At 72.3% G+C, this 56896-nt stretch carries 45 protein-coding genes (2 of these 45 cut by a window edge); 26 read left to right on the top strand and 19 right to left on the bottom strand.

The window, feature by feature from the left end; translation table 11 throughout:
- Nucleotides 1-950: the 5' portion of a nucleotide sugar dehydrogenase gene (locus tag ACK1X7_RS22610; protein ID WP_216347819.1), read on the bottom strand. Its footprint begins 325 nt before the window's first position; only the first 950 of its 1275 coding nucleotides appear in the window; it begins with the start codon at nt 948-950; its stop codon lies beyond the left edge, outside the window.
- 206 nt (nt 951-1156) lie between these two features.
- On the opposite strand from ACK1X7_RS22610, the gene ACK1X7_RS22605 reads away from it, so the two are divergent.
- Complete coding sequence (locus ACK1X7_RS22605) at nt 1157-2863, top strand: glycerol-3-phosphate dehydrogenase/oxidase (protein WP_385139205.1); 1707 nt, start codon at nt 1157-1159, stop codon at nt 2861-2863.
- 106 nt (nt 2864-2969) lie between these two features.
- Here ACK1X7_RS22605 and ACK1X7_RS22600 read toward each other — a convergent pair whose 3' ends face one another.
- Entirely contained in the window at nt 2970-4172 is a 1203-nt protein-coding gene (locus tag ACK1X7_RS22600) for a serine hydrolase domain-containing protein (RefSeq protein WP_413115580.1), read from the bottom strand.
- Between the two features lie 200 nt (nt 4173-4372).
- On the opposite strand from ACK1X7_RS22600, the gene ACK1X7_RS22595 reads away from it, so the two are divergent.
- On the top strand, nt 4373-6388 hold the full coding sequence (locus tag ACK1X7_RS22595) for a serine/threonine-protein kinase (RefSeq protein WP_413115579.1): 2016 nt from the start codon (nt 4373-4375) through the stop codon (nt 6386-6388).
- A 157-nt stretch (nt 6389-6545) separates the two neighbouring features.
- On the top strand, nt 6546-9377 hold the full coding sequence (locus ACK1X7_RS22590) for a protein kinase (protein WP_413115578.1): 2832 nt from the start codon (nt 6546-6548) through the stop codon (nt 9375-9377).
- A gap of 3 nt (nt 9378-9380) precedes the next feature.
- Here the strand turns inward: ACK1X7_RS22590 and ACK1X7_RS22585 are convergent, their stop codons facing one another.
- A complete protein-coding gene (locus tag ACK1X7_RS22585) occupies nt 9381-11012 on the bottom strand; it encodes an AMP-binding protein (protein ID WP_413115577.1) in 1632 nt (543 codons plus the stop codon).
- Between the two features lie 180 nt (nt 11013-11192).
- Between ACK1X7_RS22585 and ACK1X7_RS22580 the strand changes: the two genes are divergently transcribed.
- From ACK1X7_RS22580 to ACK1X7_RS22570, 3 genes are all read left to right on the top strand, one after another.
- Nucleotides 11193-12356, top strand: coding sequence for an acyl-CoA dehydrogenase family protein (locus ACK1X7_RS22580; protein WP_390795515.1), 1164 nt, complete (start codon nt 11193-11195; stop codon nt 12354-12356).
- Nucleotides 12357-12364: 8 nt separating this feature from the next.
- Nucleotides 12365-13420: an acyl-CoA dehydrogenase family protein gene (locus tag ACK1X7_RS22575; RefSeq protein WP_413115576.1), complete on the top strand. Its 1056-nt coding sequence runs from the start codon at nt 12365-12367 to the stop codon at nt 13418-13420.
- Between the two features lie 465 nt (nt 13421-13885).
- The gene (locus ACK1X7_RS22570) at nt 13886-14458 is read left to right on the top strand and encodes an ATP-binding protein (RefSeq protein ID WP_413115575.1); all 573 of its coding nucleotides are present in this window, start codon (nt 13886-13888) and stop codon (nt 14456-14458) included.
- Between the two features lie 251 nt (nt 14459-14709).
- Here ACK1X7_RS22570 and ACK1X7_RS22565 read toward each other — a convergent pair whose 3' ends face one another.
- On the bottom strand, nt 14710-15636 hold the full coding sequence (locus ACK1X7_RS22565; RefSeq protein WP_413115574.1) for a cyclase family protein: 927 nt from the start codon (nt 15634-15636) through the stop codon (nt 14710-14712).
- A gap of 110 nt (nt 15637-15746) precedes the next feature.
- Between ACK1X7_RS22565 and ACK1X7_RS22560 the strand changes: the two genes are divergently transcribed.
- The 7 genes from ACK1X7_RS22560 (at nt 15747) to ACK1X7_RS22530 (ending at nt 22117) form a co-directional block, all read left to right on the top strand.
- Nucleotides 15747-16658, top strand: a complete 912-nt coding sequence (locus ACK1X7_RS22560) for an SDR family oxidoreductase (protein ID WP_385139179.1) — start codon at nt 15747-15749, stop codon at nt 16656-16658.
- Nucleotides 16659-16741: 83 nt separating this feature from the next.
- Nucleotides 16742-17992: an acyl-CoA dehydrogenase family protein gene (locus ACK1X7_RS22555; RefSeq protein WP_385139176.1), complete on the top strand. Its 1251-nt coding sequence runs from the start codon at nt 16742-16744 to the stop codon at nt 17990-17992.
- The gene (locus ACK1X7_RS22550; protein WP_413115573.1) at nt 17989-19455 is read left to right on the top strand and encodes an aldehyde dehydrogenase family protein; all 1467 of its coding nucleotides are present in this window, start codon (nt 17989-17991) and stop codon (nt 19453-19455) included. Before ACK1X7_RS22555 ends, ACK1X7_RS22550 begins: the two co-directional genes overlap by 4 nt.
- A gap of 22 nt (nt 19456-19477) precedes the next feature.
- Nucleotides 19478-20527, top strand: coding sequence for a Zn-dependent alcohol dehydrogenase (locus tag ACK1X7_RS22545; protein ID WP_390795512.1), 1050 nt, complete (start codon nt 19478-19480; stop codon nt 20525-20527).
- 199 nt (nt 20528-20726) lie between these two features.
- Complete coding sequence (locus tag ACK1X7_RS22540) at nt 20727-21323, top strand: HAD family hydrolase (RefSeq protein WP_385139167.1); 597 nt, start codon at nt 20727-20729, stop codon at nt 21321-21323.
- On the top strand, nt 21263-21733 hold the full coding sequence (locus ACK1X7_RS22535) for a substrate-binding domain-containing protein (protein ID WP_385139164.1): 471 nt from the start codon (nt 21263-21265) through the stop codon (nt 21731-21733). Before ACK1X7_RS22540 ends, ACK1X7_RS22535 begins: the two co-directional genes overlap by 61 nt.
- Before the next feature lie 48 nt (nt 21734-21781).
- Nucleotides 21782-22117, top strand: coding sequence for a hypothetical protein (locus ACK1X7_RS22530; protein WP_413115572.1), 336 nt, complete (start codon nt 21782-21784; stop codon nt 22115-22117).
- A gap of 68 nt (nt 22118-22185) precedes the next feature.
- Here the strand turns inward: ACK1X7_RS22530 and ACK1X7_RS22525 are convergent, their stop codons facing one another.
- Complete coding sequence (locus ACK1X7_RS22525; protein WP_390795509.1) at nt 22186-23241, bottom strand: GlxA family transcriptional regulator; 1056 nt, start codon at nt 23239-23241, stop codon at nt 22186-22188.
- Nucleotides 23242-23353: 112 nt separating this feature from the next.
- On the opposite strand from ACK1X7_RS22525, the gene ACK1X7_RS22520 reads away from it, so the two are divergent.
- Nucleotides 23354-24688 (top strand): MFS transporter, encoded by a 1335-nt coding sequence (locus ACK1X7_RS22520; RefSeq protein ID WP_413115571.1) that lies wholly within the window; start codon nt 23354-23356, stop codon nt 24686-24688.
- Nucleotides 24689-24792: 104 nt separating this feature from the next.
- Here the strand turns inward: ACK1X7_RS22520 and ACK1X7_RS22515 are convergent, their stop codons facing one another.
- From ACK1X7_RS22515 to ACK1X7_RS22500, 4 genes are all read right to left on the bottom strand, one after another.
- Entirely contained in the window at nt 24793-25428 is a 636-nt protein-coding gene (locus tag ACK1X7_RS22515) for a flavin reductase family protein (protein ID WP_385139152.1), read from the bottom strand.
- Nucleotides 25429-25519: 91 nt separating this feature from the next.
- The gene (locus tag ACK1X7_RS22510) at nt 25520-26335 is read right to left on the bottom strand and encodes an enoyl-CoA hydratase/isomerase family protein (RefSeq protein WP_385139150.1); all 816 of its coding nucleotides are present in this window, start codon (nt 26333-26335) and stop codon (nt 25520-25522) included.
- A 16-nt stretch (nt 26336-26351) separates the two neighbouring features.
- Nucleotides 26352-28601 carry an acetate--CoA ligase family protein gene (locus ACK1X7_RS22505; protein WP_385139148.1) on the bottom strand — a complete coding sequence of 750 codons (2250 nt, stop codon included), beginning with the start codon at nt 28599-28601 and terminating at the stop codon, nt 26352-26354.
- A 205-nt stretch (nt 28602-28806) separates the two neighbouring features.
- The gene (locus ACK1X7_RS22500; protein WP_385139145.1) at nt 28807-29961 is read right to left on the bottom strand and encodes a flavin-containing monooxygenase; all 1155 of its coding nucleotides are present in this window, start codon (nt 29959-29961) and stop codon (nt 28807-28809) included.
- A gap of 226 nt (nt 29962-30187) precedes the next feature.
- Between ACK1X7_RS22500 and ACK1X7_RS22495 the strand changes: the two genes are divergently transcribed.
- Both ACK1X7_RS22495 and ACK1X7_RS22490 read left to right on the top strand, forming a co-directional pair.
- A complete protein-coding gene (locus tag ACK1X7_RS22495; protein WP_216344586.1) occupies nt 30188-30640 on the top strand; it encodes a DoxX family protein in 453 nt (150 codons plus the stop codon).
- Nucleotides 30622-31080 carry a Zn-ribbon domain-containing OB-fold protein gene (locus tag ACK1X7_RS22490; protein WP_390795507.1) on the top strand — a complete coding sequence of 153 codons (459 nt, stop codon included), beginning with the start codon at nt 30622-30624 and terminating at the stop codon, nt 31078-31080. The genes ACK1X7_RS22495 and ACK1X7_RS22490 overlap by 19 nt, the downstream gene beginning before the upstream one ends.
- 175 nt (nt 31081-31255) lie before the next feature.
- Here ACK1X7_RS22490 and ACK1X7_RS22485 read toward each other — a convergent pair whose 3' ends face one another.
- The gene (locus tag ACK1X7_RS22485) at nt 31256-31948 is read right to left on the bottom strand and encodes a pyridoxine/pyridoxamine 5'-phosphate oxidase (RefSeq protein ID WP_413115570.1); all 693 of its coding nucleotides are present in this window, start codon (nt 31946-31948) and stop codon (nt 31256-31258) included.
- 163 nt (nt 31949-32111) lie between these two features.
- Nucleotides 32112-33290, bottom strand: coding sequence for a thiolase C-terminal domain-containing protein (locus tag ACK1X7_RS22480; protein ID WP_385139136.1), 1179 nt, complete (start codon nt 33288-33290; stop codon nt 32112-32114).
- A gap of 112 nt (nt 33291-33402) precedes the next feature.
- Here ACK1X7_RS22480 and ACK1X7_RS22475 point away from each other — a divergent pair, with 112 nt between their 5' ends.
- Nucleotides 33403-34809 (top strand): acyl-CoA dehydrogenase family protein, encoded by a 1407-nt coding sequence (locus ACK1X7_RS22475; RefSeq protein ID WP_413115569.1) that lies wholly within the window; start codon nt 33403-33405, stop codon nt 34807-34809.
- The gene (locus tag ACK1X7_RS22470; RefSeq protein ID WP_385139130.1) at nt 34809-35291 is read left to right on the top strand and encodes a nitroreductase family deazaflavin-dependent oxidoreductase; all 483 of its coding nucleotides are present in this window, start codon (nt 34809-34811) and stop codon (nt 35289-35291) included. The genes ACK1X7_RS22475 and ACK1X7_RS22470 overlap by 1 nt, the downstream gene beginning before the upstream one ends.
- A gap of 230 nt (nt 35292-35521) precedes the next feature.
- Here ACK1X7_RS22470 and ACK1X7_RS22465 read toward each other — a convergent pair whose 3' ends face one another.
- The gene (locus ACK1X7_RS22465) at nt 35522-36169 is read right to left on the bottom strand and encodes a TetR family transcriptional regulator (protein ID WP_385139127.1); all 648 of its coding nucleotides are present in this window, start codon (nt 36167-36169) and stop codon (nt 35522-35524) included.
- Nucleotides 36170-36595: 426 nt separating this feature from the next.
- On the opposite strand from ACK1X7_RS22465, the gene ACK1X7_RS22460 reads away from it, so the two are divergent.
- The 4 genes from ACK1X7_RS22460 (at nt 36596) to ACK1X7_RS22445 (ending at nt 41654) form a co-directional block, all read left to right on the top strand.
- Nucleotides 36596-37381, top strand: coding sequence for a VOC family protein (locus ACK1X7_RS22460; RefSeq protein ID WP_385139124.1), 786 nt, complete (start codon nt 36596-36598; stop codon nt 37379-37381).
- Nucleotides 37382-37611: 230 nt separating this feature from the next.
- Nucleotides 37612-40233, top strand: a complete 2622-nt coding sequence (locus ACK1X7_RS22455) for a serine/threonine-protein kinase (RefSeq protein ID WP_390795503.1) — start codon at nt 37612-37614, stop codon at nt 40231-40233.
- A 149-nt stretch (nt 40234-40382) separates the two neighbouring features.
- Entirely contained in the window at nt 40383-40958 is a 576-nt protein-coding gene (locus ACK1X7_RS22450) for a hypothetical protein (protein WP_413115568.1), read from the top strand.
- Between the two features lie 135 nt (nt 40959-41093).
- Nucleotides 41094-41654, top strand: coding sequence for a hypothetical protein (locus tag ACK1X7_RS22445; RefSeq protein ID WP_390795501.1), 561 nt, complete (start codon nt 41094-41096; stop codon nt 41652-41654).
- A gap of 32 nt (nt 41655-41686) precedes the next feature.
- Here the strand turns inward: ACK1X7_RS22445 and ACK1X7_RS22440 are convergent, their stop codons facing one another.
- The 3 genes from ACK1X7_RS22440 to ACK1X7_RS22430 all read right to left on the bottom strand — a co-directional run bounded on the left by ACK1X7_RS22440 (nt 41687) and on the right by ACK1X7_RS22430 (nt 44183).
- Nucleotides 41687-42454 (bottom strand): enoyl-CoA hydratase/isomerase family protein, encoded by a 768-nt coding sequence (locus ACK1X7_RS22440; RefSeq protein ID WP_385139112.1) that lies wholly within the window; start codon nt 42452-42454, stop codon nt 41687-41689.
- Complete coding sequence (locus ACK1X7_RS22435; RefSeq protein ID WP_385139237.1) at nt 42451-42867, bottom strand: Zn-ribbon domain-containing OB-fold protein; 417 nt, start codon at nt 42865-42867, stop codon at nt 42451-42453. The genes ACK1X7_RS22440 and ACK1X7_RS22435 overlap by 4 nt, the downstream gene beginning before the upstream one ends.
- Nucleotides 42868-42992: 125 nt before the next feature.
- On the bottom strand, nt 42993-44183 hold the full coding sequence (locus tag ACK1X7_RS22430) for a lipid-transfer protein (protein ID WP_413115567.1): 1191 nt from the start codon (nt 44181-44183) through the stop codon (nt 42993-42995).
- Between the two features lie 116 nt (nt 44184-44299).
- Here ACK1X7_RS22430 and ACK1X7_RS22425 point away from each other — a divergent pair, with 116 nt between their 5' ends.
- Nucleotides 44300-45910: a FadD3 family acyl-CoA ligase gene (locus ACK1X7_RS22425; RefSeq protein WP_413115566.1), complete on the top strand. Its 1611-nt coding sequence runs from the start codon at nt 44300-44302 to the stop codon at nt 45908-45910.
- Nucleotides 45911-46514: 604 nt separating this feature from the next.
- Here ACK1X7_RS22425 and ACK1X7_RS22420 read toward each other — a convergent pair.
- From ACK1X7_RS22420 to ACK1X7_RS22410, 3 genes are all read right to left on the bottom strand, one after another.
- The gene (locus ACK1X7_RS22420; protein WP_413115565.1) at nt 46515-46877 is read right to left on the bottom strand and encodes a hypothetical protein; all 363 of its coding nucleotides are present in this window, start codon (nt 46875-46877) and stop codon (nt 46515-46517) included.
- Between the two features lie 214 nt (nt 46878-47091).
- Nucleotides 47092-50016 (bottom strand): AfsR/SARP family transcriptional regulator, encoded by a 2925-nt coding sequence (locus ACK1X7_RS22415; RefSeq protein ID WP_398159742.1) that lies wholly within the window; start codon nt 50014-50016, stop codon nt 47092-47094.
- Between the two features lie 128 nt (nt 50017-50144).
- Entirely contained in the window at nt 50145-52607 is a 2463-nt protein-coding gene (locus ACK1X7_RS22410) for an ATP-binding protein (protein WP_413115564.1), read from the bottom strand.
- Nucleotides 52608-52764: 157 nt separating this feature from the next.
- Here ACK1X7_RS22410 and ACK1X7_RS22405 point away from each other — a divergent pair, with 157 nt between their 5' ends.
- Complete coding sequence (locus ACK1X7_RS22405; protein ID WP_385139094.1) at nt 52765-53994, top strand: amidohydrolase family protein; 1230 nt, start codon at nt 52765-52767, stop codon at nt 53992-53994.
- 136 nt (nt 53995-54130) lie between these two features.
- Here ACK1X7_RS22405 and ACK1X7_RS22400 read toward each other — a convergent pair whose 3' ends face one another.
- Nucleotides 54131-55177, bottom strand: coding sequence for an AraC family transcriptional regulator (locus ACK1X7_RS22400; protein ID WP_385139091.1), 1047 nt, complete (start codon nt 55175-55177; stop codon nt 54131-54133).
- 211 nt (nt 55178-55388) lie between these two features.
- Between ACK1X7_RS22400 and ACK1X7_RS22395 the strand changes: the two genes are divergently transcribed.
- A complete protein-coding gene (locus ACK1X7_RS22395; protein ID WP_385139088.1) occupies nt 55389-56336 on the top strand; it encodes an LLM class F420-dependent oxidoreductase in 948 nt (315 codons plus the stop codon).
- Nucleotides 56337-56346: 10 nt separating this feature from the next.
- On the top strand, nt 56347-56896 hold the 5' portion of the coding sequence (locus ACK1X7_RS22390) for an SDR family NAD(P)-dependent oxidoreductase (protein ID WP_390795496.1). Its footprint extends 233 nt past the window's final position; the window shows 550 of its 783 coding nt (coding positions 1-550); it begins with the start codon at nt 56347-56349; its stop codon lies beyond the right edge, outside the window.

The raw sequence follows: 56896 nt of genomic DNA, 5'->3' as shown, positions 1-56896 counted from the left end.
GCCGACTTCCCGTACTCATTGAGCAGGGCCGTGCAGCGGCGGGTGACATAGCCCGGCATCCGCCCGTTGACCTGCTGCGCGAGTTCCACCATGCGCAGCGGGAGGCCGAGGCCGCGCTGCTGGTCGGCCATATGGCCGTGGTCGACCGGCACGCCATGGCCGCCGACGCCGGGGCCCGGGCGGAAGGACTGGAAGCCGAACGGCTTGGTCTCGGCGCAGCGGACCACGTCCCACACATCGACGCCGAGGTCATGGCAGTACACCGCCATCTCGTTGACCAGGGCGATGTTGACGTGCCGGTAATTGGTCTCCAGGACCTTGACGGTCTCGGCCTCGCGGGTGCCGCGGGCCCGGACGACCTTCTCGGTGAAGCGGCCGTAGAAGGCGGCGGCCGCCTCGGTGCAGGCGGGGGTGAGGCCGCCGATGACCTTGGGGGTGTTGGCGGGGCCGTGGGCGCGGTTGCCCGGGTCGTGGCGGCAGGGGGAGTAGGCGAGGTGGAAGTCGCGACCGGCCCGCAGCCCGGATCCCTCCTCGAGAAGCGGACGGAGGAATTCCTCGGTGGTGCCGGGGTACACGGTCGATTCCAGCAGAACGGTGGTGTGCGGACGCAGCCGCGCCGCCAGCGTACGGGCCGCCTCGCCGACCGCGGACAGATCCAGTCTGCGGTCGTCCCCGAGCGGGGTCGGTGCGCAGATCACGGCGGTGCGGACGCGGCCGAGCTCGGCGGGGTCGGCGGTGATCCTAAAGCCCTGGGAGGCCATCCGGCGCAGCTCGGCGGCGGACAGCCGGCCCTCGCCGCCCGAGCCGGAGGGCAGCCGTCCGGCCCGGAGGTCGGCGGCGGCGCGCGGATCGGGGTCGTAGCCGACGGTACGGATGCCGGCGGCGGTGGCGGCCTGGGCGAGAGGAATACCGAGATGACCGAGTCCGATGACGGCGAGATCTGCGGGCATGACGTCGTGTCGTCCTTCCCGGGACGATGTCGGATGGCGCAAACCCCCCACAGACAGACTAAGCGGAAATATGACTCGTATTCAGTATTGATGGGAGGTGTTGGCGCGGTGTCGCGGCGCCGGGCGCGGCAGCGGCATGGCACGGACGAGCGAAAGCCAGGAAAATCGGCAGGGCGGCGTGACGTCGATCGCAACGGGAGGCAGCGGTGAAGACACCGGCACTGGGACCGGCCGAGCGCGGCGAGGCGCTGGCCCGGATGGCGGACCGTGAGCTCGATGTGCTGGTCGTGGGCGGCGGAGTGGTCGGCGCGGGCACCGCGCTGGACGCCGCCACGCGCGGCCTGGAGACCGCTCTGGTCGAGTCGCGGGACTGGGCCTGCGGGACCTCCAGCCGGTCCAGCAAGCTGATCCACGGCGGACTGCGCTATCTGGAGATGCTCGACTTCGCACTGGTGCGTGAGGCGCTCAAGGAGCGCGGGCTGCTGCTGGAGCGGATCGCGCCGCACCTGGTCAAACCGGTGCCGTTCCTGTATCCGCTGCAACACCGGGCCTGGGAGCGGCTCTACGCGGGGTCGGGCGTCGCGCTCTACGACGCCATGTCGATCTCCTCCGGGCACGGTCGCGGACTGCCCACCCACCGCCATCTGTCCCGCCGGCGGGCGCTCCAGGTCGCACCCTGCCTCAAGAAGGACGCGCTGGTCGGGGCGCTTCAGTACTACGACGCCCAGATGGACGACGCGCGCTATGTCGCCACGCTCGTGCGCACCGCGGCGAAATACGGCGCGCAGGTGGCCAACCGCGCGCGGGTGGTCGGCTTCCTGCGGGAGGGCGAGCGCGTGGTCGGCGCCCGGGTGCACGACCTGGAGCAGGAGGGTGAGTTCGAGGTCCGCGCCCGGCAGGTGGTCAACGCCACCGGGGTGTGGACGGACGAGACGCAGGCGCTGATCGGGGAGCGCGGCCAGTTCCATGTCCGGGCCTCCAAGGGCATTCACCTCGTCGTCCCCAAGGACCGCATCCACTCCACCACCGGGCTGATCCTGCGCACCGAGAAGAGCGTGCTGTTCGTGATCCCCTGGGGCAGGCACTGGATCGTCGGCACCACGGACACCGACTGGGACCTGGACAAGGCCCATCCGGCCGCCTCCAGCGCCGATATCGACTATCTGCTGGAGCATGTCAACGAGGTCCTGGCGGTGCCGCTGACCCGCGACGACGTGGAGGGCGTCTACGCCGGGCTGCGCCCGCTGCTGGCCGGGGAGTCGGACGCCACCAGCAAGCTCTCGCGCGAGCACACCGTGGCCCATCCGGTGCCGGGCCTGGTGGTGGTCGCGGGCGGCAAATACACCACCTACCGGGTGATGGCCAAGGACGCCGTGGACGAGGCGGTGCACGGCCTCGACCGCCGGGTCGGGCCCTGTGTCACCGAGGAGATCCCGCTGGTCGGCGCGGTCGGCTACCAGGCGCTGTGGAACGCCCGGGAGCGGATCGGCCGGCAGGTCGGGCTGCATGTGGCGCGGATCGAGCATCTGCTCAACCGCTACGGCTCGGCGACGCAGGAGGTGCTGGACCTGATCGCGGCCGACCCGTCGCTGGGCAAGCCGCTGGCCGGGGCGGAGGACTATCTGCGCGCCGAGATCGTCTATGGCGTCTCGCACGAGGGGGCCCGCCATCTGGACGACGTCCTCACCCGCCGCACCCGCATCTCGATCGAGACCTTCGACCGGGGTACGCGCTGCGCCCGGGAGGCGGCCGAGCTGATGGCGCCCGTGCTGGGCTGGGGCGAGGACCAGACCGACCGGGAGGTGCGGCACTACGAGAAGCGGGTGGAGGCCGAGCGCGAGTCCCAGCGGCAGCCGGACGATCTGACGGCGGACGCGGCGAGGCTGGGCGCGCCGGACATCATCCCGCTGTAGCCGGACGTCATCCGGCTGTAGTCGGACATCATCCCGTTGTAGGAGGTGCGTGATTCCGCTCTGCGTGATCCCGCTGTGTGTGATTCCGCTGTGGGAGGCCGGTGTCCTACCGGCGAGGGCAGAACTCGGTCTCGAGGAGAGACGTTTCGGCGGTCAGCCCGGAACCGGCCGTGCTGTTCAGCCGGTAGGCGAGGGTGTGGCGGCCGTCGGGGGTGGCCACGGCCAGTGCGTAGGAGCCGTTGATCTCGCCGTTGTGGCCCCACAGCGTCACCCCGCACGGCAGCCGCACCGGGAACAGCCCCATGCCGTACCGGCCGTCGGAGCCGGCGGTGTTCCGCATCTGCCGCAGCTCGGCCCGGGGCACGACCGTGCCGCGCAGCAGCCCGGAGACGAGCCGGCTCAGATCGTCGAGAGTGGAGACCAGCTCCCCCGCGGCCCCCGCGAAGGAGGGGTTGAGGACGGTGACATCGCGGCGGGCGCCGTCGCCCCGGACCTCGCTGTCCCGGGCCCCGCTGTCCCGGACCTCGCTGTCCCGGGCCCCGCTGTCCCGGGTGTACGCCCGGCCGTGCGGGGCCGGGAGGGCGGTGCGGGTGCCGGGGAAGGAGGTGCCGCGCAGATGCAGGGGGCCGAGCACCTCGCGCCGGGCCTCGGCCGCGTAGGAGCGGCCGGTGACCCGCTGGACGATCATGCCCAGCAGGACGTAGTTGGTGTTGGAATAGCGCCATTCGGCACCGGGCGCGAAGTACGGGCGGTGGGTGAGGGCGGTCCGCACCAGGGCGGCGGGGGCGCGGGTGCGGTCGGCCGCGGCGGAGAGCTGACGCGCCAGTACCGGGTCCTCGGTGTAGTCGAACAGCCCGCTGGTGTGGTTCAGAAGCTGACGAATCGTGATGTTCCGGCCGTCGTTGCCATGGCCGCGCACCAGCCCCGGAAGGTGCTTCTCCACCGGGTCGTCCAGGCCGAGCCGCCCCTGTGCGGCCAGCCGCAGCGTCACCGCCGCGATGACGGTCTTGGTGAGGCTGCCCGCTCGGAAGTGGTCACTCCGGTGGATCCGGCGCCCGGTGCGGACGTCCGCGACCCCCGACGCGATGAACCGAGTGCCCCCGCCCGCCCCGCGGATGAGCACCGCCGCCCCCGGCGCGTCGCCCTGCGCCGCCAAGCGGTGTACGGCGGTGCGCACGGCGCCGCCATGACCACCGCCCGCGCCCGTGGTCGCCCGCGGGCCCGTGTCCCGGCCCGCTTCCGTGGCCCCCGTTCCGCAGCCGGACAGGGCGAGTCCGAGGGCCGCCGTGAGCGCCGCGGCGGTCGGCATACGGCTCCGCCTGTGCCATCGTATGGCGGAGATGGGCATGACACGGACCTCCGTTTCCTGCGTACCTCCAGATGGTCGCAGGTACCGCGGTGGCCGCCACGCCGCGCCCCGGACCCCGGGCGGTTCCGGGTCCGCGGATGAGAGACAATGGACGCTCTCCCAGGGTGGGTTCAGGGTGGGTAGATTCGCAGAGGGGTCGCATGTCGGAGGCTGAGAAGACGCAGGGTTCGACTGGGCGCCTCCTCGCCGGGCGGTACCGGCTCGGAGAGATCCTCGGTCAGGGCGGCATGGGCACGGTCTGGCGGGCGAGTGACCAGACCCTCGGCCGTACGGTCGCGGTCAAGGAGCTGCGCTTCCCGTCCAGTGTGGAGGAGGACGAGAAGAGACGGCTCATCACCCGTACGCTGCGCGAGGCGAAGGCGATCGCCCGGATCCGCAGCAACGGCGCCGTCACCGTGTACGACGTGGTCGACGAGGACGACCGCCCGTGGATCGTCATGGAGCTCATCGAGGGGCGTTCGCTCGCCGATGTCGTCCGCGACGACGGCCCGCTGACCCCGCGGCGCGCCGCCGAGGTCGGGCTCGCCGTCCTCGATGTGCTGCGCGCCGCCCACCAGGCGGGCATCCTGCACCGCGATGTGAAGCCCTCCAACGTGCTGATCTCGGACGACGGCCGGGTCGTCCTCACCGACTTCGGTATCGCCCAGGTCGAGGGCGACCCGTCGGTGACCTCGACCGGCATGCTCGTCGGCGCGCCCTCCTACATCTCCCCGGAGCGGGCCCGCGGCCAGAAGCCGGGCCCGCCGGCCGACCTGTGGTCGCTGGGCGGGCTGCTGTACGCGGCGGTGGAGGGTGTGCCGCCGTACGACAAGAGCACGGCCATAGCGACATTGACCGCCGTGATGACCGAGCCGGTGGAGCCGCCGAAGAACGCGGGCCCGCTGGAGGAGGTCATCTACGGTCTGCTCACCAAGGACCCGGCCCTGCGGCTCGACGACGCCGGGGCGCGGGCGCTGCTGGAACACGCGGTGAGCGCCCCCGAGGAGACCAAGGTCCCCGCCGACGCGACGCGCACGATGAGCCTGCCGCCCGCCCCGACGGCGGAGGACGAGGCCGCCGAGGCCAAGGAGTCGGGCGTCTCGGAGCGCAGGCGCGGTGCGCTGAAGTCCGTGCGCAACGCGGCGGCCGCGGCGGCCACGAAGAAGGCGGACAGCGGGAGCGCGGCGGAGCCGGCGGAGAAGTCCGGCGCGGCTGGGGCTGCCGAGGCCGGTGCCGCGAAGTCCGGTACGGCGAAGTCCGGTGGGGCGAAGTCCGGTGCTTCGGCGAAGGCCGAGCCGGCCGCCGCGACGCCCGCGGGCGCGCCCGCCCCGCGGCCCGCCGCACCGCCGCGCGCCTCGATCACCGATGTGGTCCCCAGGCGCACGCTGATCATCATCGCGGTGGTCGTCGTGCTCGCCATCGTGGGCACCGTGCTCGCCATCGTCCTGAGCGACGGCGGGGACGGCGGCGACAAGGCCAAGGGCGCCTCGGGCGGCGACAAGTCCACCTCGGCCGGGGCGTCGGGCGGCGGTAAGAACGACCAGGGCGCCGACAAGACGGGCCAGTCGGAGGGCGAGTCGCCGAAGGCGGGGGACTCCGGCGGGAAGTCGGGTTCGCAGCCGGGCACGGACGCCTCCGAGGACTCGGACGACAACTCGGGCAAGGGCGGCGGAAGCGGCGACAACAGCGGTAAGGGCAAGGGCGACGGCGGTAAGGGCGGCCTGCCCGACGGCTACCGGACCGTGAAGTCCGGCGACTTCCCGTTCAGCATGGCCATGCCGGAGGGCTGGTCGGTCCACTCCGGGAGCTATTCCGGAAGCCGTAAGTACTACGGCGGGTCCAGCATTCCGCGTATTCAGATCGATTTCACCAACGCGCCGAGGTCGGACGCGGAGGCGGACTGGCGCAAGGGCGAGGACAACGCCCGGCGCACCATGGCCGGCTACAAGGGCCTCGGCATCAAGTCGATCGACTGGCGTGGCTATCCGACCGTCGCGGACTGGGAGTTCGAGCGCGATCAGGACGGCAAGCGGGTCCGGGTGCTCAACCGCGGCTTCAAGGCGGACGGCAGCCATGGCTTCGCCATACTGATCACCTGCGAGGCGAGCAAGTGGAACGACAAGGAGTGCGCCACCCTCCGTCAGACCGCCTTTGACACCTTCAAGATTACGGACTGAACACTCCTGTCGGCGAAGCGTCGTTCGGGCACGTATCGTGAGAGGCCCTAGACTGTGCGCAGCCGCTGGAACCCGCCAAAAACGACCACATTTGACGGTTTCACGCTGCGCTGATCGCTGATGAGGGCGGCGTTGATCGCGCGCTTGGGGAGGCGTCGTGGAGGAATACGCGGGCCGGGTGCTGGCCGACCGCTATCGCCTGCCCCTTCCGCCCGCCGATGAGTACGAACTCATCGAGACCCGCGCCTTCGACACCTACAGCGGACAGGAAGTCCACCTGCGGCAGATACCACTGCCGGAGGTCGTCGACGCCGAAGTCGTCGACGAGGACGCGCGGTGGGGCGGCGGCGGGCCCGCGGGGTGGAACGGCACCTTCGCCGGTGCCGGGCGTACGGCCCGGGGCGGCGGTGATCCGGCCGTCCAGCGCGCCATCGCGGCGGCGACATCCGCCGCGCAGATCCCCGACCATCCACGGCTCGGCCAGGTCTTCCATGTCTTCGCGGAGGCCGGAAGCCTGTGGATCGTCAGCGAACTCGTCTCCGGCCGCCCGCTGGCCGCGCTCCTCGCCGAGGGCACGCTGTCCCCGCACCGCGCCGCCGAGGTCGCCAACGACGTCCTTACGGCGCTGGGCGCCCTGCACGCCCATGGCTGGGTCCACCGCAACATCACCGCCCGTACGGTGCTGTTGTGCGACGACGGCCGGGCGATGCTCATGGGGCTGGCGGCGGGCGCGGCGGAAGAGGCGCTGTGCGGCTACGACCCCGTTCCGGCGCCCGCGTCCTCGCCGTCGGCCGACGGCCCCGCCGTGGACGAACCCGAGCCGGATGAGGCCCCGGCCGCCTTGCCACAGGGCCCGGCGGGCTCCGGCGACCAGCCGGACCGGCCGCAGGGCCGGGCCGGGCGAGATGACGAAGGGCGCGCCGCCATCCCCGGGGCCCGTACGGGAGAGGGCGGTGAGGGGCGGACGCAGGGTGGACCGCGCTACCGCGACCAGGGCGCGGCCGGAGGTTTCCTGCCCCCGGGCGGCCCTTACGGCGGCCATGAACCGGCGGGGGCCGGTTCGCGGCCCGACGCCGAGGGCCGGGAGCACGGCGGCCACGGCACGGAGACGGGCCTGCCCGAGCCACGGACGCCTTACGGCGACCACGGGGCGGCGGAGCCGAGTTCGGGGCCCGGCCTCGGCGGTCCGGTCTACCGGGATCAGGTGACGTTCGGTCCGGGGACCGGCGGGCCCATGGCTCCCTACCGGGACAAGGGAGCCGCCGGCGGACTGCCCGGGCCGCGCCGGGCGGGGCAGCCGGGAAGCAGGGAGGGCGAACCGGGCGGCGCCGGTGCCGGTGCTGGTGCCGACGCGCCGAGCGCGGCCGCCCGGGCCGCGCGGGCCAGCGCCATCGCCGCCTACGCGGCGGGCGCGCGAGCCGCCGCGCGGGCCAATGTCGAGGCGGCCACCCGCTCCCCGCAGGCCCCCGAGCCCGCCCCCGCGGCCACGCCCGAGCCCGAGCCGGAGCCCGGCGGCGCCCGATGGCCCGGTGAGCCGGAGCGCGAGGAGAGCGCCCCGGCCGCCTCCGAGGGCGGCGGCTCCTGGGACACCGGCGGAACCGCCACTGGCGGCCCCGCCACCGCGCTCGCCGCCGAACGGGCCCGCCAGGCCCGAATCGTCGTGGTCGGCGCCGTCACCGAGCGGTGGGCACCCGAGCAGGCCGGACCGGTCCATGAGAACTGGCGGCTGGCGCCCCCCGTCGGCCCCGCCGCCGACCTGTGGGCGCTCGGCGTGCTGCTGTTCCGCGCGGTGCAGGGCCATGCCCCGTACCCGGAGGAGAGCGCCGCCGAGCTGGTGCAGATGGTCTGCGGGGAGGCGCCCGCGTACGCGGAGGAGTGCGGTCCGCTGCGCCCCGTCGTCGAGTCGCTGATGCGCCAGGACCCCACCGAGCGCCCGGACTTCGAGGAGCTGCGCGGCTGGCTGCGGTCCCTGATCCGGTCGGCGCCCGAGCCGGACGTCGGCAGCAGCACGGTCACGGTGCCCTCGCTCGGCGCGGGCGGGGCGTCCGACCCCCGGCGGCTGCCGATCGTCCGCAGGCGGGGCTGGCTGGTGCGCAGGGGCCGGGGCCGCCGCCCGGCCGCGGCGGCCGAGGCGGCGGCCGGGCCCGCCCGGCACCGGCGCGACAAGCGCGAGAAGAGGGAGGCCCGGGAGACTCGGCCGCCCCGGGCCACTCGGGCGCCCCGGGAGAAGACAGAGACCCGGGAGACGGGGGAGACCCGGCAGGCGTCGGCGCCCGCCCAGCGCAAGCCGCGCAGGCTGGGGCGGATGCTGTTGCTGCTGATCTTCCTGGCGCTGGCGGCGGCGGTGGTCTACGCGATGATGTTCATGCCGCGCTCCAAGGACGACGACGGCCAGGGCCGTACGGGTTCGGCCGGTACGCCGAGCGCGGCGCCGCACGACCCCGCGGACGGCGACGAGGGGGAGGCCGGAAAACCGGCCGCCTCCGGCGACCCCGGCGACCAGGAACCGCAGTCCACCGACCCGGCCGGGCTGGCCAAGGGCTTCGCGGTCCGCAAGGACCCCAAGGGCTTCAAGGTCGCCGTCCACGAGGACTGGACCCGCCGGGGCGAGAACGGCCGCGGCCAGATCCGCTACATCGGCGGCGACTTCGAGCTGGTGGTCGTGGCCGGACGGGACAAGATGTCCGAGTTCGGCGGCGACCCGATGGCGTACCAGCAGGACCGCGAGGCCGAACTGTCCGCCTTCCGCGGCTCCTCCTGGGCCTCGTCCTCGGGGCTGCGGCGGATCGACGTCGGCCGGACGGCGATGGCGGAGGGCTCGTTCAGTTGGCGCGACAGCAGCGGGCGGAACGTGTACGCGCGCAATCTCGCGATGCTGATCGACGGCCGCTACCACGTGGTCCTGGTCATCGGCCCGTCCGACGAGCGCAGCGCGGTCAACCGCTACTTCCAGCAGGCCACGGCCACCTACAGCACGACCAACGGCTAGGGCTCAGGCACCGTCCGGGGCCTGGGGTTCTTCGCGTGCCGTCCGGGCGCCGGGCGCCGCGAACCGCTCCCGCAGCCGGTACTTGAGCACCTTGCGGAGCGTCTCATTGCGGGGCAGGGCGTCCACCACTTCGAGCCGCTCCGGCAGCTTGTGCACCGACAGCCCCGCCTCCCGCAGAAACGACACCGCCCGGCCGAGCGTCAGCGCCTCCGCCCCCGCCGGCTGCTCCACGACGGCGCAGACCAGCTCGCCCCGGTCGCGGTCGGGCAGGCCGATCACCGCCACATCACCGACGTCCGGGTGCTGGTACAGCAACTGCTCGATCTCCTTGGCCGAGATGTTCTCGCCCTTACGGATGATGATGTCCTTGGCGCGGCCGGTCAGCATCAGATGGCCGCTCTCCGTGAGATGTCCGAGGTCGCCGGTGAGGAAGAAGCCGTCCGCGTCGAACGCCTTACGGGTCTCATCGTCGTCCAGATATCCGGCGCAGACCGCCTCGCCGCGCAGCCGCACCTGGCCGTCCACCACCCGGATCTCCATCTCCCGGGGCGGCCGGCCCTCGGTGGTGGCGAGGTTCTCGTCCGTGTCGTCCGGCGCGCCCATGGTGATCATGGGGACTTCGGTCATCCCGTAGCCGTGGGTGAGCGCGCAGCCCAGCTCCCGTACGACCTCGTAGTAGAGCTCGGGCGGTTTGGGCGCGCCGCCGCCCGCGAGGAGCCGCAGGGTGGGGATGAGCCTGCGCGAGGGGTCCTTGCGCTGTTCGGCCAGGAACATCGAGTAGAAGGCGGTGCTGCCGCCCGCGACCGTCACCCCGTGCCGCCGGTAGGCGGGCAGCGACTCCGGCAGGGAGAAGTGCTCGAGCAGCACGGCCGGGAAGCCGTACAGCAGCAGCATCACGGTGTAGTCGGGCCCGGCGACATGGGCGTACGGGAAGGCCATGGACCCCACGTCGTCCGGGCCGAGCCGCAGCGCGTGGGCGAGACAGGCACCGGCGGCGATGAGGCTGCGGTCGGTGTGCAGCACGCCCTTGGGGTCGGAGGTGGTGCCCGAGGTCCAGTAGATCCAGCGGATGGCGCGCCCGTCGGTGGGCGGTGGCGGCAGCCGCAGGGCCTTGGGGTCGGCCACCGGCAGGGTGTCGTACGCCTCGAAGACCAGCGGGGGTTCGGGCAGTTCGGCGGCGAGCCGGCGGGCCATCGCGGTGTGGTCGAAGCCGCGCCAGGTGCCGGGCACGGCGAAGAACCGCGCCCCGGACTCGCGGAGCGCGAACCGCACCTCGCGGTCGCGGTAGTAGGGGATCAGCGGGGTCTGCACGGCGCCGAGGCGGGCCAGCGCCATGGTCAGCACGACCGTCTCGATCCGGGTGGGCAGTTGCCAGGCGATCCGGCTGCCGGGGCCTATTCCCATCCGGTACAGCCCGGCGGCGGTCCGCTCGGCGCGGGTGCGCAGGGCGCCGAAGGTCAGCCGCCGGTCATGGCGGGCGGAGGCACCGGCCTGGAGCAGGGCGGGGGCGTCGGGGGTGAGCGCGGCGCGCCGTTCGAGCAGTGCCCACAGCGTCGACGAGCTGCCGAGCTCATGCGCGTCCTGAGCGTCCTGCGCGTCCTGCGCGTCCTGCGCGTCTTGCGCGACGTCGGTCATCCCGGCCTCCCATGGAACTCTTCCGGAACCGTTCGAGGCGATCGCGTGCTCGTTAGCTGACGGACCATCAGATAGTGCTGGAAGCGTAAGGCCGCGCGCCTTGTCGGTCCAGGGGGTGCGGGCTAGCCTGCGGATGCCCGCCCTGTCTGACGGAGCATCAGAAACGGAGGTCGGCCGCTGATGGATCTCGCCTTCACCGAGGACGAGGAGGACTTCCGGCACCGGCTGCGCGCCTGGCTCGCCGACGCTCTGCCCATGCTGCCGGACCGCCCGCATCCCGCCGACTGGCCCGGCCGCCGCGCCTATGACTGCGGCTGGCAGCGCATGCTCCACGACGCGGGCTACGCCGGGCTGCACTGGCCGAAGGACGCGGGCGGCCAGGGCGCGACGCCCACTCAGCATCTGATCTTCCTGGAGGAGACCGAACGGGCCGGTGCGCCCTATGTGGGCGCGGGCTTCGTCGGACTGCTGCACGCGGGCCCCACCATCGCCGCCGAGGGCACCCCGGAGCAGCGGGCCCGCTGGCTGCCGCCGATCCTGCGCGGGGACGAGGTGTGGTGCCAGGGGTTCTCCGAACCGGACGCCGGCTCCGACCTGGCGTCGCTGCGCACCCGGGCGGTACGGGACGGCGATACGTATGTCGTCAGCGGAAGCAAGATCTGGACCTCGCATGCCGAGATCGCCGACTGGTGCGAACTATTGGTGCGTACCGCGCCGGTAAACGCCGACACGCCGAAGCACCGGGGCATCACCTGGCTTGCGATGCCGATGGACGCGCCCGGGGTCACGGTGCGGCCGCTGCGGACCCTCGCCGGGACGGCGGAGTTCGCCGAGATGTTCCTGGACGAGGTGCGGGTGCCGGCCACCCACCGGGTCGGGGAGGAGAACGACGGCTGGCGGGTGACCATGGTGACCCTCTCCTTCGAGCGCGGTACGGCCTTCGTGGGCGAAGTGGTCGCCTGTAGGCGGGTGCTGGAGGCGCTGGCCCGCACGGCGAAGGCCAACGGACGCTGGGACGACACGGTGCTGCGGCGCCGGTTGGGGCGGCTCGCGGCGGAGTGCGCGGCGCTGTGGCGGCTCACCCAGTGGAATGTGAGCGAGGCGCAGCGCACTGGCGGGGTGCCGGGCGTCGGCGGCTCGGTCTTCAAACTGCGCTTCTCGCAGGTGCGGCAGGAACTGTACGAGGCGGCCGCCGAGGTGCTGGGGCCGGACGCGCTGGACGCCGGTCAGGAGTGGGTCGCGGACCGGCTCTCGTCGCTCTCGTACACGATCGCGGCGGGGACCTCGCAGATCCAGCGGAACATCGTGGCCGAGCGGATCCTCGGCCTGCCGAAGGGACGGTGAGCGGGGCCATGGACTTCCAGCTCACGGACGACCAGCGGGCACTGCGGGCGGGCATGCGCGAGCTGCTGGAACGGCGCTTTCCGCGCGCCCGGCTGCGGGCGGTGGTGGACGGGGACGCGGAGCGGGGCGCGGAGTTGGACCGGGCGCTGTGGCGGGAGCTGGGCGCGGCGGGTCTTTTCGCCCTGCGGGTGCCGGAGTCGGCGGGCGGGGTGGGGCTGGGGCTGCCGGAGGCGGTGCTGGCCTTCGAGGAGGCGGGCCGGGCCCTGCTGCCGGGCCCGCTGGTCGCGACGGAACTGGCGGCGGGGCTTTCGGGGGCGTTGGTGGCGGGGGGTGCGGTGCCGGGGTCGCCGGAGGCGGGGCTTTCGGAGTTGGCCGCGGGTGCTGTTCAGGGCGAGACGGTGGTGACGGCGCTGGACGAGGGGGGTGCGCGGGCGCCGGTGGAGCATCTGGCCTGCGCCGACGCGGTGCTGGCGCTGGGGCCGACGGCGGTCGGGCTGATCCCGGCGGCGGAGGTGGCGCGTGCGGCGGAGCCGATACGGTCCGTTGACCCGGCCACCCCGCTGCACCGCACGGCCCCGAACCGAGCCCGGCAGGACCAGGCGGGGCCGAGCCGTTCGGGGATCGCCGCCCGGCTGCGCCGTGAGGCGACGCTGCTGACCGCGGCACAACAGCTCGGCAGCGCCTCCCGAACGGTCGAACTCGCGGTGGACCACGCCAAGCGGCGTACCCAGTTCGGCCGGCCGATCGGCGCCTTCCAGGCCGTACAGCATCTGTGCGCCCAGATGCTGGTACGCGCGGAATCATCCAGAAGTGTGGTGTATGCGGCGGCGGTCACAGAAGACCCGGGTGACATCGCGGCAGCCAAGCTGCTCGCCGATGAGGCCGCTGTCCACAATGCCCGCAATTGTCTACAAGTTCATGGCGGGATGGGCTTCACCTGGGAGGCGGATGTCCATCTGCATCTCAAGCGGGCCTGGGTGCGGGCAGGTCAGTGGCAGTGCGCGGCCGCGGCGGAGGAGGAACTCGCGGCCGGCCTCGTGTCGACCGTTGAAACATGTTTGTAGCCGAGCTCGATGGATACGCCTGAATTGTTGGGATGTCGCATTCTCTGGGGAGATCCCCAGAGCGTCTGAGGTGACCGAGCGTTGATACCAGGTTGTTTCCTAGGCGTGACTCGTCACAGGGGGGAGTCGGGCCCGGGCTCGGGTACTCTCCGTGGGGTGCGAACGCTTATGGGGTGCAAGAAGCCCGGCGTTGCCCATGGGGCGATTCCGGGCATGCCGACGTGCCCCGCTCGTACGGGGTATGCGACGCCTGAGCTTCGGTGTTCGAGTCCTCAGGACGTGTGTCGCACAGTATGCCCCACGCATACTCCTTGGCGCTGGAATATGACCGAAGCGCTTGTTGGGGTGACTGTACGTCAACCATGCTGTCGCGCAAGTCTCCCAGCGCAAACTGGGGGAGCGTCACGGTCCGTGACCTCTTGGAGGTACAAGGCGATGTGTGTGCCGGTTCGGATGGTGTGAGCAGTGCAGGTGCTTCAGGCGCAGATGGAGGTCCGGCCCGATCCGGCGGAGGTGAGCCGTGCCCGTAGGTGGGCCCGTTCGCGGCTCGTCGGATCGGGGATCGGAGCCGACGAGCCGCTCGCTGAGACGTTGATTCTGCTCATTTCCGAACTCGTCACCAACGCCGTGGTGCACACCGGCTGTCCGGCCGTGCTGCGGATGCTCTTCCCCGCCCAGTCGATGGGCGGCGGGGGTGCCGGTGGGAACGGTGGCGGTCTCGGCGGGGGCGGGGCCCCAGGGCCGTTCGGCAGCCGGGGTGCGGGTCTGGGAACGGTCCGGGTCGAGGTCGCCGACGTCAGCGACCGCGCGCCGCGCCAGCGCTGTGCCGATGAGGACGACACTCATGGGCGCGGCCTGGAGCTGGTCGACGGTCTCGCCGACCGATGGGGCTGGCAGCCGGAGGGCTCCGGCAAGCGGATCTGGTGTGAAATCGACCGCGCGAAGGGTGAGGATCTGCTCTCCAAGCGGCGAGCGGCCTCCCATGCGCCGTCACACATGGGACGAACCAGGCAAAGTCCAGACCAGGTGTTGACGTGACGTGTTCGGTTGATCACTCTAGGATCAGCGATTCGTCGCGAGGGGACGCCGAGGGCTGTGGTGTCTCTGTGGGCCCTGTGTTCACAGTGACGTTCCTTGGCGAGTGCGGGTCGCGCCCCCGCCGCTGAACCAGGGCTCAGCGTCGGGAGCCGGGTGGCGGTGCGCGGTGCCGTGCTCGGGGCGCGCATGAGCGCACCGCCGCCCGAGAAGATCGACCCGCCGTCCCCTCCCGAGCGCCAGGGGTCACGACATCAGAGGATCGCCACAGGGGCGACGGGCGCGCCCGTGCCGCCGGCGAACGGCTCGGGCGGGGCCGACAGCAGAAAGGCGTAGCGCCCCTCCTCGGCGCAGGCGTCGGAGAGTTCCTCCAGATTCCAGTTCTGGCCCTGGAGCATGCCCATCTCGACCAGATCGAGGGCGTGGACCGGCATCCAGAGGTCCTCGATCTCCGGGGGGAAGATCTCGAAGGTCAAGGTGTCATTGGCGACCGCCGCCACATCGCGGGCGTGGAACCACTCCGGTGTGCGCAGGGAGAGGCCCGGTGAGGGGTAGGCGTATGCCTCCTTCTCGCCCGCCAGATACCGCTGGATCTGCCCGGTGCGGACGAGGGCGATATCGCCGGGGCGCACCGTCGTCCCGGCCAGTTCCTCGGCGGCGTCGAGGTCTTCGGGGGTGACCGTATGCCCCTCGGGCAGCCGCTCGGCGCCCCGGGCCCGCGCCACATCGAGGAGCACCCCGCGCGAGACAAGGGGTCCCGCCTTCTCGATACCGCTGAAGGCGGCGCGGCCATGGGTGGTGATGGAGTCGGCGGGTCGGCCGTTGTAGATCCTGCCGGAGTGCGAGACATGGGTCAGCCCGTCCCAGTGGGTACCGGCCTGGAGCCCCATCGTCACCGCGTCGTCGCTGGTCGCCACGGTGCCGGGGCCGAACATCTCGAAGTTGACCGCGATCATCGTATGCAGCGGGTTGATCCGTCCGGGGATCATTCCGGTCTGGATGCCGTCCTGCCGCAGCGGCACCGCGAGCGGCACGCGACGGCCGGTCCGTATGGTCGCGGCGGCCTCCCGGGCCACGGCGTCGGTGATCAGGTTGAGCGTGCCGATCTCGTCGGCCGTCCCCCAGCGGCCCCAGTTGTTGACGCGCTTGGCGATCTCGTGGAACTCGGCTGGCAGCGGCATGGCATCTCCTTCGTCGTTCCCGGTCGACGTTTGTGCGCGAGGGCTTGTACTCGGGCCGCGTGTGCTCAAAAATCTAACGGACCGTCAGAAACTCCGGGAGGGGATGCGTCGTGGGCAACTTCTTGGACGGCAAGGTGGTCGCCGTCACCGGGGCCGGACGCGGTATCGGACGAGCGGTGGCGCTGGCCTGCGCGGCCGAAGGCGCACAGGTGGTCGTCAACGACTACGGGGTCTCGATCGAGGGCGGCGAACCGAGCAGCGAGGTCGCCGAGGCCGTGGTCAAGGAGATCACGGCGTCGGGCGGTGAGGCGGTCGCGGTCGCCGACGACGTCTCGACCATGGCCGGTGGCCAGCGGATCGTGGACACCGCGCTCGAGGGGTACGGACGGTTGGACGGGGTCGTCTGCGTCGCCGGAATCCTGCGTGAGCGGATGCTCTTCAACATGTCCGAGGAGGAGTGGGACCCGGTCGTCGCCACCCACCTCAAGGGCACCTTCACGGTCTTCCGGGCGGCATCGGCGGTGATGCGCCGCCAGCGCTCGGGCACCCTGATCGGCTTTACCAGCGGCAACCACCAGGGCAGCGTCGCCCAGGCCAACTACGCCTCCGCCAAGGGCGGGATCATCTCCCTGGTGCGCAGCGCCGCGCTGGGGCTGCACAAGTACGGCGTCACGGCGAACTGTGTCGCACCGGTCGCCCGCACCCGGATGTCCGCCAACGTGCCGATGGAGCTCAAGGAGATCGGCGAGCCGGAGGACGTGGCGGCCCTGGTCGTCTATCTGCTGAGCGAGCGCGCCCGCGCGGAGCGGATCACCGGGCAGGTCTATACGATCGCGGGCCCCAAGATCGCGGTCTGGGCGCAGCCCCGTGAACTGCGCGCCGGATACACCGAGGGCGCCTGGACCCCGGACAAGATCGCCGACTTCCTCCCGGGCACGGTCGGCACCGACCCCATGCCGATGCTGGCCCAACTGGAGGCCATGGCCCAGGCAGCCGCCACCGGCCAACGCCCCAACGCCTGACCGCGACAACGGCGATAACGGCGATAGGGGCGACAACGGCAGGGCTTGCACGGAACACCGCAGCGCCGACGAGGGGAGAGGCCGTGGACTTCGCTTTCGGACCGGAGGACGAGCGGTTCCGCGCCGAGGCGCGCGACTGGCTGGCCGAGCACTTCACCGGACCGTTCACCGCCCTCGAGCAGGAGCCCGGCGGCCACCCCGGCGAGGCGCGCGGCGATATGGCCGCCCGCCGCGCCTGGGAACGCGAACTCGGCACGGGCGGCTGGATCGGCCTGGGCTGGGACCGTACGGACGGGGCGTACGGCAACCGCGCGGCGACGCTGACCCAACAGGTCGTCTGGGCCGAGGAGTACGCCCGCGCCGGGGCACCCGGCCGACTGGGCCATATCGGCGAGAACCTCCTCGCGCCCACCCTCCTCGCCCACGGCGACCTCGCACAGCGCGCCCGCTTTCTGCCGCCCATCGCCCGTGCGGAGGAGCTGTGGTGTCAGGGCTACAGCGAACCCGACGCGGGCTCGGACCTCGCCGGGCTGCGGACCCGCGCCGTCCGCGACCCGGGCGAGGGCACCTATCGCATCACCGGGCAGAAGATCTGGACCTCCCTCGCCCATGAAGCCGACTGGTGCTTTGTGCTGGCGCGCACCGAGGAGGGCTCACAGCGCCATCATGGACTCTCCTTTCTGCTGGTGCCGATGGACCAGCCGGGACGGATCGAGGTGCGGCCGATCCGGCAGTTGACCGGGACCGCGGAGTTCAACGAGGTGTTCTTCGACGGGGCCGTGGCCCGCGCCGAACACCTCGTCGGCGGCGCGGGCCACGGCTGGCGCGTGGCCATGAGCCTGCTCGCGGTGGAGCGCGGGGTCTCCACCCTGGTCCAGCAGATCGGCTTCGCCCAGGAGCTGAGCCGGGTGGTGCGGCTGGCGCTGGAGACCGGCGCCGCAGAGGAGCCCGTCCTGCGTGATCGGCTCATCCGGCAGTGGGCCGAGCTCAAGGCCATGCGCTGGAACGCCCTGCGCACCCTGGGCGCCGTCCAGAGCCCCCAGGCCCCCGGCCCACGCGATCCCGGTCCGCGGGACCCCGGCGCGCCCAGCGTCGCCAAGCTGCTGTGGGGCGGCTGGCATCAGCGGCTCGGCGAACTGGCCGTGCAGGTGAGAGGCGCCGCGGCCGCACTCGGCCCGGCGCGCTGGACCGCCGGCCGGCCGTACGAACTCGACGCCTTCCAGCGTCTCTTCCTCTTCTCCCGCGCCGACACCATCTACGGCGGCTCGGACGAGATCCAGCGCACCATCATCGCCGAGCGCGTACTTCACCTCCCCAAGGAATCACGCCGATGACGAAGACCTATGCGCACTGGATCGGCGGCTCGTGGCGGGATCCCGGGAACGGGCACTACCCCGTCATCAACCCCGCCACCGAGGAGACCGTCGGCCATGCCCCCGAGGCCGACCCGGCCGACGTGGACGCCGCCGTCCGGGCCGCCCGCGCCGCGTACGACGGCTGGTCGCGCACCGCCCCCCGGGAGCGCGCCGCCGTACTCGACAGGGCCGCCGATCTGCTCGCCGAGCACACCCCGGACCTGGTGCCCCTCGTCCAGGCGGAGACCGGGGCGACGCTGCGCGTCACCTCCGCCCTCCAGGTGCCCCCGGCGATCGACCGCTTCCGCCGCTATGCGCGCGGCGCCCTCGAACCGGACACCGTGCCGCTCGCCCCGCTGCCCATGGCCGCCACCCCGCTGGCGCCCGGCGGGCTGATCGGGGCGGCAGCGGTCCGCCGTCCTCTCGGTGTCGTCGGCTGCATCACCTCCTATAACTTCCCTCTCACGAATCTCGCGGGCAAGGTCGCCCCGGCCCTGGCCATGGGCAATACGGTCGTGGCCAAACCCGCGCCGCAGGACCCGCTGTGCTGTTTGGAACTCGGCCCCCTGCTCAAGGAGGCCGGGCTCCCGGACGGTGCCTTCAATGTCGTCACCGGCTCGCGCGCGGCCGCCGGCGAGGCGCTGGTCGCGCACCCCGGTGTCGACATGGTCAGCTTCACCGGATCCACCGCCGTGGGTAAGAAGATCGCCGAATCCGCGGGGAGGTCGATGAAGCGCACCCTGATGGAACTGGGGGGCAAGGGCGCGGCCATCGTCCTGGGGGACGCCGACGAGCAAGCGATCGCGTCGGCGGTCGGGGCGGTCGGTTCGACCTTCTCCTTTCACAGCGGGCAGATCTGCACGGCGCCGACCCGTGTGCTCGTCCATCGATCGCTGTACGAGAAGGTCATCGCCGCACTCACACACTACGCAGAGTCACTGAAGATCGGGGACCCTGTGGATAACTCCACGATCGTCGGTCCGTTGATCTCCGCCGCGCAGCGCGATCGCGTCGAGGCGTATGTCTCCGGCGCCCGTGACCAGGGCGCCCGGATCGTCGTGGGCGGCGAACGCCCCGCCCGCAAGCCCGGCTTCTACGTCGCCCCCACTCTCATCGCCGACGCCGACCCCGCGATGACCGTCGCGCGGGAGGAGCTGTTCGGGCCGGTCGTCGTGGCCCTGCCCTTCGACGACGAGGACGAGGCGGTGCGGATCGCCGACGCCACCCCCTACGGCCTCTACGACTACGTCTTCAGCGCCGACGCGGGCCGCGCCTGGACCCTCGCCGCCCGTCTGCGCAGCGGAAACGTCGGCATCAACACCGCCCAGCGCCACCCCGAGACGCCGTTCGGCGGGTTCAAGGAAAGCGGGGTCGGCCGCGACGGCGGCTCGTTCGGCCTGCACGCGTACAGCGAACTCCAGTCGCTGGTCTGGGTCTCCTGAGGCACGGGGAAGGGTGATGAGGATGAGAGGCGTCATCTTCGACGGCACGGCGCCGCGCGTGGTCGAGGACCTGGAGGTGCGCGACCCCGGCCCAGGCGAGGTGCTGGTGCGCATCGCCGCCGCGGGGCTCTGCCACAGCGATCTGTCGGTCGTCGACGGCACCATCCCCTTCCCCCTCCCGGTCGTCCTCGGCCACGAGGGCGCGGGCGTGGTCGAGGAGATCGGGCCGGGCGTCACCCATGTCGCTCCCGGTGATCATGTGGCGCTGTCCACCCTCGCCAACTGTGGGACCTGCGCCGACTGCGCCCGGGGCCGCCCCACCATGTGCCGCGCGGCGATCGGCCGGCCGACCCGGCCCTTCCGCCGCGGCGACGAGCGGCTGTACAACTTCGCCTCGAACTCCGCCTTCGCCGAGCGCACCCTCGTCACCGCCGTCCAGGTGGTGCGGATCCCCGAGCAGATCCCGCTCGTCTCCGCCGCCCTCATCGGCTGTGCCGTCCTGACCGGCGTCGGCGCCGTGCTCAACCGCGCCAAGGTGGACCGCGGTGAGTCGGTCGTCGTCATCGGCAGCGGCGGCATCGGGCTCAATGTGCTGCAAGGGGCCCGGATCGCCGGGGCGTTCCCCGTCGTCGCCGTCGACTCCAACCCCGCGAAGGAGCCGCTGGCCCGGCGCTTCGGCGCGACCCACTTCGTCCCCTCCACCGACGCCGTACGGGAGATCCTGCCGACCGGCGCGGACCACGCCTTCGAATGCGTCGGCTCCACCCGGCTCATCCGTCAGGCCGTCGATCTGCTCGACCGGCACGGCCAGGCCGTGCTGCTCGGCGTGCCGCCCGCCGACGCCGAGGCGGCCTTCCGCGTCTCCTCCATGTATCTGGACAAGTCCATCCTGGGCTGCCGCTACGGCTCCTCACGGCCGCAAGCCGATATCGCCCGGTACGCCGACCTCTACCGGCAGGGGTTGCTGCTGCTGGACGAACTGGTCAGCAGGACCTACCCCTTGGAGGACTTCGCCAAGGCCGCCGACGACGCCCACCACGGCAGGGTGGCGCGCGCCGTGCTCACCTTCTGACGGGCTTCCGACCACTTCTGGCGGACTTCCGGCCACTTCTGACGGGCTTCCGGCCACTTCCGGCGGGCTTCCGCCACTTCCGGCGGCGTCCCGACGACGAGGTCTGTTCACCGGCCTTCCCATCGCCGTTCGCCCACTGGTGGGTGCCGCTGGTTACGTTGCCCAGGCGGAACGTTCCCGCCTGGATGGCGCAGCCAATATGGACATCCCTCTCGGCGTGGTCTTCGACCTCGGCGAGGTGCTGACGAGGCCGCGCGCCCGGTCCGGCCTGGAGGGGCGGTTGGCCGGGCTGCTCGGGGTCGAGGAATCGGCGTTCGCCGAGGCGTACTGGGCGCATCGCGACGCCTACGACCTCGGCAGCTCCGACCTCGCCTACTGGTCGGCCGTGGCGGATGCGCTCGGCGTCCCGCTGCCCCCGGGCGCGGTCGACGCGCTGGTGGGCGCCGAAGTCGAGATCTGGACGCGGCTCGACGATGCCTCCCGGATCCTGGTGGAGGACCTGCGGCGCCGCGGCACCCGCCTCGCGCTGCTGTCGAACGCCCCCCACGCACTGGCCCGGACCGCCGAGCGCAGCGACTGGGCCGCGCACTTCGACCGGCTCATGTTCTCGGCCGACCATGGGCTCGCCAAGCCGGACCCCGCCGTCTGCCAGCGGATGACCGCTCTGCTCGGCACACGGACGGCGCCGAGCAGCTCGTGGACCACCTGGTGTCCCTCGGACACAGCCGGGTGGCCGTGCTGCTCGTACCGGAAGAGCTGTCCCTCACTCAGTACGCCCGTACCGCCGCCATGGTGAGCGGTCTGCGGAAACGCGGTGTCGAGACCGTGGTCACCGAACTGGACGACGGCCCGGAAGCCGCCGCGGAGGCGGTGCCCGCGCTCCTGGAGGACCGCGAGATCACAGCGATCATGTGTCCCCGGGACGATGCCATGGTCGGTGTCCTCGAACGGCTCCGCCGAGCCGGAGTGCGGGTGCCCGACGACATATCGGTGACCGGCTTCGACGGCATCGGGCCGCTCACCACACCGCTCCTCGGGCTGACCACGCTGCGCCAGCCGTTGGACGAGATCGGCCGACGCGCCATCGACCTGCTGCTGGAGCTGCGCGCCGACCGCTCCATGCCCACGCGCCATATCCCCCTGCGCGGGGCGGTGGTGGCCGGAACCACCACCGCCGCGCCCCCACCCGCCCCCATCCGGCGCTGAATTCGGGGGTCCGCCCGCCGGAGCCGCGCCCTGACCTCCGGAGAAACCATGTCCGCGCAAACGGCCGCCTCGCCCTTCCGCTACGGGGTCTTCCTCCGCCCCGACCCCCGCACCTGCGCCCTGCTGACCGATCTCCATCTGCTGCTCAGGCAGAGTTACGGACTGGTCTCCTGTGCCGCCTACCCGCCCCACGCCACCCTCGCGGGCAATGTGCCCACCGACGCGCCCGAGGACGAGCTGGCCGACCGGATCGGCGCGGCCCTGTCGGACACCAGCGCTTTCACGGCGTACAACACGGGCATGGAGAAGGGCGGCGGCGGCATCGGGTCAATCTGTGGGTGCATGTCCGCAGTTGGCGGCTCGGGGGCGCGGAAGCGGCCGTGACGGGCTGAGCGGACCAGGCCCTGTCGCCAGGCCCTGTCCCGCTCCCGCGAAGACCCGCAGGACAGGGCTTACGCACGGGTGTCGGCGCCTGAGGCCGTATCGGCCTCGACGCCGGAAGCCGTATCGGCCTCGGCGCCCGCGCGGAAGGTGCGGCGGTAGGCGGTCGGACTGACGCCCACGGCCGCCTGGAAGTGCTGGCGCAGGGACGCGGGGGAGCCGAAACCCGCCTCGCGCGCCACCTGGTCCACCGACAGATCGGTGTCCTCCAGGAGATGACGGGACCGCTCCACCCGCTGCCGGGTCAGCCACTGGCCCGGGCTGACCCCGACCTCCTCGCGGAAGCGGCGGGTGAACGTCCGCACGCTCATCGACTCCTGGGCGGCCAGCTCCCGCAGCGAGATGGGCCGGTCCAGCCGGCCGAGCGCCCAGGCGCGCGCCGTCGTCGTGGTGGCCTGCTGGGGCTCGGGCAGCGGGCGCGGGATGTACTGGGCCTGGCCGCCGTCACGGTGGGGCGGCACCAGGCTCTGGCGGGCGACGTCGTTGGCGACGGCCGTGCCGTGGTCGCGCCGCACCAGATGCAGACACAGGTCGATCCCGGAGGCGACACCGGCCGAGGTGAGCACATCGCCGTCGTCCACGAACAGCACATTCGGATCGACTTTGATCGTCGGGAAGAGCCGCTGGAACTGGCCGACGCTGGCCCAATGGGTGGTGGCCGGGCGGCCGTCGAGAAGACCGGCGGCGGCGAGCACGAACGAACCGGTGCAGATGGAGACCCAGCGCGCGCCCGGCCGGGCATGGGCGAGCGCGGCGGCCAGCGGCTCGGTCATCCGGCCCTGCTCGCGGACCGGGCCGAGTGCGTACGAGGCGGGCACCAGGATGGTGTCGGCCTCGGCGAGGGCCTCCGGGCCGAGTTCCACGGCGATCGGGAAGTCGGCGTCCGTGGGCACCAGACCGGGCTCGACGGTGCAGGTGATCACCTCGTACAGCCGCCGGCCGTCGGCGGAGCGGGCCTTGCCGAAGATCCGGTACGGAATGCCCAGCTCGAAGGGGATCACACCGGGGAGGGCGAGGACGACGACGCGATGGCGCCCGTTGGCGTCACCGGGCGGGGTTTGGGGCACGTGCGGCCTCCCGTCGTTCGGGCATGGCCCCTCAAGGGGCGTGGCCCGATCCTAGCGAATGCTGTCCCACGGGCCACTCGCCGTGACGGAATCGCTGCTCAATGCTGGTCCGGTGACGCAGACAACCGAACTTTCCGGAGCTCCCGAACAGGGCGAGCAGCCCGACCGGCCCCCACGGCGGGCCCTCCCGCGCCTTCCGCACCGCGCCTGGTCGGTCGCCGCCATCGCCTTCGTGACGATCATCGGCGCGGCCGGATTCGCCTCCCTGCCCGGTCTGCTCATCGATCCGCTCCATGACGAGTTCGGCTGGTCGCGCGGCACGATCGGGTTCGCGGTCTCCGTCAACCTCGCCCTCTACGGGCTCACCGCACCCTTCGCCGCCGCTCTGATGGATCGCTTCGGCATCCGTAAGGTCATCGCGGCCGCGCTCGCCGTCATCGCGACCGGTGGCGGCCTTACGGTCTTCATGACCGAGCCCTGGCAGCTCATCCTCTGCTGGGGCGTGCTGGTCGGCCTCGGCAGCGGCTCCATGGCGCTGGCCTTCGCCGCCACCGTGACCAACCGGTGGTTCGTCGCCCAGCGCGGTCTGGTCACCGGCATCCTCACGGCGGGCGGGGCCTCCGGGCAGTTGATCTTTCTGCCGCTGCTCTCCTGGATCGTCGAACGGCACGACTGGCGGCCCGCCGCGATGACGGTCGCGATCGCCGCGCTGGCGATCGTTCCCCTGGTCTGGCTGCTGCTGCGCGACTACCCCTCGGACGTGGGGCTGGCCCCGTACGGCGCCGACGGGCCGCCCACCCCGCGGCCCGCACCCCGGCACGGCGCGGCCCGGCGGGCCGTCAAGGCCCTCGCCTCGGCCTCGCGCACCGGCACCTTCTGGCTGCTCGCCGGCACCTTCGCGATCTGCGGCGCCTCGACGAACGGCCTCGTCAAGACCCACTTCGTGCCCGCCGCGCACGACCACGGCATGCCGGTGACGGCCGCCGCGAGCCTGCTCGCCGTCATCGGCGTCTTCGACATCATCGGGACGGTGGCCTCCGGCTGGTTCACCGACCGCTTCGACGCGCGCCGGCTGCTGGCCATGTACTACGCGCTGCGCGGCGTCTCCCTGATGTTCCTGCCGATCCTGCTGGCCGACGCGGTGCATCCGCCGATGATCTTCTTCATCGTCTTCTACGGTCTCGACTGGGTCGCCACCGTGCCGCCGACCATGGCGCTGTGCCGTGAGCAGTACGGGGAGGACAGCGCGATCGTCTTCGGCTGGGTGCTCGCCTCCCACCAGGTGGGAGCCGGGGTCGTGGCCTTCGTGGGCGGTGTGGCGCGGGACGCCTTCGGCTCGTACGACCTGGTCTGGTACGGCGCGGGGGCGCTGTGCGCGATCGCCGCGCTGATGTCGCTGGTGATCCGGCGCGGCCCGAACGCACAGGCCGCGGCGGCCACGGCCTAGGGGCCGCGCGGCCTTACGGGGCTTACGGAAGACCGCGTGGCGCCTTACGGTCGCGCGGCGTCGTACGGAAGGTCGCGTGGCGCCTTACGGAAGGCCGCGCGGGCTCATGGAAGCGCCGTGAACTCCCCGAAGGAGCCGCGGTGGAAGAGCAGCGGCCCCGATCGCGCCGCGGACTCGTCCGTTCCCAGGGCCCGGACGCGGCCCACCACGACCAGATGGTCGCCGCCCGTGTGGACGGCGTGGACCGCGCAGTCGATCCACGCCGGGACGTCCGCGAGACGCGGTGAGCCGGTGACGGGGGACGGTTCGTGGCGGACGCCCGCGAACTTGTCGGGGCGCCGGGAGCCGCTGACCGCGAAGGCGCGGCACAGCTCGCCCTGGTGGGTGCCCAGGACGTTGACGCAGAAGACGCCCGCGCGGGCGATGCGCGGCCAGGTCGTGGAGGTGCGGGCGACCATGAAGGCGACCAGCGGCGGGTCCAGGGACAGCGAGGCGAAGGACTGGCAGGCGAACCCGGTCGGGCCGGTTCCGTCGACGGTGGCGATCACGGTGATCCCGCTCGCGAAGTGGCCCAGTACGCGGCGGAATTCGGCGGGGTCGACCGGGGGCCGCTCATCGTCGCGCACACAGCGCAGCTCCGGTGGGGGCAGCGGGTCGACCGGTCGTACGGAGGCGGTCGGCGAGCCGACCGCCCGGAGGTAGCGGACGGCGGTGGCGGCCATACCGGCGTGTCCCATCATGGCCCGTCCCCCTTTCTTGGCTTGCCCGACGGTTTTCCTGGCTTTTGTGACGGCTTTCTTGGCTTTTGTGACCGCGTGGGTCTGTGGTCTCTCAGCGGCCTCGGTACACGGGGGGCCGGCGCTCGACAAACGCGCTCACGCCCTCCTGGGCGTCGGCCGTGGTCATGTTGGTCTCCTGGGCCGCCGCCTCGGCGGCGAACGCGGCCGGGCGCCCGGACTCCAGGGAGGCGTTCACCAGCGCCTTGGTGAGGGCGAGGGCGCGGGTGGGTCCGGCCGCGAGGCGCTCGGCCCAGGCGCGGGCGGTCTTGGCCAGGTCGTCGTCCGGGACGACCCGGTTGACCAGGCCCAGCCGCTCGGCCTCGGCGGCGGGCAGCGCGTCGCCGAAGAACATCAGCTCCTTCGCGCGCTGCGGGCCGGTCAGCCGGGGCAGGAGGTACGCACCGCCCCCGTCGGGGACCAGACCGCGGCGGATGAACACCTCGATGAAGACGGCCGATTCGGCGGCCAGCACCAGATCGCAGGCGAGGGCGAGATGGGCGCCGAGCCCGGCCGCGGTGCCGTTGACGGCGGCGATCACCGGCTTCTCGCAGTCGAGGACGGCGGCGATGAGCCGCTGCGCTCCGCCGCGGATCAGCCGGGCGACATCGCCCGCGACGCGTTCCGCCGCGGCCGGTGCGCCGCGCAGATCCGCTCCGGCGCAGAAGCCCTTGCCGGTGGCGGTCAGCACGACGGCCCGGACGGCCGGGTCCGCGGAGGCGTGGTCCAACAGCGAAATCAGGTGTTCTCGCTGGTCGGGGGTGATGGCGTTCATCGCGGCGGGGCGGTTGAGCGTGATCCACGAGACGCCGTTGTCAGTGGTGTGCCGTACAACGGAGTCAAGCGCTTCTTCGGGGGAGGGAGAGGTCATGGAAACGCTCCATCGGTCAGCGGCAGATCGCCAGCGCGTCCAGTGCCACGGCGCCCTGGCCGCGTTCCAGGACCATCAGCGGATTGACGTCGAGTTCGGCGAGGTGGTCCCCGAGTTCCAGGGCCATGCGCTGGACCCGCAGCACGACTTCCACGAGCGCGTCCACATCGGCCGGGGGAGCACCGCGCACACCGTCGAGGAGGGCGCGGCCACGCAGTTCGGCGAGCATCGCGCGCGCCTGGTCCTCGCCGAACGGGGGGACGCGTACGGCGGCGTCGCGGAACACCTCGACGAGCACACCCCCTATACCCACGGTCACGGTCGGGCCGAAGAGGGTGTCATGGCTCATGCCGACGACCATCTCCACCCCGCGCTGGACCATTTGGCAGACCAGCACCCCGTCCAGCTCGACGCCTTCACAGCGGGCGATGTCGGTGAGCTCCCGATAGGTGTCGCGGACCTGGCTGGCCGAGGTCAGCCCCAGCCGGACCAGCCCCAGCTCGGTCTTGTGGGCGAGCTGCGGCGCGGATGCCTTCATGACGACGGGATAGCCCACGAGCCCGGCGGCGCGGACGGCCGCCGCGGCGCTGGTCACCAACTGCTCGCGCGGCACCCGGATGCCGTACGCCCGCAGCAGTTGTTTCGCCGCGTGCTCGCTCAGGCGGCCTCCTGGGCGCAGCAGATCGCGCACCTTGCGCAGGGACGGGGACGGGGTGCGCGGGGCGTCGTCGAAGGGGGAGCGGTAGGAGGCGGTGAAGCGGTGGTGCCCCAGATAGGCGCGCACGGCGGTGATGCAGTTGGCGAACGTACGGAAGGTGGCCACGCGCGAGGAGCCCAGCAGAGTGGTGCGGTAGGCGTCCTCGGTGCCGACCGGCGAGCCCCACACCACGCACACCAGCTTGTCCGTCTGCTCCGCCGCCTCCACCAGATCCTGCGCCAGCTTGTCGCTCATGGGCGGAAAGGGGCCGGTGATCGGGCAGATCAGCACGCCCACGGCGGGATCGGCCAGGATCGCATCGATGATCTTGCGGCCGCGCCAGTCGCCGACCGGATGGCCGCCGTTGTCGACCGGGTTGGCGACGCTGAGATCGCCGGGTATCCACTGGTGGAGTTCGGTCTGCTTCTCGGCGGAGAGGGTGGGCAGGGTGAGCCCCGCCGAGGTGGCGAGATCGGAGAAGTGGGCCCCGGTGCCCCCGGAGATCGAATACACCACGACGCCCTCGGCGAGCGGCGGGCGGGCGCGGGCGAGCAGCGCCGCCGTGTCCTGTAGCTCGTCCAGGCCGTCCACGCGGATCACGCCGAACTGCCGCATGGCCGCGTCCACCACCGCGTCCGAGCCGGTCAGCTTGCCGGTGTGGGAGGCGGCGGTGCGGGCGCCGGTCTCGGTGCGGCCGACCTTCACGGCGACGACGGGCACCTTGGCGCGGGCGGCCCGGTCGGCGGCGAGGAGGAAGCTGCGCCCGTCCTTCAGCCCCTCCGCGTACAGGGCGATGGCGCCGACCTCGGGCCGGTCGGCGAAGTAGGAGATGAAGTCGGCGGTCTCCAGATCGGCCTCATTGCCGGTCGGGGCCCAGTGGCTGAGCCGGATACCGAGTTCCTGGAGGGTGAAGACCGGGCGGCCCTGGTGGCCTGACTGGGTGATGAGGGCGATGGCGGGCCCGTCGAGGTCGTCGCGGAACTTCTCGAAGGCGTTGAGGTTGGTGTTGGGGCCGAGCAGCCGCAGCCCGACGCCGCGGGCGGCGGCGGCCAGCCGGGCCTGTGCGGCGGCGCCCTCGGGGCCGGTCTCGGCGAAGCCGGACGCGAAGGCGACGGCGAACTTCACCTTGCTCCCGTCGAGTTCCTCGATGACCGGGAGCGGATCACGGACGAGGAGGACGGCGAGGTCGACGGGCTCGGGCAGCGCGGCCACGGACGGTACGCACGGAATGCCGAAGACGGCGGAACGGGAGGGATGCACCGGGTGCAGCCGGGCGCCGACGCGTTCGGCCCAGGCCAGAAGCTGGCGGGTGATACCGGTGTTGGGACGGCCGTCCGCGTCGGAGGCCCCGATGAGGGCCACCGACTCGGGATGGAAGAAGCGGTCCAGATCGGGGACGGCGGAGTGCAGCGGGCGCCCGCTGACGTCCACGTCGTCCGCGCCTTCGACGGTCCCGCCCGCCGCCTCCGTGCTGGAGACGTGCACGGCGGGGCCGGGCGCCCGCCCGCAGGCGACGGCGCGGGCATGACGGGAGTTGGTGGTCAGGGTGCCGTAGGTCGATCCAAGCATCGGTATCCGCCACTCCTGCTCGTTGGCCAATAACCGGGCAGGTGACCGGGTGGTTCGGCGGCAAAACTGACGCCAAGTCACATTACCCAGTAGTCAGGTTACTGAACTGACGGCCTGTCAGGAATGCTCGGGAAGCGGGGAACACGCAGGGTGACCGTGGGGGTGGCGGAATACGTCCGCCTTGGTGGTCTCGCCCGCTTCGCGGTCATGCCGTGGTGCGGGCCACCGTCTTGGCGATCTTCCGGGCGTCGATGGCCAGCTCGCGCAGCATCCCGCTGATCGGGTTCGTATAGCCCGTGAAGTGCAGTCCCGGGGCGGACTTCAGGGTCCGGCGACCGTGCGGGAGGGGGCGACCGCGGTCGTCGAGCACGCCCAGATGGCCGACCAGCTCCTCGAGGCCGCGCCGGTAGCCGGTCGCGGCGATCACCACCTCGGGGCCGATCCGTGAGCCGTCGGTGAGGACCACCTTGTCCAGATCGAAGGAGTCGACCGCCGGGACCACCTCCACCCGTCCCGTCCGTACCGCGTCGACCAGCCCCACGTCCTGGACCGGGATGGCGCCCTCCCGTACGCGGGTGTAGAGCCCGGTGTCGGGCCAGGGCAGACCGTGCTCGGTCAGATCCGGCATGCTCAGCCGGCACATCGCTCGCGCCGCCCGGTCCACCGCGCGCCGCGGCAGCCTGCGCACCAGGATGCCGGTCGCCTGCGCGGGCCAGCCCGCCGTGGAGCGGCGCAGAATGTGCGGCACGGTACGGATCGCCAGCCGCACCCGGGCCGCGCCGCCCTCGACCAGGTCGACCGCGATCTCCGCGCCCGTGTTGCCGACGCCCACCACGAGCACATCGCGGCCCTCGAAGGGGCGGGCGTTGCGGTAGTGGGCGGCGTGCAGCAGCTCACCGGTGTAGGCGGTGCGGCCCGGCCAGTCCGGCACCCGTGGGGTGTGGTTGAAGCCCGTCGCGACAACGGCCACGGGTGAGGACAGTGCCCGGCCGCCCGTGGCGCGCAGCACCCACTCCGTGTTGTCGGACGACCGGTCGATACGGGAGACCTCGACCCCCGTGACGATCTCCAGCCGGTGGTGCTCGGTGTAGCGCTCCAGATAGCGCACCACGTCGTCGCGCCCGACCCAGCGCCCGTAGGACCGGGGGATCGGCAGGCCGGGGAGTGCGGACAGCCGGCGCGTGGTGTGCAGATGCAGCCGGTCGTAGTGGTTGCGCCAGGACGCCGCGACCGCCTCGGACTTCTCCAGGACGACGGCGCGGATCCGGCGGTGGCTGAGCGCGGCAGCGGCGGCGAGTCCGCCCGGTCCACCGCCGATCACATAAACGGGTGAGGACTTCTCGGAGGAGCTGTCGGCCATGCGGGTGAGGGTAGCCGGGTATTTGACGGGTTTCGGTCAAAGCGATCCGGTCAAAGTGATTCCGAATGGATTGCGGACAGGTCACGGCCGGTCTTCCGGCCTGTCGGCCGCCGCTCCGGTGTCCCGTCGGTCACTGTTCCGCTGGTGCGACCCCTTGCGCGGGTCGTGCCCGTCCCGTGAAACTGACGTACCGTCAGATTTGCTGGGATGGGAGAGGTGGGGGACGATGCGGACGATCGGGCTCAGCGGGGCCGAATGGCTCGCCGTACTGCGCATCGGACTCGGCCTGTGGTGGCTCGAGAGCTGGCGGCACAAGGACAAGAAGGACTGGTTCGAGCGCGGCACCGGTATCGGCTGGGCGGTGGGCGTGGCCGACAAGCACCGCTGGGCGTTTGTCCGCAGCGGCTTCGGCGCGGTGGTCACTCCCCGACCCAAGGTCATGGCGTATGTCGTCGTCTACGCCGAACTCGCCCTCGGCCTCGGTCTGACGCTCGGCTTTCTGACCCCCATCGCCCTGGTCGGCGCGATCGTGCTGAATCTGCTCTATTTCCTGCTGATGATCCACGACTGGGCGGAGCAGGGGCAGAACTCGATGATGGTGCTGATCTCCGTGGTCGGACTCTTCGGCATGAGCTGGCAGACCTGGTCGCTGGACGAGGCATGGGGGCTGTTCCTGTGAGCCCGGCACCGCCCGCGGGCGCCCCGCGCTTCGACCTGCCCGAGATCGACGCCTTCACCCGCCCCTACTGGGACGCCGCGGCCGAGGGCCGGCTGCTGATCCGGCGGTGCGCAGACTGCGGCCGGGCCCATCACTACCCGCGCGAATTCTGCCCGTACTGCTGGAGCGAGGACGTCATCTGGGAGGAGGCGAGCGGCGCCGCGACGCTCTACACATGGTCCGTGGTGCACCGCAATGATCTGCCGCCGTTCGGCGCCCGCGTCCCGTACACCGCCGCCGTCGTCGACCTCGCCGAGGGGCCGCGGATGATGACCGAACTCATCGAGGCCCCGGCGGGCGGTCCGCGCGTCGGGATGCGGCTCCGGGTGGCGTTCCGGACGGCCGATGCCGCCGAGGGGGACGCTCCTGCCGTTCCCGTCTTCCGGCCGCTGCTCGCCTAGCCGGCCCCCGGCCCTGCCCGCGCGTGCCTGGCGTTATGGCGTGACCGCCTTACGGTCGCACTGTTCAAGGGTGCGCGCCTTACGGTCGCGTTCGCCTGCTCGTCGCACCCTTATGGTCGTCGCCAAACGGCCGCACCGCCGTTACGGCCGCACCGCCGCTACGGCCCCACCGCTCCTACGGCCACAGCAGCTCCCGCCGCCAGCCGCCGGGCTCGCCCGGGTCGCGGCGGTAGCGGAGCCGTACGTGCCGCCGCCGCGCCTCCTCCTGGTAGAACTCGACCTCGTCCGCCTCCAGGACGTACAGGGTCCAGGTGGGGGCGGTCGCGTCCGGTTCGCGTTCGGCCCGCTCGTACGCCGTCTCGAAGGCCCGTAGCAACTCCTCGTGCGAGCCGAGTACCTCGCTCTGGCGTCCGCTCCCGGCCAGCGCCGCCGCGAGCGCCGCCGGGGACCGGCCGCGCAGATCGGCCGCGCTCTCCTCCGGCCCGGCCTCGCCGACCCGCCCGCTGACGCGCACCTGACGGCCCGCCCGCATCCAGTGGAACGCGAGCGAGGCGTACGGGTTCTCGGCCAGTTCCCGGCCCTTACGGCTGGTGCGATGGGTGCCGAAGTGCCAGCCGTGCTCATCGGCGTCGTGCAGCATCACCGTGCGCTGGGACGGGTGGCGGTCGGCGTCCGCGGTGGCCAAGGTCATGGTGTGCGGGCCGGGTTCCCCCGCCTCGGCGGCCTCCCGCAGCCACCGCCGGAAGAGCGGAAGCGGTGCCTCCGGGGCCGTGTCCGGGTCGAAGACCGGCAGCTCGCCCGCATGGGGTACGCGCAGGCCGCGCAGCAGTGCGCGGAATGCCTCGGCCTCGTTCTGGTCATCGCTCATCGGCTCCCCATCCGATCACCCGCCACGGGCCGGGGCAAGCGGAGGCGTATGTACGGCAGGGGCGGGCCGAGCCGGGCCCGGCGCTGGCCCGGCCGCCGAACCGTCCCCGGCCGCCGAACCGTCCCCGGCCGCCGAACCGTCCCCGGCCGCCGCGCGGGCCCGGTCAGCCGCGGCCCAGGACGACCGTGCCCGCTGAGCAGAACCAGCCCCCCGTCCCCGACGCCACGGCCAGCTCCGGCAGCCGTCCGCCCGCCTTGTGCACCTGCCGCTCCCCGGCCTCGCCGCGAAGCTGCCGTACCGCCTCGACCAGCAGGAACAGCCCGCGCATCCCAGGGTGGCAGGCGGAGAGGCCGCCGCCGTCGGTGTTGGTCGGCAGCTCGCCGTCCCGTGTCAGCCGCCCCTTCGCCGCGAATGCCCCGCCCTCGCCCTTGGCGCAGAAGCCCAGGTCCTCGAGGGTCACCAGGGTCATATAGGTGAAGGCGTCATAGAGCTGGGCCACATCGATATCCGAGGGCCGGACGCCCGCCCGCGCGAAGGCCGCCCGTCCCGAGGCCGCGGCCGGGGAGACCGTGAAGTCCTCCCATTCGGACATGGTGGTGTGCGAGACGGCCGTGCCCGAACCCAGCACCCACACCGGGGCTTTCGCCGTGTCCGGTACGTACTCCTCGGCCGCGAGCAGCACCGCGCAGCCGCCGTCCGAGCGGATGCAGCAGTGCAGTTTGGTGAAGGGGTCGGCGATCATCGGGCCGCTCAGGACGTCATCGACCGTGATCGGTTCGCGAAACATCGCGTCCGGATTGTGCCCGGCATTGATACGCGCCTGAACGGCGATGTCCGCAAGCTGTTCGAGCGTGGTGCCGTACTCATGCATATGGCGGCGCGCGGCCATCGCGTACTTGGCGACCAGCGTATGCCCGTACGGGACCTCGAACTGGAGTGGACCCCGTGCCCCGAAGGAGAGGTTCGCGGTGCGGCGGCCCGCGCGGATGTCGGCGCGGGCGGTGGAGCCGTAGACGAGCAGGACGGCGCGGGCGTGCCCGGCGGCGATCGCGTCCGCCGCGTGCGCCGCCATGACCTCCCAGGTGGAGCCGCCGACGGCCGTCGAGTCGGTCCAGGTCGGCCGCAGCCCCAGATACTCGGCCACCTCGACCGGTGCGAGGGTGCCGAGCCCCGCCGAGGCGAAGCCGTCGACGACCGACCGGTCGAGCCCGGAGTCGGCGAGGGCGCGGCGGGCGGCCTGGGCGTGGAGGGCGTAGGGGGTGGCCGTGTCGACGCGGCCGCAGTCGGAGAGGGAGACCCCGACGACGGCGACCTTACGGGCGCGTTGCGCTGCGGGCGACATGAATCTGACGGTACATCAGATTTGGCAGAGCCGTGGAGGGGGCGGAGGGGTGGGAAAGTCCGGGGTCCGTCCCTAGTATGACGGTCCGTCAGATAGCGGGAGGTGCTCGCCGATGGACGCCGCGTTCACCGAGGAACAGGACGAGATCCGCCGTACGCTGCGCACACTCCTGCGGGAGCGATGCGGGCCGGACGAGGTCAAGGCGGCGGTCCATACCGCGCCCGGCTACGACGGGGCCCTGTGGCGGCGGCTCGCCCGGACGCTCGGGCTGCCGGGCCTGGCCCTTCCGGCGGCGTACGGGGGCGTCGGCTGCGGGGTCACCGAGCTGGCGCTGGCCTGTGAGGAGACAGGGCGCGTGCTGCTGCCCTCGCCGCTACTGGCCACCGCCGTGTTCGCCGCGCCCCTGGTCGCCGCGGTGGGGACGGAGCCGCAGCGCGCCGAGCTGCTGCCGCGTATCGCGGAGGGCGCCCTTACAGCGGCGCTCGCGGTGCCGGGGCGCGCGCTGTCGGAAGCGCTCGGGCTCGTAGGAGCACGGGACAGCGCGTGGGCCGGTGGGGGGCGCGCGGGGGGTGTCCAGGCGCGCCCGGACGGCGACGGCGGTGCCGGGTGGCGGCTGTATGGGCAGGTGGAGCAGGTGCTGGGCGGGCACAGCGCCGAGCTGCTGCTGGTCGCCGCCCGCGCCGGGGGCTATACCCGCGGCCGGACACTGCTGTTCCTCGTCCCGGCGGGGGCGGACGGGGTTACGCCGGGCGCTGACGGGCTGGTCCGCACCCGGCTGACCGCGCTCGACGCGACGCGCCCGCAGGCCCGTATCGAGCTGCGGAACGTATCCGCCGAGCTGCTGGGGGTGGATGGCGGCGGGAGCGGGGACGGGGTCGCGGAGGCGCTGGCGGCAGTGGGCACGGCGGCCGCGGCCGTGCTCGCCGCCGAGGCCGTGGGGGCGGCGGACGCGGCCCTCGCGCGGACGGTCGATTATGTGCGGGCGCGTGAGCAGTTCGGCCGCCCGATCGGCTCGTTCCAGGCGGTCAAGCACCGGCTGGCGGATGTGTACGTCGCGGTCCAGGCGGCCCGTTCGGCGGCCTACTACGCCGCTTGGGCCGCCGCCCAGGGCGGCGCGGAGGGCGCGGGCGCGGCCCTGGGCGGTGCGAAGGGCACGGAGGCCGCGGTCGCCGGCGGGCTCGCGCTCGCACAGGCGCTGGAGGCGCAGCGCATGGCGGCGGCCGAGGCGGTGCAGCTCCATGGCGGCATCGGCTTCACCTGGGAACATGAGGCGCATCTCTACTTCAAGCGGGCCGCCTCCGACGAGCTGCTCTTCGGCCCCGTCCACCGGCTGCGGGCCCGGGCCGCGGAACGGGAGGGACTCTTCGGCACGGCCGATCGCGCTCCTTACGGTGGCCACGACGGGCGCGCGGGGAACGGTGGCCAGAGCGGACACAGCGGGCACGATGGGCGTGACGGGCGCGATGGCCCTGACAGGCGCGATGGGCGTGACGGGCCGCGGAAGGCGGTGACGGTCTGATGGCCGGTTACGGCGTGAAGCTGGTCCGGAAGGTGTCCTCGACCCGCGCCTTCGCCAAGGTCGCGCCCCATGTCATCCCCGCCTTCGACCGCACCGTCCACCGGCTGACCCGCGGCAAGGTGCTGCCGAGCGCGCGGATGCTGCCCGGTGTGATCCTTACCGCGCGCGGCGCGAAGTCGGGGCTTCCCCGCCGTACGCCGCTGGCCTGTATGCCGGAGGACGGCGGCACCTGGCTTCTGGTCGGCAGCAACTTCGGCCGCCCGGGCCATCCGGCCTGGACCGCGAACCTCCTGAAGCACCCGGAAGCGGAGATGAGCTGGCGGGGCCGGGACATCGCCGTCCGGGCACGGCTGCTGGAGGGCGCCGAGCGCGAGGCGGCCTGGGCGGCGGCCCTCGCCTTCTGGCCGCCGTACGCGAGCTATCAGTCGCGGGTGGAGCGCGAGATCCGCCTCTTCCGCCTCCACCGCGCCGAGGAGCCCTGAGCCGGTCCGCCGCCCGCCATCCGGCCCCCGTCCTCCACCTGGCCCTACCCACCCCTCCTCGGCGGCCCCAGGGCCGGTGGCGGCCGGAGTGGGCGCAAAAAGGCCGCGGCGGATCACTCGGGAGTGATCCGCCGCGGCGTGACAGGACGTGCGGGCTCGGCCGGGCGGCCGGTATCGAGAGACCGGCGGGGAGAGGCCGAGGCAGGGGGCAGGGGAAGGGTGCGGATTCGTTACTTCGGCGGTTTGCGCCCGGTGACGCCGAGGTGGACGAGCCAGGTCAGGCTCGGCCGCAGGTCGGCCTGCTTGACGCCCCAGCTCTGGAAGCCCTTCTGGTGCGCCGCGACCGCGGCCAGCATCGCGACCAGCGAGCCCGCGATGGCCCCGGGGTTGAGATCGTCGTCGATCCGGCCCTTGGCCTGCTGCTCCTTGACGGCGTCCGTAAGCGAGTTGGTGACGGAATTGAGGATCTTCATGCGGATCTTGTAGAACCGCTTGTCGCCCTCGGCGGCGCCCAGGTCGACCACCCTCAGGATGGCGTCATGTTTGCGCCAGAAGGAGAGGAACCCCTCGACCAGGTCCTCCGACGCCGCCGCGCCGGACTTGCCCGCCCATGAGCGGTCGGCGACCAGATCGGTCAGGTTCGCACCCTCCTTCGCCATCTCCTCGGCGAGCTCGAGGACGGCGCCCTCCACATCGGGGAAGTACTGGTAGAACGTCGCAGGCGAGGTCCCTGCCTTACGTGCGACATCGATGACCTTGACGTCTCGATACGGGGATGTGCTGAGCATCTCGCCGAGGCAGTCGAGCAGCTTCTGCCGCGTCGCCTGCCCGCGACGACCGGCCACCCGCCCGTCGACTGTGCGTACTTGTCCTGTCATGCCGTCAGCTTACCGAGGGGTGATCGGAGCGCGATTCGGCTGCGTGCAAATGGGGTTAGGGCGGGATGAGAGGGTTTGTGAGCCTCGCTGAGCAGGCTGGAATGGCTGATTCCGATCCCTGTCCGCCGTCGTCAAGCCCTCAATCACCGCTCACCCACACGTGTGAATTGTGTTATCAACAGGCTGTGGATAACGACGGTGGATGACGCGGTCGGATCCGCCTTGGCGCGGAAAGGATTGGCCAAATAGTTCGAGTTCCAGGGCGAGCAGACCGGGCGATCCCCCGTTAGCGTGGCAAGTGAGGTAAACGAGCCAAGCGGCTCCAAACACGCGCCAAGCGTCTCCAAACGGGCTGTGAGCAAGCTCCGAGGACCGAACTCCGATTGACCGACTCCGAGGACCGAGGGACGCGAGAGGACCCGGGCCATGGCGGCATTCGCGGAAGGCGTGCCCTGCTGGGCGGATGTGCTGCTGTCCGACCTCGCGGCGGGCCGGCGCTTCTACGGTGAGCTGTTCGGCTGGGCCTTCGAGGAGATCGCCACGGACTACGGCTCGTACACCCGTGCCCTCCTCGGCGGTAAGGAGGTCGCGGGGCTGGTCCCCAAGCCGGACGGCCGGATGCCCACCGTCTGGAACATCTACTTCGCCGCCCGGGACGCCGCCGCGACCGCCGCCCGGATCCGCGAGGCCGGTGGCCGGGTGATCACCCCGCCGGTGTGGATCGACCGGTTCTGCGTCATGGCGACGGCCGCCGACCCGGGCGGCGCCGTCTTCGGGATCTGGCAGGCGGGCAGCCACGCCGGTTTCGGGCGGCGCGGCGGGCCCGGTTCGTACGGCTGGACCGAGGTCCACACCCGTCAGCCGCGCGCCGTGGACGCCTTCTACCAGGCGGTCTTCGGATACGGGATGGAGCCCTCCGCCGAGGGCGGGTCGGCCGATGTGGTCCTGTGGACGCCGCACGGAGAGCCCCCGGACCCCCGTCACGCGATCGGCGGACGCGTCGTGATCGGCGAGGAGTACCCGGCCGTTCTGCCCGCCCACTTCCTGACGTACTTTGTGGTGGCGGACTGCGATCGGACGCTGCGCACGGCCCACCGGCTGGGCGGGCGGGTTCTCAAGACCGCCGAAGATACGCCGTACGGGCGTTTCGCGGTCCTTGTGGACAATCAGGGCGCGGCCTTCGCCGTCATCGACACCTCGACGGCAGGCTGAACCGGGCCCGGAGGACTGGGCGATACGGGCCTGAGGGCACTTAGATGATCCTTGGTCGAACCGCACGGTCCCCGGCTCCGTATCGCCCGATGACACGACGATTCGCCCCCGGGTTCGCAACCGCCGCCTTCGCCAGAGAGAATGCAGGATGCGTGCCGCCGGTTGGTTTGTCGGTGAGACGCTGCACGGGGCTGTATTTTTTCAAGCCCCCACGGGGAGGTGGCAGGCAAGTGGTGGAGCAGCTTACGCAGCACGATCCGAGGCGGATCGGCCCTTTCGAGGTGCTCGGCCGTCTCGGCGCGGGCGGCATGGGGCTGGTCTATCTGGCCCGCTCGGCATCGGGCCGACGGGTCGCGATCAAGACGGTCCGGACCGAGCTCGCCGAGGACCAGCTCTTCCGTGTCCGGTTCACCCGTGAGGTGGAGGCGGCCCGCGCGGTCAGCGGCTTCTACACGGCCGCCGTCGTGGACGCCGATCCGCGTGCCGCGGTGCCCTGGCTGGCCACGGCCTATGTGCCGGCTCCCTCCCTCGAGGAGATCGTCAACGAGTGCGGGCCGATGCCGGCCCAGGCGGTGCGGTGGCTGGCGGCCGGGGTCGCCGAGGCGCTCCAGTCCATCCATGGCGCGGGCCTGGTCCACCGGGATCTGAAACCGTCCAATGTGCTGGTCGTCGAGGACGGCCCGCGCGTGATCGACTTCGGTATCGCCTCCGGTGTTTCGAACACCCGGCTGACGATGACCAACGTCGCGGTCGGCACCCCCGCCTATATGTCGCCCGAGCAGGCGCGCGACTCACGCAGCGTGACGGGCGCGAGCGATATCTTCTCGCTCGGCTCGACCCTGACCTTCGCGGCCACCGGGCACGCGCCCTTCCACGGCGCCAACCCGGTGGAGACCGTGTTCATGCTGCTGCGCGAGGGCCCCGACCTGGCCGGGCTGCCCGACGAGCTGCGGCCGCTCATCGAGTCGTGCATGCAGATGGAGCCCGAGCGGCGGCCGTCCCCGGCGGATCTCCAGTCCCAGTTGGCCCCGCATCTGTTCGCCTCCAACGCCGACGACAGCGGTACGGCCTCGGCCTGGCTGCCGCCCGGCGCCGTCGCGCTCATCGAGCGCAAGCGCAGCGGCCGCAACCAGGTGCGCGGCGCCACCCGGCCCGCGGCCGGAGGGGGCCGTCCCGGGCACGCCGCGAGCGACGGCAGCAGGCCGTCCGCGCCGCTTCCGCCGGAGCGTCCGCCCACGCCGCCGCCCTCGTACGCCCCCGCCGCGGGAGGCCCCGCGGAGGGCCATGGCGGGCGGCACGGCGCGGCCGGGCCCGCCGGTGCGGGCGGCTGGGAGCCCGTGGGCGTGGGCGATCCGCGCGGGGGCCTGCGCGCGCCGGAGGCCGCGAGCCCGCCGAGCGCGCTGGGCTCCATCGGGCCCGGGCGGCACGCCGCCCCGTCCGCCGCCGCGCCCGCCCCGGCGCCCGCCGGGGCCGACGGATCGGTGCGGCTGCCCGGTTCGCAGGTGCCGATCGGCCCGGGGCTCCGGGCCGACCAGACGCGGGACCCGCAGCCGCAGCACGGCACCGGGCCCGCGACCGGCTGGGTGCGCCCGCCGGCCGGGGTGACCACCGGAGGGCTGAACGGAGGCGACGGCATGGCCGCCGTCCCGCCGCCGACCCACTCCCCGCCGGCCGAGCCGCCCGAGCCGCATGCCGCGGGAGCCGGGCACGGCCGCTGGCGCCCGTGGCGGTTCCGGATGTCCAACGATGTCTGGGGCACCCCGGCGGTGGCGGGCGATCTGCTGTATGTGACCTCGTTCGAGGTGCACGCGCTGGATGTGGCGACCGGCCGGCGCCAGTTCAAGACGCGCGACGTGGCGTGGGCGATGGCCGTGGAGAACGGCCGGATCCACGCCTCCGACGGCCCCACGCTGTACGCGCTGGACGCGGAGGACGGCGCCGAGCGCTGGCGGCTGTCGACCGACGGCTGGGTCTACTCCCTCAAGGTCGACCGCGGCACGGTCGTCACCGGGACGCGCGGCGGTGGCGTCCAGGCGTGGGAGGCGGCCAATGGCGAGCTGCTGTGGGAGATGCAGGGTCTCCAGACCGACTTCGAGACGCCCGAGTCCGGCCCGGCCGTCCATGACGGCACGGTGTATGTGTGGGCGGACGCGCGGCTGCGCGCCCTGGAGGCGCGCACCGGCGCGGAGCGCTGGTCGTATCCGGTGGGCGACGCGGCGTCGTGCGGTGGTGTGCCGCTGCGTCTGCTGGCGGCGCCCGATGGGGTGGTCTATGTCTCGGCGGGGACGCGGGTGCTCGCGCTCGACGCCGCCCGCGGGGATGTGCGGTGGCGTTTCGAGGCGCCCGCCGTCTTCCTGTGCGCCCCCGCGTACGCGCCGGGGCCCGCGGTGACCGGCGGCGGCATCTACATCGCCGACTATCTGGGCACGGTGTACGCGCTGGACGCGGCGAACGGCCGCGACCGCTGGCGTATCGCCACCGAGGCCCGGCAGTCGATCGAGCCGGTGCTGGTGGCCGACGGCTCGGTCCATCTGGGCAGCGGCAGCGCGCTCTACACGCTCGACGCGGTCACCGGCACGCCCAAGTGGCGGTTCGCGGCGGGCGGCGAGGTCATCGGCTCGCCGGTGGTCGCCGACGGCCGGGTCCACTTCGGCTCGGCCGACCACTGTCTCTATACGGTGGACGCGGCGGGCGGACAGCTTCGCTGGAAGCTGGCGACCGGCGGCGAGATCACCGGGTCGCCGGTGGCCGCCGGGGGTGTGGTGTACGCGTGCAGCAAGGACCGCTGCGTCTACGCGCTGGACGCGGTCAAGGGCACGGGACAGTCCCGGCCTTCGGGCGGCCGGGCCTGACCGACCCCGGCGGCGATACGCCGGGAACGGCTGGTCGCGGGCCGTGTCCCTGACAATTCCTGCTACGGTTGCGGGCGTTCATCGACCTCCTGGGAGCCGGGAGGTCGATGGGTAACTCTCTGCGCGGTCTTCGGGGGACGGGGTCTGTGATGCGGCGTGGTCTACGGCTGGCGGCCGTGCTCACCGTGGTGCTGGTGGCGCTGACCGGGTTCAAGGGGCGTGGCCATGGCCACGGGGGCGGCGGGGGCGGCTGTTCCAGCTCCTCCTCGCACCATTCGGGATCGGGCTCCGGTTCCAGTTCCGGCTCCGGCTCCGGCGGTTACTCGGACTCCGACGACGAGAGCTCCACCACCGGTTCGGGCTCCGGCGGTTCCCGCTACCGCGACTACGACGATGACGACTACGGCGACAGCGCGTCCAGCGGCTCCTCGGGCGGCACCGCGTCGTCCAACGGGCCCCAGGCGACCGTCGTGAGCTGCGCGGGCAAGGCGGGCAAGGACAAGAGTGGCCGTCCGGCGGCGACCGTGAAGGTGCGCAACCGCTCGGGCGCGGCCGACACCTACCTCGTCGACATGAGCTTCCAGGACCGGAACGGCTCGACCCTGACCTCCGGGCGCGCCGATGTGCGGGTCCCCGCGGGGAAGTCGAGGACCGTAAGGGTGCCGCTCGATGATCCCTCGGTGTCGGGAACCGTGGCGCGGTGTGAGGTCGTCTCCGTCCTCTGAGAGTCGGGCCGGGCGCGCCTGTAGGTGACTTTGGGGTAGCCAAACCCGTTGCTAGGGTGGCGTGCACTTGTCAACCGGCCATGGCTGGCTTGAATGTGTCTTTTCAACGGGGGTAATACCATGCAACGCCGCTCCATGCGGATATTCGCCGTCGCCCTGGTCGGGCTCATCGCACTGACCGGCTGCGGAAAGAAGGGCCGAAGCCACGACAGCGGCCTCGGCGGGTTCGTCTCGGGCGGGAGCGGCGGCGACAACCCGGCGTCCGGTCCCACCGACCTCCCCTCCGGGCTGCCCTCCGGCGCGCCCACCGACCTGCCCAGCGGTGTCCCCTCCGACCTCGACGTGCCGTCGTACGGGGCCCCCACGCCCTCCTACACCTACTCCGCGCCGCCCACCTACAACTCGAACGGCACGAACGACATCAGTGCCAGCGGCTGCGACTACGACGAGTCGACCCACTCGTTCCAGTACACCCTGAACGTCAGGAACCCCGAGACGCAGTCCATGCACTACTCGATCACCATCGAGTGGGAGAACCAGAGCGGCGGCAGCCTGCTGGGATCCGACTACAAGTCCGTCACCGTGGCGTCCGGCAGCAGCCAGTCCCTCAGCGCCACCTCCTACCGCTACCTCACCGAGCAGACGTCCTTCACCTGCAAGGTGACCTCGGCGCTGAAGTACCCGAGCTCCACCTGAGGCCCCGAGGAGCCGATCCGGGGCCGGTGGCCTCACCGGGTACGGAAGCCGGGCGTACGGGCCGCGAAGAGCGCGGCCTGGCGCCCCGGCGGCAGATTGCCCAGCGCGATCAACTGCGGGGCCCGGGCGAGCGCCTGGGCCAGCGCCGCCTCCTTCGCCGCCCATAGCGCCCTTACGGTCCCCTGCACCGCCTCCGTCGGGTACGACGCGATGACCGACGCGGCGCGGATGGCCGCCGTAAGGGCCTCACCGGCCGGGGCCACCTCGCTGACCAGGCCCGTCTCATACGCCCGCCGGGCCGAGAGCCGCTCCGCGGTCCCCATCAGCGCCATCCGCGCGACCTCGCCCATCGGCATCCGCTGCGCCATATAGACGGCCTCGTAGGCGCTGACCATCCCATAGCTGGTGTGCGGATCGAAGAAGGCCGCCGTCTCGTCGGCGACGATGAACTCGGCCTCGCCCAGCAGATAGAACGCCCCGCCGCACGCCATCCCGGCCACCGCCGCGACCACCGGCTTCCACAGGTCGTTGGCCTTGGGTCCGACGGTGCGCAGCGGATCGTCCATCGCGTAGGGCGACGGCGGCTGGGCGACCTCCACCGAGCGGTCGATGCCGGTGCTGAAGGCCCGGCCGCCCGCGCCGGTGAGGACGACGGCCCGGACCGCGTCGTCGTGGCGGAAGCGCCGCCATACGGCCGTCAGTTCGCCGACCGTCTCCAGGTCGATGGCGTTGTGCCGCTCGGGCCGGTCGAGGGTGACGACCGCGACCCCGCTCTCCTCCACCCGGGTGCGGACCGTCATGGCCGCTCCAGCAGCCAGCGCACCACCGTGAGCCCGCCCTCCGTCGCGTGGAAGGCGGCCTTCACGGGTGCGCCGATACGGATCCGCTCCGGCGGGACCGAGTTCAGCGCGGCGTCCGCGGCGGCGACCAGATTGCCCACCAGCCGGATGCGCGGGGCGTCCGCGAGCTCCACGAGGACGACGTTGTACGGCGCCTGGGCCGCGTAGGCGGGCAACAGCGGGGGATGGGGCAGTACATACGACCAGATCCGGCCACGGCCGCTCAACTTTTTCCACAGGCAGTCGAAGGACTGGCAGTGGGGGCAGCAGGGCCGGGGCGGGAAGCGTGGTTCGCCGCAGTCGGCGCAGCACTGGACGCGCAGTTCGCCGCGGGCCGCGTAGGCGAAGAAGGGCGCCCCGTCCTCGTCGGGCATGGGCGCAAGCAGCCCGTTGGACCCCTCGCCTCCGCCGCTCGCGGCCGTCGTCGGGTCAGCCGTTGTGTCCGTTGTCGCGCCGGTCGTGGTGTCCGTCGTCGTGTCCATCTGTGTCATGGCGTCGGTCAACTCCTCAGCAGCAGGGCCGATGTGGGGACCCCTTCACCCGCCGTGACCAGGCAGGTCTCGGCGCCGGGGACCTGGGCGGTGCCGGTGCCGCGCAACTGTCTGACCCCCTCGGTGATGAGGTTGAAGCCATGGACGTACGCCTCGCTGAGGCCGCCCCCGCCGGTGTTGAGCGGCAGTTGTCCGCCGATCTCCAGCGCGCCCCCCTCGGTGAAGGCCGCGCCCTCGCCGCGGGCGCAGAAGCCATAGCCCTCCAGGGAGAGCGGGATCAGCGGGGTGAACGCGTCGTAGATCTGCGCGACATCCACATCCTGGGGCCCGAAGTCGGCGGTTTTCCACAACTGGCGGGCGGCGGTCCAGGAGGGGCCGGTCAGCGGGTCGTCGTTCCAGTAGTTGACCATCCCGTGGTGCTGGGCGGGCAGCCCCTGGGCGGCGGAGTGCACGTACACGGGCCGTTGCCGGCAGTCGCGCGCCCGCTCGGCCGACACCACCACACAGGCCAGCGCGCCGTCCGTCTCCAGGCAGTTGTCGAAGAGGCAGAGCGGTTCGCTGATCCAGCGCGCGGTCATATACATCTCGCGGGTCAGCGGGCGGTCGTACATGATCGCGGCGGGGTTCTGATTGGCCCGGTTGCGGCAGGCCAGCGCCACATTGAAGAAGTGATCGCGGGTCGCGCCGTACTCATGCATATAGCGCCGGGCCAGCAGCCCGATCTCATCGGCCGGGCGCAGCAGTCCGTACGGCCGGGTCCACTGGGCCGGGGTGGGCAGTTGCGCCCGGGTGTTGGTCCAGGGGCGCGGTCCGCTGCCGCGTTTGCGCGACCGCCAGGCCACCCCGACGCTCGCCTGTCCGGTGGCGATCGCGGCGGCCAGATGCGCGACGGTCGCGCAGGAACCGCCGCCCCCGTAGCCGACCTTGCTGAAGAAGGTCACATCCCCGGCGCCGATGGCCTTGGCGACCTCGACCTCGTCGGTCTCCTCCATGGTGTACGAGGCGAAGGCGTCCACCTCGGACGGGGCGATGCCGGCGTCGTCGAGCGCGGCCAGGATCGCCCGGCAGGCCAGGGTCTTCTCGGATTCGGGGAGGCGTTTGGCGAACGGGGTCTGCCCGATGCCCGCTATCGCCGTAACGTCCTTCAAGGTCGCCCCCGCCCCCGCTGTCGCCCCCGCCGTCGTCTCCGTCGCCCCCATGGCCGCCTCCGTCGTCGCGTTCACCGGTGCTGACAGCGGGGAAGGCTACCGCTAATCTGACGGGTAGTCAGCTAGTGGGGTCGTCCGTCCCGGGTTCCGGGGAGGGGAGCGGTCCGATGCAACGGATGGCACAGGGGAACACCATCCCGGCCCTGATCCGGGCGGCGGTCGAGCGGTACGGCCCGGCCGAGGCCGTGGTCGAGGGCCGCGCCCGGATCTCGTACGCCGAGCTGGGTGCCCGGATCGAACGCGCCGCGGCCGCGTGCGTCGCCTCGGGTCTCGAACCGGGCGACCGCGCCGCGATCTGGGCGCCCAACACCACCGACTGGATCGTGGCGGCGCTCGGCGCGGTCACCGCGGGCGGCGTGCTGGTGCCCATCAACACCCGCTTCAAGGGCGCCGAGGCGGCGTATGTGCTGCGCCGCACCCGGGCCTCGCACCTCTTCATCACCGGCACCTTCCTGGGCACCTCGTATGTGGCCTCGCTGCGCCGGGCGGCGGGGGAGGGGGCGGGGCATGGCCCGCTGCCGCGCCTGCCCTATCTGCGGGAGGTGGTCGTCCTCGCCGACAACGGCCCGGAGTCCTTCCGCACCTGGAAGGACTTCCTGGCGCTGGGGGACGCGGTACCGCCGGAGGAGGTCCGGTCCCGGGCGGAGGCGGTGCGCCCCACGGACGCCTCCGACATCACCTTCACCTCCGGCACCACCGGCCGGCCCAAGGGCGTGGTGACCACGCACTTCCAGACCGTGCGCGTCTTCGACACCTGGAGCGAGATCACGGGGCTGGCGACGGGTGATCGCTATCTGATCGTGAACCCGTTCTTCCACACCTTCGGCTACAAGGCGGGCATCATCGCCTGTCTGAGTCGCGGCGCCACGATGGTGCCGCAGCCGGTCTTCAGTGTGGAGACCGCCCTGGCCAATATCGCCGCCGAGCGCATCACCGTCCTCCCCGGCCCGCCCACTCTCCACCAGTCGCTCCTCGACCACCCGTCCCGCGCCGCCCACGACCTGTCCACGCTGCGCCTGGTGGTCACCGGCGCCGCCGTGGTCCCGCTGGAGCTGGTGGAACGGCTGCGCTCGGAACTCGGGGTCGGCACGGTCCTGACGGCGTACGGTCTGACGGAGGCGTCCGGCACCGTCACGATGTGCCGACGGGGCGATCCGCCCGAGATCATCGCGGGCACGGCGGGCCGCGCGATCCCGGACACCGAGGTCAAGATCGCCCACCCCACCGGACGCGAACTCCCGCCGGGGCGGCCGGGCGAGGTCTGGGTCCGCGGCTACCACATCACCCCCGGCTACTTCGAGGATCCGATCGCCACGTCCCGCACCATCACCCCCGATGGCTGGCTGCGGACCGGCGATGTCGGGGTAATGGACGAGCAGGGCAATCTGCGCATCACCGACCGGATCAAGGACATGTTCATCGTCGGCGGCTTCAACGCCTATCCCGCCGAAATCGAGCGACTCATCGCCCGCCACCCCGATGTGGCCGATGTCGCCGTCGTCGGCATCCCTGATGCGCGGCTGGGCGAGGTGGCCAAGGCGTACGCGGTCCGCCGCCCGGATTCGACGCTGACGGCGGACGACCTGATCGCCTGGTCGCGCCGGGAAATGGCCAACTACAAGGTGCCGCGGCAGGTGGTGTTTCTGGCCGAGCTGCCGCGTAACGCCAGCGGCAAAATCCTCAAGGCCGAGCTGCGCGCGGGCCGGTCACCCTCGTAAAGCCCTCACTCGCCGCCGAAGGCGTCCGCGGGCACGGCGCCACCAAGGGGGCGTCAACAAGGCGTCGCCAAGAGGGCATCACCACCAGGGCATCAGCAAGGGGCCGGGCAGATTCGCCCGGCCCCTTCGGCCTGCGTCGTAAGCCGTCTCGCCGCGCCTACCGCGGGCTGGTGGGGGCATGGCCCTCGCCCTGCGGGGCCGGGGCGGCGGCAGTGGCGAATTCGCTACTGTCCGCGCCGACGATAGGGGTGTGACTATCGCTTGCAGCCGCGAATGCGGCTGTCTGGCTTGTCGCTCCGACCGCGGCACCTATCGCGATAATCAAGGTCGCAATGCCCTTTGTGGCACGAGTCATTCCGGTTCCTCCGATACGGGGGGTGATTATCTATTTTGTACTGCAAATTAACAAAGAGGGGTACGTGTGTTCGGCCATCTGGCCGGAACTGGTCGAAGCTTGGCGGAAAGGGGGTCCGCCCGGTGGTGCGTGAAGCCGCTCGTCCGGAGGTGACCGCACAGAGGGGCCGACGCCGATGACGTCCCCTCCGCGTCATCGACATCGGCCCCGCGGTTACCTGTTGGATACGAACGACGTTCCGTGGTGCGCCTACTGGGGTGCCGAGGGAGTGTGGCCCTCGCCCTTGGGGCTCAGTTGCGGCGGCGCCGGGGTGTGACCCTCGCCCTTGGTGCTGAGCTGCGGCGGCGCGGGCGTGTGGCCCTCCCCCTGCGTGCTGAGCTGCGGCGGCGCCGGGGTGTGACCCTCCCCCTGCGTGATCAACTGCGGAGGCGCGGGCGTGTGGCCCTCCCCCTGCGTGATCAACTGCGGCGGCGCGGGCGTGTGGCCTTCGCCCTGGGTGACCACCTGCGGTGGCGCCGGCGTGTGGCCCTCGTCCTGCGGAGTGAGGGCCGCCGGGTCGGCTTCCAGTGGTCGGTAGGTGTCGGACTGGGGCTTCTTGTCCGTGTCTGTCACGATCAACTCCATCGGATGCTCTGGTCGGTAGAGGCCCGTTGACACCCGCCCGGCGACTCCCCCGTGGGTCGCCGGACAGGTGTCTCAAAAGGGCCGCCCACCTTACGGTGTGACCTCGCAACCGACCCGTCTGCCCCCCGCGGGGACGGGTCGACCGGTACTAAGACTCCCGGACAGCGATAAACGATTGATGAACGGTTGACGGGGCGCGCGATTATGCCGCGGTCGCGGGGGTCAGCAGCCCGCGGACGTCCTCCGCCTCCGGTGCCCCGAGCCGCTCGTGAATCGACAGCGCCTCACGCCAGCAGGCATCCGCGCGCTCGTTCTGGCCCAGCTCCAGCAGCGCCCTGCCGAGCAGCGTCAGCACGATGGCCCGGCGCCACTCGCCCCCGATGCCCCGCAGGGCCAGGGCCTGTTCGGCGTGGGTGGCGGCCTCCGCCGGGCGCCCGATGGACAGATGCGCCTCGGCCATCCGCTGGTGGGTCATGCCCTCCCAGAGCGGCTGGCGGTGCTCACGGAAGAGGCCGAGGGCCTCGGTGAGCTGCTCCAGTGCGTGCGCCAGGCTTCCGGCCCCGGACAGGGCGATGCCCAGCGCGTACTTACCGTTGGCCAGGCGCAGGGTGCGGCCCAGGCTCCCGTAGATCCGCACGCCCTGCCGGGCCAGTTCCACGGCGCTGTCGATGCGGCCCATCTCCACATACGCACGGGACAGGTTGCACAGCGCGCTGGCCTCGCCGGGCTGGTCGTCCACGGCCCGGTAGGCGTCGATGGCGCGGAGGAAGTGCCGCTCCGCGTCGTCCCAGCGGGTGCGGCTGAGGTGCGCGATGATGCCGCGCTCGGTGAGGGCGCGGCCCATGGTCACGTGGTCCTCGACGGTGGAGCCCAGGGCCAGGGCGCGCTCCGCCTCCGCGTCGGCCTCTTCCAGCCGGCCGGTGAGGTTGCGCACCTTGGCCAGGCAGGTGCGTGCCCGGCCCTCGGCCCGGGTGTCGCCGACCGTATGTGCCGTTTCGCTGACGACGCGGGCGACGGCCTCGTAGCGCGGGGCGTTGGCACCGGATTCGGCCAGGTCCATGGCGGCGAGCAGCAGATCCGCGGCCCGGCCCAGGGTGGTGCCCGAGGCGGCCTGCTGGGCGCAGGCCAGCAGGCAGTCGGCCTCGGTGAACAGCCAGTCCAAGGCGGCGTCCTGATGCGGGAAGACCAGGCCGGGGTGGTCGGCCGGGGCCAGATGGTCGCCCAGCCGGTCGCCCGGCCGCTCCATGGCGTACACCCGCGCCGCAGTGGCGAGGTAGAAGCTCAGCAGCCGGGAGAGGGCCGCCTCGCGCTCCGCGGCCGACTGGTGCCGCTCCGCGCGGTCACGCGCGTAGAGCCGTACGAGGTCGTGGTAGCGGTAGCGGCCGGGCGCCGCGGACTCCAGCAGGGAGGCGTCGACCAGGGACTCCAGGAGTTCCTCGGTGTCGAAGGTGTCCAGCTCCAGGGCGACGGCCGCCGCGGCGAGCGAGATGTCGGGGCCGTCCGCCAGCCCCAGCAGCCGGAACGCCCGGGCCTGCGGCGGCTCCAACTGGCCGTAGCCCAGCTCGAAGGTGGCCCGCACGGCCAGGTCGCCCGCCCGCAGCTCGTCCAGCCGGCGGCGCTGGTTGGCGAGTTTGCGCGCCAGTGTGGAGACGGTCCAGGTGCGGCGCGAGGCCAGCCGGGAGGCCGCGATCCGGATGGCCAGCGGCAGGAAGCCGCATGCCGCCACCACGTCCATGGCCGCGTCGCGCTCCGAACTGACCCGCTCCGCGCCCACGATGCGGGTGAAGAGGACCAGCGCCTCCTCGGGGCTCATCACATCCAGGTCGACCAGGTGGGCGCCCTCCAGGTCGACCATCCGGGTCCGGCTGGTGATCAGCGCGGCGCAGCCGGGCGTACCGGGCAGCAGCGGCCTGACCTGCGCGGCGTCGCGTGCGTTGTCGAGCAGGGTGAGCACCCGGCGGCCGTCCAGCATGGAGCGGTAGAGCGCGGCACGCTCGTGGATGCCCTCGGGGATCGCGCTGTCCGGGGTGCCGAGGGCGCGCAGGAAGGCGCCCAGGATCGCGTTGGGCTCCGCGGGCACCGGGCCGGCGCCCTGGAGGTCGATGTAGAGCTGGCCGTCGGGGAAGTGGGCGCGGGCCGCGTGGGCGACGTGCACGGCCAGCGTCGTCTTGCCGACCCCGCCGATTCCGGCCACGGCTGACACGGCCATGACACGCCCCTCGGCGGTGGCGAGCTCATCGCTCAGCTCCTCGACGAAGGCGACCCGGCCGGTGAAGTCCGCGACCGTCGCGGGCAACTGGGCCGGGCGTACGAAGCTGGGCCCGGCGTGCGTGCGGTCGTCCACCGGGACCGCCAGCTCGGCATCCGCCTGGAGAATGCGCTGATGCAGGTCGGACAGTTCCGCGCAGGGGTCCACGCCGAGATCCTCGGCGAGCAGCCGCCGGGTGTCGTTGTACACCGCCAGGGCCTCGGCCTGCCGGCCGCTGCGGTAGAGCGCCAGCATCAGCAGCTCGCGCAGCCGCTCCCGGAGCGGATGGGCGGCGGTCAGCGCGGTCAGCTCGGAGACCACCTCGGTGTGATGGCCCAGCTCCAGGTCGAGATCGAGCCTGGTCTCGGTGAGCACGAGCTGCCACTCCGACAGCCGGGCGCGCTGGGTCGTGGCGTACGGCCCCGACAGCCCGGCCAGGGCCTCACCGTCCCACAGGTCCAGCGCCCGGCCGATCAGTTCATGGGCGCGCAGCCGGTCGCCCGAGTGCCGGGCCTTCTCCGCCTCCGCCGCCAGGCTCTCGGCCACGTCGATGTCCAGGGCCCCGAGGCCCACCTGGACCGCGTAGCCGCCCGATTCGCTGACCAGGATGTCCGAATGCGGGGTGAACGCCTTGCGCAGCCGGGAGGCGTAGGTGCGCAGCGCCGCGATCGCGGCGTCCGGCGGATCGTCGCCCCACAGGGCGTCCACGAGTTCGGGGGCGGTGGCGGTGCGCCCGCCGCGCAGCAGCAGAGCGGCGAGCAGGGCTCTTTGCTGCGGTGATCCGGTGCTGAGCTGTTCCTCGCCCCGAAAGGCCCGTACCGGTCCGAGCACGGTGAAGCGCAAGGACTGCTCCTGCGCCCGCTCCTTCTCGCCGGTCATGGTCTCCCCCTGCCTCTGCTCCCAGTTGCACGGGCCAGTTTGCCTTGCCGATACCCCTCACGTCAGTAGGGGCCGGACCTCTCCACAAGGCCCGCCCGACTTCGAGACCTCCGAAGACCGACGGATCGTCAGTTCCGGCGCTCGCTTTCGGACACCGGGGGGCCGACTCCAAAGGCTTCCCGATGGCCGGGATTGAGATCCGTTGGCGCCGGGAGGTCGGGCGCCGAGGTCGCCAGCAGTTGGCGCACCTCCTCGGGCTCGGGTGAGCCCAGCCGTTCGCGAAGGGCCTGTGCCTGACTCCAGTGCTCCTGGGCCCGGCCGCGCTGTCCGGCCGCCAGCAGGGCCTTCGATAAAACGGTGAGAAAGGAGAAGCGCCGCCATTCGCCGCCGAGGCCGCCCAGGGCGAGGGACTGCTCGGCGTGCGCCACCGCCTTGGTGGGGCGATGTGCTGCCAGATGCATTTCGGCCAGCCGGAAATGGGCCATGCCTTCCCACAGCGGCTGACGGGCCTCGCGGAACAGGTCGAGCGCCTCGGTGAGATGAACGGACGCCTCTTCCAGACGGTGGGCCCGCGTCAGCGCGATGCCGAGGGTGTACATCCCGTTGGCGAGCCGCAGCGGGGCGCCGAGCCTGCGGTAGATGGCGAGCCCCTGCTCGGCCAGTTCCACCCCGCTGCGGGTGCGGCCCCGGCTCACATGGAGCCGGGAGAGATTGGCCAGGGCGCTGGCCTCGCCGGCCTCGTTGGCATCGGCGCGGAACGCGTCGAGGGCCTGTCCGAGGAACCGCTCCGCGTCGTCGTACCGCCCCAGGCCGTTGGTGACGATGCCGAGCTGGTTGGAGGCGCGGCTGGCGATCACCGGATCCTCGCCGTCCAGCTCCAGCGCGCGCCGAAGCTCGCGCTCGGCCTGGGCGTACCGGCCCGTGAAGCTGTACAGATGCCCCAGCGCCGAGCGGGCGCGGGCCTCGGTGCGGGAGTCCCCGGCGGCGTGGGCCGCGTCGCCGGCCGCCCGCGCCACCGTCTCGTACTGCCGCGGCCGGGCCCCGGACTCGGCGAGGTCCAGCGCGCCCAGCAGCAGATCCCCGGCGCGGCGGCGGGTGGTCTCCCCGGTGCACCTGGGCACGCAGTCGAGCAGGCAGTCGCCCTCCGCGAAGAGCCAGTCCAGGGCGGCTCTGGAGGTCTCGAAGCACAGCCCGGGATGGCCGGTGGGCTCCAGGTGCTCGACCATCCGGTCCCCGGGCCGCTCCATGGCGTACACCCGCGCCGCCGTGGCGAGGTAGAAGTCCAGCAGCCGCGACAGCGCCTCCTCGCGCTCCGCCGCCGCCCGCGACTCCCGCTCCGCGCAGGCCCGTGCGTAGAGCCGTACGAGGTCATGGAAGCGGTAGCGCCCCGGTACGGCGGACTCCAGCAGCGAGATGTCCACCAGCGAGGTGAGCAGCCGGGCGGTCTCCTCGACGTCGAGGCCGAGCACCGCGCCCGCGGCCGGCAGCGAGATGTCCGGGCCGCCGACCAGGCCGAGCAGGCGGAAGGCGCGGGCCTGGGCCGGGTCGAGCTGTCCGTAGCCGAGTCCGAAGGTCGCCGTGACGGCCAGATCCCCGGCCCGCAGCTCGTCCAGCCGCCGCCGCTCGTCGGCGAGTTTGCGGGCGAGAACGGAGACGGTCCAGGTGCGGCGGGAGGCGAGCCGGCAGGCCGCGATGCGGATGGCGAGCGGAAGGAAGGAGCAGGACGCCACCACCTCCATGACCGCCGCGCGCTCGATCATCGCCCGCTCCTCGCCCACGATCAGTGCGAAGAGGGCGAACGCCTCCGTCGGGCTCATCGCGTCCAGGTCGACCAGGTGGGCGCGGTCCAGGTCGCCCATACGGGCGCGGCCGGTGATCAGCGCCACGCACTCCGGTGCGCCCTCGCCCGGGAGCAGCGGCCGGACCTGGGCGGCCTCGCGGGCGTTGTCCAGCAGGACGAGGACCCGGCGGCCCTCGAGAGCGGCGCGGTAGAGCGCGGCGCGCTCCTCGGTGCCGTCCGGGATGGCGGCGTCGGGGATGCCGAGCGAGCGCAGGAAGGCGCCGAGCACGGTTTCGGGGTCGGCGGGGGAGGAGCCCGCACCCCCGAGGTCCACGTAGAGCTGACCGTCGGGGAAGTGGTGGCGGGCGGTGTGTGCGAGATGGACGGCCAGGGCGGTCTTGCCGATGCCTCCGATACCGGCGACGGCGATGGCGGCCGGCCGCTCGGAGGGGGTCGCGAGCCGGTCGTTCAGCTCCCGTACGAGATCCTCGCGGCCGGTGAAGTCGGCCACCGCGGCGGGCAGTTGCGCGGGTCGGACGGCGGTGGTGCCCACGGCCAGGGGGCGCTGCGGGCGGCCGACGGCGGTGGGCCGGGAGAAGCCGGTGGCGGGCCCAGGGGCCGCGTGCGGCCGGAGCCCGGGCACGACTTCGGCGCCGTAGCCGCTCTCCCACTCCAGCCCGATCCGCGTCCGGTCGAGGGCGGGGTCCGGGTCCTCGCCGAGGGCGAGGCTCGCCTCGTCACCGCGCCACCGCCGGTCCGGTACGGATCCGGTGGAACCTGTCCGCCGCCCCAGGCGCTCCTCGCCGACCATGGTGCCCCCCGCACACGCTTCCTCGCTGTACGGCCAGTCTGCCGTGCCTGTGGGCCGTACGTCAGTAAAGAGTTCGACGTGTCCGTGGCATCCCCCGATCCTCGCGGGAGGTGTCCGGTGAGCTGACGATCCGTCAGATCAGCGCTACCGTGCAGTCATGGAGAGCTTCCCGAAGATAATCTCGGTGGACGACCACACGGTTGAGCCCCCTCACGTCTGGCGGGACCGCCTCCCGTCGAGGTACCGCGACACCGGGCCGCGCATCGTCCGGGCGCCGCTGAAGGAGATGACCTTCATCGGCGGCCGGTTCGCCCCGAAGATGGGCGCGCCCGGGGACGACGGGCCGCTCGCGGACTGGTGGGTGTACGAGGAGCTGCACCGGCCGCTGACCCGGCTGGACACCGCCGTCGGCTACGACCGGGACGAGGTCAAGCTGGAGGCCATCACCTACGAGCAGATGCGGCCGGGCTCCTTCTCGGTGCCCGACCGGCTCGCGGACATGGACGTCAACCACGTCCAGTCGGCGCTCTGCTTCCCGACCTTCCCCCGCTTCTGCGGGCAGACCTTCACCGAGGCCGCCGACCGCGAGCTGGGGCTGCTCGGGGTCCGGGCGTACAACGACTGGATGGTGGAGGAGTGGTGCGGCCCCGAGGCCCGGGGCCGGCTGATCCCACTGATCATCGTCCCGCTGTGGGACGCCGAGCTGGCCGCCGCCGAGGTGCGGCGGAACGCGGCGCGCGGGGTGCGGGCCGTCTGCTTCTCGGAGATCCCGCCGAATCTGGGGCTGCCGTCGATCCACACCGACGACTGGGACCCCTTCCTCGCCGCGTGCGACGAGACCGGCACGGTCATCGCGATGCACATCGGCTCCTCCTCGAAGATGCCCTCGACCTCCGCCGACGCGCCCCCCGCGGTCGGCTCCACGATCACCTTCGCCAACTGCTGCTTCTCGATGGTCGACTGGCTGATGAGCGGGAAGTTCGAGCGCTTCCCGAACCTCAAGGTGATGTACGCGGAGGGCCAGATCGGCTGGATCCCCTACATCCTGGAGCGCGCCGACGTGGTGTGGGAGGAGAACCGGGGCTGGGGCGGAGTGGCCGACAAGGTGCTGCGCCCGCCGTCCGAGCTGTTCGCGGAGCATGTGTACGGATGCTTCTTCGACGACGCCTTCGGGCTGCGCAACCTCGACGCGATCGGGGTCGGCAACGTGCTGTACGAGACGGACTATCCGCACTCCGACTCCACCTGGCCCAAGTCGCGCGAGGTCGGCGAGGCGCAGATGGGGCATCTGGCGCCGGATGTGGTGGATCGGATCGTGCGCGGCAACGCCATCGACCTGCTGGGGCTCACGGCGGACGGGCTCTGGGCGGGGGCGCCGGGGGGGTAGGGCCGACAGGCTTCCGTGGCGCCATGGTCACGGAGGAGCAAGAAAGCGGTCACTGCCGGTCAATGACACCCTCCGGGTGCTCCGGCAGGCTGTGGGACATACCGGCCCTCCCCCTCCCAGCGCCGTCACCCACCCCTTACGAAGTGACAGGGGCCGTGGGTGGTGCGGAGGGCCGGGAGTCCGTGCGCACCGGGCGCCGCGGGGTTGCGCCCGGCGCGCGGGACACCAGCGCCAGGTGGCGGTAGTCGCTGGGCGGCATGCCGTACGTGGCGCGGAAGGTGCGGCTGAAGACGGCGGGGTGGGCGAAGCCCCAGCGGGCGGCGAGTTCATGGAGCGGGACGGTGTGCAGGCCGGGGTCGGTGAGGTCGCGCCGGACGCGGTCCAGCCGCTGCTGCCGGATCCATGCGGAGACGGTGGTGTCGCGGGCGCGGAAGAGGCGGTGCAGATGGCCGACGGAGATGTGGTGCGCGGCGGCGATGGTGGCCGGTGACAGCTCCGGGTCGGACAGGTTCCGCTGGATGAAGCCCTGCACCCGTAAGGCCAGGGCCTGCCGGCGGGTCTCGAGCGGCAGGGCGTCGTCGGCCTCGACGGCCTGGGCGAGCAGCGCCGCCGCAAGGTCGATCAGTACGGTCCCCAGGCGCGGGCCGTCGGAGGGGCCGTAGGAGCCGCGGTCCGCGGCCAGCCGGGCGAGGAACCCGGTCAGCAGGGCGCCGACGCCCTCGCGCGCCGGGATGGGCTGGGCGAGCAGCCGGTCGATCCGGTCGTGCGGGACCGGGATCAGGGCCTTGGGGATCTCCAGGCCCACGCCTCCGGGAGGGCCGCCGAAGGCCAGGCAGTCGAAGGGGCGTGAGGTGTCGACGACATAGAGCCCCTGTGCGCTGTGCGCGGCCTCCTGGCGGGACTGGGAGACCTGGAGGTTTCCCTCCTGGATGAACGAGAAGTGGTACAGCTCGGGGTCGGACTGCCGGATGAGCTTGGGCGTCCGCCGGAAGTTCATCTCACGGAACTTCGTGGGCCACACGGAGGCGGCGCCGAATTCGAGGATGCGCACCTCTCCCCGGAAGTCACCGGTGTGGTCGCTGCTCATCTCCATCGGCGCCAGGAGTTGTGTCATCTGCTCGCGCCAGAAGTCGAACCGATCCGCCCTGGGCAGATCGTCGCAGCGGAAGACCGTCTCGATCATCACGTGCCCCTCTGTGTGCCCCTTACTGTGCCCCCCGTGGTGGCCCCTGAGCGGGGCGGCGGGCGATGGGCCCGAGGTCCGAACGCTCGTACGCTAGCAGGGCTCCCCATGCGGGACGAGGCCGCCGTACCCCTTGTCTGATGAACCGTCAGATATCACTATGGCCGACGTCCGATACGACGATGGCGGTCCACCGACGAGGAGGCCCGGCATGCGCGTCCTGCCCCGGGGCCGGTTGAGCTACGGCATGCAACTGCCCGTCCAGTCGCAGTCCACCCTTTACGCCGAGCCATGGGAGGCGGCGGCGGGCCCGGCCGAACTGCTCGCGGTCGCCCGCGCCGCCGACCGGCTCGGCTTCGCCTACCTCGCCGTCTGCGACCATGTCGCGATCCCACGGCGGCTGGCCGCCGCGATGGGCACCGTCTGGTACGACCCGGTGGCCACCCTCGGCTGGCTCGCCGCGGCCACCGAGCGGGTGCGACTGCTCAGTCATGTGGCGGTGGCCGCGCTGCGGCATCCGCTGCTGAGTGCCAAGCAGTACGCCACGCTCGACCACCTCTCCGGCGGCCGGCTGATCCTCGGGGTCGGGGCCGGGCATGTGCGGGAGGAGTTCGAGGCGCTCGGGGTGGACTTCGCCCGGCGCGGGGCGCTGCTGGACGAGACGGTCGACGCGCTGAAGGCGGCGCTGGGGCCCGAGGAGTTCCCCGACTTCCACGGGGAGCGGTTCGCGTTCGGCGGTCTGGGGCAGGCCCCGCGCCCCGCCCAGACGCCACGGCCCCCGCTGTGGATCGGCGGCTCCTCGCCCGCGGCGGTGCGCCGGGCGGCGATCCGGGGCGACGGCTGGCTGCCCCAGGGCGATCCACGGGACCGGCTGCCCGGCCAGATCGCCCGGCTGTGCGCGCTACGGGAAGAGGCGGGGATCGACGAGCCCGCCGAGATCGGCGCGATCACCGAACCGCTGTATGTGGGCGAGCCCGGCTGGGACGTGGGGCGCCGCACCCTGACCGGCGCGCCGGAGCGGCTGGCCGAGAGCCTGCGCGCGTACGCCGCGATGGGGGTGGACCAGATCCAGGTGCGGTTCCGCTGCCGGGACCACACCGAACTGACCGACCAGATGGCGGCCTTCGCCGCCGATGTCGCTCCGCACCTCGATGACTAGGGAGAACGGAATGGGCAAGCTGGACGGGCGGGTCGTCGTCATCACCGGGGCGGCGCGCGGACAAGGAGAGCACGAGGCGCGGCTGTTCGTGGCGGAGGGCGCGCGGGTGGTCCTTGGCGACGTGCTGGACGAGCCGGGCGAGGCGCTGGCCAAGGAGTTGGGCGAGAGCGCCCGCTTCGTCCATCTGGACGTGGGCCGGGAGGACGACTGGAACGCCGCCGTGGAGGCCGCCAAGGACGCCTTCGGCGCGGTGGACGGCCTTGTCAACAACGCCGGGATCCTCCGCTTCAACGAGCTGGTCAGCACCCCGCTCTCCGAGTATCTGGAGGTGGTCCAGGTCAACCAGGTCGGGGCGTTCCTGGGGATGCGGACCCTCGCGCCGGAGCTGGCGGCGGCGGGCGGCGGGACGATCGTGAACACCGCCTCGTACGTGGCCCTGTCCGGTATGCCCTTCCTCACCTCGTACGCCGCGACGAAGGCGGCCGTGGTGGGGATGACGCGGGTGGCGGCGATGGAGCTCGCGGACAAGGGCATCCGGGTCAACGCGATATGCCCGGGCG

Source organism: Streptomyces sp. CY-1 (genome assembly GCF_047218265.1).
Classification (GTDB): Bacteria; Actinomycetota; Actinomycetes; order Streptomycetales; family Streptomycetaceae; genus Streptomyces; species Streptomyces niphimycinicus.
This window is presented reverse-complemented; position numbering and strand designations above follow the sequence as displayed.

Bases quoted from the DNA above. Each gene is read 5' to 3' on its own strand.
- ACK1X7_RS22475 (WP_413115569.1), top strand. From the start codon at position 33,403: ATGGACGCCGCGTTCACCGAGGAACAGGACGAGATCCGCCGTACGCTG.
- ACK1X7_RS22440 (WP_385139112.1), bottom strand. From the start codon at position 42,454: ATGACGGTCCGCACCCGGGTGGAGGAGAGCGGGGTCGCGGTCGTCACC.
- ACK1X7_RS22400 (WP_385139091.1), bottom strand. From the start codon at position 55,177: ATGATCGAGACGGTCTTCCGCTGCGACGATCTGCCCAGGGCGGATCGG.
- ACK1X7_RS22565 (WP_413115574.1), bottom strand. From the start codon at position 15,636: ATGCCGCTGCCAGCCGAGTTCCACGAGATCGCCAAGCGCGTCAACAAC.
- ACK1X7_RS22540 (WP_385139167.1), top strand. From the start codon at position 20,727: ATGGACATCCCTCTCGGCGTGGTCTTCGACCTCGGCGAGGTGCTGACG.
- ACK1X7_RS22450 (WP_413115568.1), top strand. From the start codon at position 40,383: ATGCGGCGTGGTCTACGGCTGGCGGCCGTGCTCACCGTGGTGCTGGTG.
- ACK1X7_RS22500 (WP_385139145.1), bottom strand. From the start codon at position 29,961: ATGGCCGACAGCTCCTCCGAGAAGTCCTCACCCGTTTATGTGATCGGC.
- ACK1X7_RS22465 (WP_385139127.1), bottom strand. From the start codon at position 36,169: ATGACAGGACAAGTACGCACAGTCGACGGGCGGGTGGCCGGTCGTCGC.
- ACK1X7_RS22585 (WP_413115577.1), bottom strand. From the start codon at position 11,012: ATGACCGACGTCGCGCAAGACGCGCAGGACGCGCAGGACGCGCAGGAC.
- ACK1X7_RS22550 (WP_413115573.1), top strand. From the start codon at position 17,989: ATGACGAAGACCTATGCGCACTGGATCGGCGGCTCGTGGCGGGATCCC.
- ACK1X7_RS22460 (WP_385139124.1), top strand. From the start codon at position 36,596: ATGGCGGCATTCGCGGAAGGCGTGCCCTGCTGGGCGGATGTGCTGCTG.
- ACK1X7_RS22425 (WP_413115566.1), top strand. From the start codon at position 44,300: ATGCAACGGATGGCACAGGGGAACACCATCCCGGCCCTGATCCGGGCG.
- ACK1X7_RS22480 (WP_385139136.1), bottom strand. From the start codon at position 33,290: ATGTCGCCCGCAGCGCAACGCGCCCGTAAGGTCGCCGTCGTCGGGGTC.
- ACK1X7_RS22600 (WP_413115580.1), bottom strand. From the start codon at position 4,172: ATGCCGACCGCCGCGGCGCTCACGGCGGCCCTCGGACTCGCCCTGTCC.
- ACK1X7_RS22415 (WP_398159742.1), bottom strand. From the start codon at position 50,016: ATGACCGGCGAGAAGGAGCGGGCGCAGGAGCAGTCCTTGCGCTTCACC.
- ACK1X7_RS22505 (WP_385139148.1), bottom strand. From the start codon at position 28,601: ATGCTTGGATCGACCTACGGCACCCTGACCACCAACTCCCGTCATGCC.
- ACK1X7_RS22405 (WP_385139094.1), top strand. From the start codon at position 52,765: ATGGAGAGCTTCCCGAAGATAATCTCGGTGGACGACCACACGGTTGAG.
- ACK1X7_RS22430 (WP_413115567.1), bottom strand. From the start codon at position 44,183: ATGGGGGCGACGGAGACGACGGCGGGGGCGACAGCGGGGGCGGGGGCG.
- ACK1X7_RS22575 (WP_413115576.1), top strand. From the start codon at position 12,365: ATGGACTTCCAGCTCACGGACGACCAGCGGGCACTGCGGGCGGGCATG.
- ACK1X7_RS22485 (WP_413115570.1), bottom strand. From the start codon at position 31,948: ATGAGCGATGACCAGAACGAGGCCGAGGCATTCCGCGCACTGCTGCGC.
- ACK1X7_RS22470 (WP_385139130.1), top strand. From the start codon at position 34,809: ATGGCCGGTTACGGCGTGAAGCTGGTCCGGAAGGTGTCCTCGACCCGC.
- ACK1X7_RS22490 (WP_390795507.1), top strand. From the start codon at position 30,622: ATGGGGGCTGTTCCTGTGAGCCCGGCACCGCCCGCGGGCGCCCCGCGC.
- ACK1X7_RS22445 (WP_390795501.1), top strand. From the start codon at position 41,094: ATGCGGATATTCGCCGTCGCCCTGGTCGGGCTCATCGCACTGACCGGC.
- ACK1X7_RS22435 (WP_385139237.1), bottom strand. From the start codon at position 42,867: ATGCCCGACGAGGACGGGGCGCCCTTCTTCGCCTACGCGGCCCGCGGC.
- ACK1X7_RS22515 (WP_385139152.1), bottom strand. From the start codon at position 25,428: ATGATGGGACACGCCGGTATGGCCGCCACCGCCGTCCGCTACCTCCGG.
- ACK1X7_RS22395 (WP_385139088.1), top strand. From the start codon at position 55,389: ATGCGCGTCCTGCCCCGGGGCCGGTTGAGCTACGGCATGCAACTGCCC.
- ACK1X7_RS22530 (WP_413115572.1), top strand. From the start codon at position 21,782: ATGTCCGCGCAAACGGCCGCCTCGCCCTTCCGCTACGGGGTCTTCCTC.
- ACK1X7_RS22410 (WP_413115564.1), bottom strand. From the start codon at position 52,607: ATGGTCGGCGAGGAGCGCCTGGGGCGGCGGACAGGTTCCACCGGATCC.
- ACK1X7_RS22595 (WP_413115579.1), top strand. From the start codon at position 4,373: ATGTCGGAGGCTGAGAAGACGCAGGGTTCGACTGGGCGCCTCCTCGCC.
- ACK1X7_RS22580 (WP_390795515.1), top strand. From the start codon at position 11,193: ATGGATCTCGCCTTCACCGAGGACGAGGAGGACTTCCGGCACCGGCTG.
- ACK1X7_RS22545 (WP_390795512.1), top strand. From the start codon at position 19,478: ATGAGAGGCGTCATCTTCGACGGCACGGCGCCGCGCGTGGTCGAGGAC.
- ACK1X7_RS22510 (WP_385139150.1), bottom strand. From the start codon at position 26,335: ATGACCTCTCCCTCCCCCGAAGAAGCGCTTGACTCCGTTGTACGGCAC.
- ACK1X7_RS22495 (WP_216344586.1), top strand. From the start codon at position 30,188: ATGCGGACGATCGGGCTCAGCGGGGCCGAATGGCTCGCCGTACTGCGC.